The organism is Erwinia persicina (genome assembly GCF_019844095.1).
Taxonomy (GTDB): Bacteria; Pseudomonadota; Gammaproteobacteria; order Enterobacterales; family Enterobacteriaceae; genus Erwinia; species Erwinia persicina.
Map to the genome: position 1 here is coordinate 1,090,983 of NZ_CP082141.1, position 57,671 is coordinate 1,148,653.

At 52.3% G+C, this 57,671-nt stretch carries 54 protein-coding genes, 1 other RNA gene and 1 pseudogene (1 of these 56 only partly in view); 29 read left to right on the plus strand and 27 right to left on the minus strand.

Features of this window, described 5'->3' with window-relative positions; genetic code table 11:
- The 9 genes from speG to K6L24_RS04990 form a co-directional block, all read right to left on the minus strand.
- Positions 1-184 carry the beginning of a spermidine N1-acetyltransferase gene (speG, locus tag K6L24_RS04955; protein WP_062744569.1) on the minus strand. 383 nt of this gene lie to the left of the window's left edge, so 184 of the gene's 567 nt are visible here — the first part of the coding sequence; its start codon is at positions 182-184; its stop codon lies beyond the left edge, outside the window.
- Positions 185-326: 142 nt separating this feature from the next.
- The gene (locus tag K6L24_RS04960) at positions 327-1,193 is read right to left on the minus strand and encodes a nucleoside-specific channel-forming protein Tsx (protein ID WP_062744570.1); all 867 of its coding nucleotides are present in this window, start codon (positions 1,191-1,193) and stop codon (positions 327-329) included.
- 412 nt (positions 1,194-1,605) lie between these two features.
- The gene (locus K6L24_RS04965) at positions 1,606-2,748 is read right to left on the minus strand and encodes a DUF4056 domain-containing protein (RefSeq protein ID WP_062744571.1); all 1,143 of its coding nucleotides are present in this window, start codon (positions 2,746-2,748) and stop codon (positions 1,606-1,608) included.
- Positions 2,748-3,857, minus strand: a complete 1,110-nt coding sequence (locus tag K6L24_RS04970; protein ID WP_240043766.1) for a BamA/TamA family outer membrane protein — start codon at positions 3,855-3,857, stop codon at positions 2,748-2,750. The genes K6L24_RS04965 and K6L24_RS04970 overlap by 1 nt, the downstream gene beginning before the upstream one ends.
- Before the next feature lie 26 nt (positions 3,858-3,883).
- Positions 3,884-4,930, minus strand: coding sequence for a hypothetical protein (locus K6L24_RS04975; protein ID WP_137268829.1), 1,047 nt, complete (start codon positions 4,928-4,930; stop codon positions 3,884-3,886).
- A 316-nt stretch (positions 4,931-5,246) separates the two neighbouring features.
- On the minus strand, positions 5,247-5,633 hold the full coding sequence (locus tag K6L24_RS04980; protein WP_222682003.1) for a DUF1090 domain-containing protein: 387 nt from the start codon (positions 5,631-5,633) through the stop codon (positions 5,247-5,249).
- 169 nt (positions 5,634-5,802) lie between these two features.
- Positions 5,803-6,663 (minus strand): PA4780 family RIO1-like protein kinase, encoded by an 861-nt coding sequence (locus K6L24_RS04985; protein WP_062744575.1) that lies wholly within the window; start codon positions 6,661-6,663, stop codon positions 5,803-5,805.
- A gap of 289 nt (positions 6,664-6,952) precedes the next feature.
- A complete protein-coding gene (locus tag K6L24_RS22410; RefSeq protein WP_342393966.1) occupies positions 6,953-7,129 on the minus strand; it encodes a HipA family kinase in 177 nt (58 codons plus the stop codon).
- A 355-nt stretch (positions 7,130-7,484) separates the two neighbouring features.
- Entirely contained in the window at positions 7,485-7,727 is a 243-nt protein-coding gene (locus tag K6L24_RS04990) for a DinI-like family protein (protein ID WP_062744927.1), read from the minus strand.
- Positions 7,728-7,985: 258 nt separating this feature from the next.
- On the opposite strand from K6L24_RS04990, the gene K6L24_RS04995 reads away from it, so the two are divergent.
- Positions 7,986-9,133 (plus strand): IS3 family transposase gene (locus K6L24_RS04995; protein WP_222682004.1). Its coding sequence is split into 2 segments (ribosomal slippage): positions 7,986-8,223 and positions 8,223-9,133, totalling 1,149 coding nucleotides; the frame shifts between segments, so codons are not numbered across the junction.
- A 258-nt stretch (positions 9,134-9,391) separates the two neighbouring features.
- The gene (locus K6L24_RS05000; RefSeq protein ID WP_222682005.1) at positions 9,392-10,231 is read left to right on the plus strand and encodes a hypothetical protein; all 840 of its coding nucleotides are present in this window, start codon (positions 9,392-9,394) and stop codon (positions 10,229-10,231) included.
- A gap of 287 nt (positions 10,232-10,518) precedes the next feature.
- Here K6L24_RS05000 and K6L24_RS05005 read toward each other — a convergent pair.
- A pseudogene (locus K6L24_RS05005) lies at positions 10,519-11,154 on the minus strand (LysR substrate-binding domain-containing protein); the annotation flags it as partial.
- A 459-nt stretch (positions 11,155-11,613) separates the two neighbouring features.
- On the opposite strand from K6L24_RS05005, the gene K6L24_RS05010 reads away from it, so the two are divergent.
- From K6L24_RS05010 to K6L24_RS05035, 6 genes are all read left to right on the plus strand, one after another.
- On the plus strand, positions 11,614-12,789 hold the full coding sequence (locus K6L24_RS05010) for an AAA family ATPase (RefSeq protein ID WP_222682006.1): 1,176 nt from the start codon (positions 11,614-11,616) through the stop codon (positions 12,787-12,789).
- A gap of 39 nt (positions 12,790-12,828) precedes the next feature.
- Positions 12,829-15,345 carry a S8 family peptidase gene (locus K6L24_RS05015; RefSeq protein WP_222682007.1) on the plus strand — a complete coding sequence of 839 codons (2,517 nt, stop codon included), beginning with the start codon at positions 12,829-12,831 and terminating at the stop codon, positions 15,343-15,345.
- The gene (locus K6L24_RS05020) at positions 15,345-15,557 is read left to right on the plus strand and encodes a hypothetical protein (protein WP_047348133.1); all 213 of its coding nucleotides are present in this window, start codon (positions 15,345-15,347) and stop codon (positions 15,555-15,557) included. Before K6L24_RS05015 ends, K6L24_RS05020 begins: the two co-directional genes overlap by 1 nt.
- The gene (locus tag K6L24_RS05025) at positions 15,550-16,281 is read left to right on the plus strand and encodes a hypothetical protein (RefSeq protein ID WP_222682008.1); all 732 of its coding nucleotides are present in this window, start codon (positions 15,550-15,552) and stop codon (positions 16,279-16,281) included. The genes K6L24_RS05020 and K6L24_RS05025 overlap by 8 nt, the downstream gene beginning before the upstream one ends.
- A gap of 108 nt (positions 16,282-16,389) precedes the next feature.
- Complete coding sequence (locus tag K6L24_RS05030; protein ID WP_222682009.1) at positions 16,390-17,343, plus strand: DUF4365 domain-containing protein; 954 nt, start codon at positions 16,390-16,392, stop codon at positions 17,341-17,343.
- A gap of 57 nt (positions 17,344-17,400) precedes the next feature.
- Positions 17,401-17,877 (plus strand): hypothetical protein, encoded by a 477-nt coding sequence (locus K6L24_RS05035; RefSeq protein ID WP_245006713.1) that lies wholly within the window; start codon positions 17,401-17,403, stop codon positions 17,875-17,877.
- Between the two features lie 202 nt (positions 17,878-18,079).
- On the opposite strand, the gene K6L24_RS05040 is transcribed toward K6L24_RS05035, so the two are convergent.
- The 3 genes from K6L24_RS05040 to smpB form a co-directional block, all read right to left on the minus strand.
- Positions 18,080-19,327 carry an integrase gene (locus K6L24_RS05040; protein ID WP_222682010.1) on the minus strand — a complete coding sequence of 416 codons (1,248 nt, stop codon included), beginning with the start codon at positions 19,325-19,327 and terminating at the stop codon, positions 18,080-18,082.
- A 204-nt stretch (positions 19,328-19,531) separates the two neighbouring features.
- Positions 19,532-19,895, minus strand: a transfer-messenger RNA (tmRNA) gene (gene ssrA / locus K6L24_RS05045).
- A 49-nt stretch (positions 19,896-19,944) separates the two neighbouring features.
- On the minus strand, positions 19,945-20,427 hold the full coding sequence (gene smpB / locus K6L24_RS05050; RefSeq protein ID WP_062744576.1) for an SsrA-binding protein SmpB: 483 nt from the start codon (positions 20,425-20,427) through the stop codon (positions 19,945-19,947).
- 159 nt (positions 20,428-20,586) lie between these two features.
- On the opposite strand from smpB, the gene K6L24_RS05055 reads away from it, so the two are divergent.
- Both K6L24_RS05055 and K6L24_RS05060 read left to right on the plus strand, forming a co-directional pair.
- The gene (locus K6L24_RS05055; RefSeq protein ID WP_062744577.1) at positions 20,587-21,021 is read left to right on the plus strand and encodes a type II toxin-antitoxin system RatA family toxin; all 435 of its coding nucleotides are present in this window, start codon (positions 20,587-20,589) and stop codon (positions 21,019-21,021) included.
- Positions 21,014-21,301, plus strand: coding sequence for an RnfH family protein (locus K6L24_RS05060; RefSeq protein WP_137268799.1), 288 nt, complete (start codon positions 21,014-21,016; stop codon positions 21,299-21,301). The genes K6L24_RS05055 and K6L24_RS05060 overlap by 8 nt, the downstream gene beginning before the upstream one ends.
- A 101-nt stretch (positions 21,302-21,402) precedes the next feature.
- On the opposite strand, the gene bamE is transcribed toward K6L24_RS05060, so the two are convergent.
- From bamE to nadK, 3 genes are all read right to left on the minus strand, one after another.
- Positions 21,403-21,750, minus strand: a complete 348-nt coding sequence (gene bamE, locus K6L24_RS05065) for an outer membrane protein assembly factor BamE (protein ID WP_062744931.1) — start codon at positions 21,748-21,750, stop codon at positions 21,403-21,405.
- Positions 21,751-21,932: 182 nt separating this feature from the next.
- A complete protein-coding gene (gene recN, locus K6L24_RS05070) occupies positions 21,933-23,594 on the minus strand; it encodes a DNA repair protein RecN (protein ID WP_222682011.1) in 1,662 nt (553 codons plus the stop codon).
- An 86-nt stretch (positions 23,595-23,680) separates the two neighbouring features.
- Positions 23,681-24,559, minus strand: coding sequence for an NAD(+) kinase (gene nadK, locus K6L24_RS05075; protein WP_062744580.1), 879 nt, complete (start codon positions 24,557-24,559; stop codon positions 23,681-23,683).
- A gap of 123 nt (positions 24,560-24,682) precedes the next feature.
- Between nadK and grpE the strand changes: the two genes are divergently transcribed.
- Positions 24,683-25,264, plus strand: a complete 582-nt coding sequence (gene grpE, locus K6L24_RS05080) for a nucleotide exchange factor GrpE (protein WP_191927900.1) — start codon at positions 24,683-24,685, stop codon at positions 25,262-25,264.
- A gap of 77 nt (positions 25,265-25,341) precedes the next feature.
- Here grpE and K6L24_RS05085 read toward each other — a convergent pair whose 3' ends face one another.
- Together K6L24_RS05085 and ung are read right to left on the minus strand one after the other, a co-directional pair.
- Positions 25,342-26,907 (minus strand): methyl-accepting chemotaxis protein, encoded by a 1,566-nt coding sequence (locus tag K6L24_RS05085; protein WP_118663408.1) that lies wholly within the window; start codon positions 26,905-26,907, stop codon positions 25,342-25,344.
- A gap of 185 nt (positions 26,908-27,092) precedes the next feature.
- Positions 27,093-27,779 (minus strand): uracil-DNA glycosylase, encoded by a 687-nt coding sequence (gene ung / locus K6L24_RS05090; protein WP_062744583.1) that lies wholly within the window; start codon positions 27,777-27,779, stop codon positions 27,093-27,095.
- Between the two features lie 289 nt (positions 27,780-28,068).
- On the opposite strand from ung, the gene grcA reads away from it, so the two are divergent.
- The gene (gene grcA / locus K6L24_RS05095; protein ID WP_062744584.1) at positions 28,069-28,452 is read left to right on the plus strand and encodes an autonomous glycyl radical cofactor GrcA; all 384 of its coding nucleotides are present in this window, start codon (positions 28,069-28,071) and stop codon (positions 28,450-28,452) included.
- Positions 28,453-28,679: 227 nt separating this feature from the next.
- On the opposite strand, the gene srmB is transcribed toward grcA, so the two are convergent.
- Positions 28,680-30,008 carry an ATP-dependent RNA helicase SrmB gene (gene srmB, locus K6L24_RS05100; protein WP_062744585.1) on the minus strand — a complete coding sequence of 443 codons (1,329 nt, stop codon included), beginning with the start codon at positions 30,006-30,008 and terminating at the stop codon, positions 28,680-28,682.
- A gap of 132 nt (positions 30,009-30,140) precedes the next feature.
- On the opposite strand from srmB, the gene trmN reads away from it, so the two are divergent.
- Positions 30,141-30,878, plus strand: a complete 738-nt coding sequence (gene trmN / locus K6L24_RS05105) for a tRNA(1)(Val) (adenine(37)-N(6))-methyltransferase TrmN (RefSeq protein WP_062744586.1) — start codon at positions 30,141-30,143, stop codon at positions 30,876-30,878.
- Here the strand turns inward: trmN and nadB are convergent, their stop codons facing one another.
- A complete protein-coding gene (nadB, locus tag K6L24_RS05110; RefSeq protein ID WP_191927898.1) occupies positions 30,879-32,480 on the minus strand; it encodes an L-aspartate oxidase in 1,602 nt (533 codons plus the stop codon).
- Between the two features lie 472 nt (positions 32,481-32,952).
- Here nadB and rpoE point away from each other — a divergent pair, with 472 nt between their 5' ends.
- The 11 genes from rpoE to acpS all read left to right on the plus strand — a co-directional run bounded on the left by rpoE (position 32,953) and on the right by acpS (position 42,285).
- A complete protein-coding gene (rpoE, locus tag K6L24_RS05115) occupies positions 32,953-33,528 on the plus strand; it encodes an RNA polymerase sigma factor RpoE (RefSeq protein WP_062744587.1) in 576 nt (191 codons plus the stop codon).
- Between the two features lie 29 nt (positions 33,529-33,557).
- Entirely contained in the window at positions 33,558-34,208 is a 651-nt protein-coding gene (gene rseA / locus K6L24_RS05120) for an anti-sigma-E factor RseA (RefSeq protein ID WP_062744588.1), read from the plus strand.
- Positions 34,208-35,164 (plus strand): sigma-E factor regulatory protein RseB, encoded by a 957-nt coding sequence (gene rseB / locus K6L24_RS05125; protein WP_187509734.1) that lies wholly within the window; start codon positions 34,208-34,210, stop codon positions 35,162-35,164. Before rseA ends, rseB begins: the two co-directional genes overlap by 1 nt.
- Positions 35,161-35,625 (plus strand): SoxR-reducing system protein RseC, encoded by a 465-nt coding sequence (rseC, locus tag K6L24_RS05130; RefSeq protein ID WP_118663416.1) that lies wholly within the window; start codon positions 35,161-35,163, stop codon positions 35,623-35,625. Before rseB ends, rseC begins: the two co-directional genes overlap by 4 nt.
- Positions 35,626-35,862: 237 nt before the next feature.
- Positions 35,863-37,662, plus strand: a complete 1,800-nt coding sequence (lepA, locus tag K6L24_RS05135) for a translation elongation factor 4 (RefSeq protein WP_062744591.1) — start codon at positions 35,863-35,865, stop codon at positions 37,660-37,662.
- 29 nt (positions 37,663-37,691) lie between these two features.
- Positions 37,692-38,627 (plus strand): signal peptidase I, encoded by a 936-nt coding sequence (gene lepB / locus K6L24_RS05140; RefSeq protein ID WP_062744592.1) that lies wholly within the window; start codon positions 37,692-37,694, stop codon positions 38,625-38,627.
- A gap of 146 nt (positions 38,628-38,773) precedes the next feature.
- The gene (gene rnc / locus K6L24_RS05145) at positions 38,774-39,454 is read left to right on the plus strand and encodes a ribonuclease III (RefSeq protein WP_062744593.1); all 681 of its coding nucleotides are present in this window, start codon (positions 38,774-38,776) and stop codon (positions 39,452-39,454) included.
- Positions 39,451-40,356, plus strand: a complete 906-nt coding sequence (gene era / locus K6L24_RS05150; RefSeq protein WP_062744594.1) for a GTPase Era — start codon at positions 39,451-39,453, stop codon at positions 40,354-40,356. Before rnc ends, era begins: the two co-directional genes overlap by 4 nt.
- A gap of 5 nt (positions 40,357-40,361) precedes the next feature.
- Entirely contained in the window at positions 40,362-41,099 is a 738-nt protein-coding gene (recO, locus tag K6L24_RS05155) for a DNA repair protein RecO (RefSeq protein WP_062744595.1), read from the plus strand.
- A 74-nt stretch (positions 41,100-41,173) separates the two neighbouring features.
- A complete protein-coding gene (gene pdxJ / locus K6L24_RS05160) occupies positions 41,174-41,905 on the plus strand; it encodes a pyridoxine 5'-phosphate synthase (RefSeq protein ID WP_062744597.1) in 732 nt (243 codons plus the stop codon).
- Positions 41,905-42,285 (plus strand): holo-ACP synthase, encoded by a 381-nt coding sequence (acpS, locus tag K6L24_RS05165; protein ID WP_062744600.1) that lies wholly within the window; start codon positions 41,905-41,907, stop codon positions 42,283-42,285. The genes pdxJ and acpS overlap by 1 nt, the downstream gene beginning before the upstream one ends.
- On the opposite strand, the gene K6L24_RS05170 is transcribed toward acpS, so the two are convergent.
- From K6L24_RS05170 to K6L24_RS05190, 6 genes are all read right to left on the minus strand, one after another.
- Positions 42,282-42,536, minus strand: a complete 255-nt coding sequence (locus K6L24_RS05170; protein WP_118663418.1) for a YfhL family 4Fe-4S dicluster ferredoxin — start codon at positions 42,534-42,536, stop codon at positions 42,282-42,284. The genes acpS and K6L24_RS05170 overlap by 4 nt on opposite strands.
- Before the next feature lie 57 nt (positions 42,537-42,593).
- Positions 42,594-42,716, minus strand: a complete 123-nt coding sequence (locus K6L24_RS22370; RefSeq protein ID WP_255210142.1) for a hypothetical protein — start codon at positions 42,714-42,716, stop codon at positions 42,594-42,596.
- Between the two features lie 85 nt (positions 42,717-42,801).
- Positions 42,802-43,767, minus strand: coding sequence for a nucleoside hydrolase (locus tag K6L24_RS05175; RefSeq protein WP_245006714.1), 966 nt, complete (start codon positions 43,765-43,767; stop codon positions 42,802-42,804).
- Between the two features lie 164 nt (positions 43,768-43,931).
- Positions 43,932-45,119, minus strand: a complete 1,188-nt coding sequence (locus K6L24_RS05180) for a nucleoside transporter C-terminal domain-containing protein (RefSeq protein ID WP_062744606.1) — start codon at positions 45,117-45,119, stop codon at positions 43,932-43,934.
- A 90-nt stretch (positions 45,120-45,209) separates the two neighbouring features.
- Complete coding sequence (locus tag K6L24_RS05185; protein WP_222682012.1) at positions 45,210-46,418, minus strand: PfkB family carbohydrate kinase; 1,209 nt, start codon at positions 46,416-46,418, stop codon at positions 45,210-45,212.
- Positions 46,419-46,883: 465 nt separating this feature from the next.
- Positions 46,884-47,723, minus strand: a complete 840-nt coding sequence (locus tag K6L24_RS05190) for a MurR/RpiR family transcriptional regulator (RefSeq protein WP_062744608.1) — start codon at positions 47,721-47,723, stop codon at positions 46,884-46,886.
- A 183-nt stretch (positions 47,724-47,906) separates the two neighbouring features.
- Between K6L24_RS05190 and murQ the strand changes: the two genes are divergently transcribed.
- From murQ to tadA, 4 genes are read left to right on the plus strand one after another with little or no spacing between them, the layout of a single operon-like run.
- Positions 47,907-48,809, plus strand: coding sequence for an N-acetylmuramic acid 6-phosphate etherase (gene murQ, locus K6L24_RS05195; RefSeq protein WP_274603500.1), 903 nt, complete (start codon positions 47,907-47,909; stop codon positions 48,807-48,809).
- A 20-nt stretch (positions 48,810-48,829) separates the two neighbouring features.
- Positions 48,830-50,194 carry a PTS transporter subunit EIIC gene (locus K6L24_RS05200; protein ID WP_062744612.1) on the plus strand — a complete coding sequence of 455 codons (1,365 nt, stop codon included), beginning with the start codon at positions 48,830-48,832 and terminating at the stop codon, positions 50,192-50,194.
- Positions 50,195-50,197: 3 nt separating this feature from the next.
- Positions 50,198-50,836, plus strand: coding sequence for a phosphatidylglycerophosphatase C (gene yfhb, locus K6L24_RS05205; protein WP_062744614.1), 639 nt, complete (start codon positions 50,198-50,200; stop codon positions 50,834-50,836).
- Positions 50,837-50,884: 48 nt separating this feature from the next.
- Positions 50,885-51,364, plus strand: coding sequence for a tRNA adenosine(34) deaminase TadA (gene tadA / locus K6L24_RS05210; protein ID WP_118665652.1), 480 nt, complete (start codon positions 50,885-50,887; stop codon positions 51,362-51,364).
- A 42-nt stretch (positions 51,365-51,406) separates the two neighbouring features.
- Here the strand turns inward: tadA and mltF are convergent, their stop codons facing one another.
- Complete coding sequence (mltF, locus tag K6L24_RS05215; protein WP_062744617.1) at positions 51,407-52,864, minus strand: membrane-bound lytic murein transglycosylase MltF; 1,458 nt, start codon at positions 52,862-52,864, stop codon at positions 51,407-51,409.
- Positions 52,865-53,134: 270 nt separating this feature from the next.
- On the opposite strand from mltF, the gene purL reads away from it, so the two are divergent.
- On the plus strand, positions 53,135-57,019 hold the full coding sequence (gene purL / locus K6L24_RS05220; protein ID WP_222682013.1) for a phosphoribosylformylglycinamidine synthase: 3,885 nt from the start codon (positions 53,135-53,137) through the stop codon (positions 57,017-57,019).
- Positions 57,020-57,671 lie beyond the last annotated feature (652 nt).

Consider the following 57,671-nt stretch of genomic DNA (forward strand, 5'->3'; position numbering starts at 1 on the left):
GCCGCTCACTCTGGTCATGGATATGCTTGTCATAAAGATCGGACAGCTCAACAAACGCCTCGTAGGGCTCTTCAAACCAGTAGCGCATGACGCTGGCGTTGTTATCCAACTGATGGACAAACCGCAGGTCTTCGCGCTCAAGGGGACGCAGTTTCACGCTGTGATCAACAGACTTAGCCGACATAAAAATTCCTTTTCGGGGATGCAATATTGCCGGGGGAGTATAACGGTTTCTCACGGGTAAAAAAAACGCGCCCGAAGGCGCGTTGCGTGACGTTTTTTACCGGAACAGGAGGTGACCTTCATTTTCAGTCACGCCGGGGTCATCAGAAGTTGTAACCCACCACCAGGTAATAACCGAATCCGTTCGACTTGACGTTGAAATCGCCTTTGCCAAAGTTCAGCTCGGTGCCGTCATTCCACTGACCGCCGTTGTGGAAGTAACGTGCCACAACGGAGTAGTGCCAGTGATCGTAACCCAGCGAGAGAATATGGCTGGAGGCAATTGAGTTGCTGGTACGCGCAGGCGCGGAGTTATCCCCGAGGTCAGAACCCCAGTCAAAGTTGGTAAAGCCGATATAGCTCAGGTTACCGCCCCACAGCTGGGTCAGCGGTACAAAATATTTCACCTTGAAGCGATATCCATCCCACTGATTCTCGTTAGCTGCGCCGTAGTTCGCCCACTGGTATTTTGCGTACACGTTCAGCGACAGGCCGACGTCGGAATGGGTGTCGATATCGGTACCGAGGCCCATGTACCAGGTATTCTGGCGGTTAGCACGGTTATCACCCATATCGTAGATATAGTTGTTGGCGAAGTACCACTCTTTGAACGGGCCAAACGCCAGGCTGGTGCCGGTCAGTTTGTCGATGGAGAAACGCGGTTCGATCTCCATAAAGAACGGGGAACCGTCATCCCATGCGCCGACGTCGTTACCGTTGCCTGCGCCGAAGAATTTAGGCACATCAATATAGCCGTAGAAATCGAACCAGTCCTTTTTCGCAAAGGCTTCGTATTCCAGATAAACATCATTGTTCAGCTGCGGCCCGAAGCGGGTGTGATAGCTGCCGACCACATTGACGCTCTGATGCCACCAGTCAGAAACATACTCCGGACTGCTGGTTTCAGCGAATGAGGAGTGGGTATAAGAGAGCGCTGCCAGCGCGCCAGCCATCATAATTTTATATTTCATTATTATTACCACATGCTCTGAGACCCGGCTCTGTAGCCAGTGCGCTGGTTGGGTCAGGTTATCTACGGCGACAAATGGGTGATTAAGTTTACGAAAAAAGCACCCGCCATCATTGCTGCGGCAGTGTGCCGCTAACAGTGTGTTAGGAAATAGAGATTGCTCACACTTGTCAAATTCTGTTTCATTTCAATTCAGCTAAAGTGTGATTGAAATCACAAAAAATAGTGCAGAGAACGGAACTTAATCAGAAAACGGGTTTTTCAGCCAGTAGAGGGGGAGGTAAACGGTTGCCTGGCGATTCCTCACGTTCAGGGTGAAAACGAGGGGCGCTGGCGGTAAAAAAAAATGGGGCTGTTTTCTACTCAGTCATAAGGATAGCTTATGCATCATGGGGGCGGAAACCGCCTGCGTCCTAGCGACAGGCATCCCCTTTTACGGCCAGATGAGAGCGGTCGGCTTGCTCTGCCTGCTGCGCCAGCAGGGCAAAATCCCCGTACTGGTACATCAGTTGCGGGGTGGGTAAATTCACCATATTCTTCCCGGGCCAGATTTCCAGCCGGGCAAAACCGGAGAGAGGCTGCTGGTGAAAATGGTCAGGCAGCGTTAGCCAGAGTTCAGGAACGCTGTCTGCCGGACGTGTCGGGAGGCGACGGTCGAGGGTGCTGTAGTTACGGCGCAGGACGAGGAATTTATCCGGCAGGCGGCAGCGGCTGTTCCACCAGGTTCCGTCGACCATATCAAAGTGGAAGCGTGTCTCTCTGGGGCTGACCGCCAGCAGCTGCGCCAGTGCCTGAGGGATCATCCGTGCCATTGACGCCTCATACTGCTTCAGCGAGCTCCCTCCACCGTGGGAGAGAAGGTCAGTCGCGATACGCGCGCCCAGCAGATTTGAATAGAGATCTTCTGGCGAAAAAGCCGAGACGCCCTCTGAATAGCCCGGCACAGATTCAAACCCGTACCACTGCGCGACTTCATGCCAGACCGCCAGCTGAAAGGCCAGATGTGCCGCCAGCCGGATGGCCAGATTATAGCGGTCCAGCGCGTCATCGGGCGGAGTATAATGCCCCAGTCGGATAATCCGCTGGCCCAGTTCATCAGGCAGCGTGAGAGTACCCGCCTGACCCAGCTGCGGTAAAATGCGGGTAAACAGCCACAGCGTGTTATCCGCGGTATCACGCACGTGGGCGAGGTCAATAAATCCCCCGCGCCGTGTATAAACAATCCCATCATGTTCGCTGTTCATGCCCGTCAGGGTCATGATGATACTTTCCCAGCTGTCGTTGTAGTGATGCTTACCCGTATTGTCCGGAGCCACCACGTTACCGAACTGGATAAAAGGCACCGGGATGCCTAAAAATTTTGCCTGCACGTCGTAGCCGAAAGCACAACAGGGACGCAGGCCATCGGGGGGCGGCAGTGTGGGAAGGGTAGGCCAGACCTGAGTCGCCAGGGGGGCAGGCTGCTTGAGATCCTCCGGCGTTAAAGCGGGTGCGGCCGGGGCGGGCACCTGACAGGCATTTAACACCAGGATTAACAGCATCCATTTTTTTTTCATCAGAACGCTTCCCCAACCTGGAAATAAAATCCCGTGCTTTTCTCGCCTACGCCGTAGTCAAAGCGCAGATTCATGCTTTTTTTAATCTGAAAACGATAGCCGACGCCGACGCTGGGAAGCCAGTTGCCGTCAGCAACATCGTGGACGTCAGACGACATACTGCCCGCACCAACCCAGGCGACAACGCCATGTCGCCAGCTCAGTTTTTTACGCAGTTCAAGCTGGGTCGTCACGATATTACGATCGCGGTAACGCCCTTCGTAATAACCCCGCAGATGATGGCTGTCCCCTAAAAAGCCGGTCATTGTCCAGGGAACATCCCCTCCGGCGAACCGACCGTACAGCTCCCATGCCAGCAGGGTCGTGGGATCCAACGGGTGATACAGGTCGTATTGCGTATCCCAGACGTCAAAGCGGTTATCACTGCCTAAGGCGGGTGTATATCGGGTATAGCTGATGTTGAGCAACTGCCCCCGCGAGGGATTGATGGTGACATCCCGCGTGTCAAAGCTGAACAACAGGCTGGCCCCGACGTTCATCTCATGTAAGCGAACCGGGTGCTGAAAGAAGCTCCCGGACGCTTTTTTTTCTAACCCGGTTGCCTTCTGGTCGTCGAATGAACCGCCCATCCCGACGTAGGTATTCGCCCCCAGCCGGTAGAGGATTTTAGGCGTCATGGTAACAGAACGGGCATCGTAGGACTGTTTTCCGCGCTGATGTCGTCCGGCCTGGTAACCCACTCCCCAGTAATCCAGAGGGCGATGACTCAATTCCCCGTTGAGAAAAAAACGCCACCGATCCTGGTGAAAAAAAGTGTCGTTATCGTAACCGACACCGAATGCGCCTGTGGAGCTACCGAAGCCCGTCAGGGATAATGACGACAGCGGTGAAGACTGCGGATGATCGTCGGCATGGTAAAACCCGACAGCAGCGACACCGATGCCAATGCCCAGTTCCGGGGTATAAAATGGCCCTGGCACTACACCCCAGTCGATACCTTTTTGCAAATCAGCCTCATGCGTGCTGAACTTGCTCAGGTACCTGTCTACCGAGGGTCTGCTTAACAGCAGATTGCCCTGGGACAGTGACGGAATGAGAAACAGAGTCATGAATAACCCAATGTTAGCCCACATGTTCAGAAACGAAACTCGCCACCGACCATCACGCTGTTACGTTTTTCAAAACCCACCTCTGTAATGACATTGAAATTACGCGTAATTTCGTACTGCCCGCCGACCAGCACGTTCCACGGTGACTGCAAATGCTGCTTAACGCGAAAACGTCCCTGGTCGTCTTTGTTGACGAAGTTCACCAGCTGCACCAGGTTTTGCGGCATGTTCAGATTACCCAGACTGCCTCTGAAGTTCTGAGAGACATCCTGATACATGCTGCCTACCCATACACTGGCGTGTGATACTGGAATGGAAAACCGTTCAAATCCCGGTACGGTGAAGCGATAGCCGACGCGCGGCGTGAAGGTGAAAGCTGACGTACTGCCATCAAGAATGTCGAAGTCTGTGCGGGTATAGTTGAAATCCAGCGTGCCGAACCAGTTGTGATAACCATAGGCCAGTGTTGTCCCGCCACCGTAGGTGGTTCCCTTAAATTTCAGCGTAAAATTGATATTCTTGAGCTGTGGCGGGCAGGCACCCACCGCACAGACGGAGACATCAGAAACCGAGCTCCCTTTTGTATGACCAATAATGCCGTAGACATTCATAAAGGGAAATAACCAGGTGTCCAGCCGGGCATTTTCAGTTTTGGATTTTTCCCGGGTATGGCCAACGTTAATATTAAACAGATCGCTGCCAATCGGAATGGGAGACATGCCGGGAAAAAGTGAAGGGATTTTAAGGTTAGAAAAGTCGATGCTGTTAACCTTAATATTTTGATGCATATTCATGTAATTAAAACCAATCCCATAGGGATCGGGTAAATCATAACCTCGCTTGCGGATCTCTTTGCCAAAAAATGGCAGAGGCCCCGTTGTTTCACCAAAAAGATCGGGTGAGTTTTCTGCTTTTTTCTCATCCAGCGTCATAAGAGGATCTGTATCTCCATGATAATCCAATGAATCAGGGATGACGGCGTTAGGCACTCCCGCGAAGACGGGCACCAATGGTACAGAGCAAAGAAGGAATCCGGCTATTATATTGCTTTTGACTTGTGGCAGTTTCTTCATTTATTACAATCCATGTAGCTGATGAGAAGGGATCGCAGGAGCATAGCGACAGTCTTCCCTTTTTTCATTCCAGAAAATGCGATATGTCAGTCACAGGCACGCTTTTTTATCAATTGTAATTTTTTATGTTTATCAATAATTGGCTGGCCGTTTTATTATCAGGATGGGAGTGACGATTAACTGGTTTAAGTAATGCGGAAAAGAGAATTTATTTACATTTAGCGCTTGCTAAGAAATCTCTAAAAAAAGGAAAGGGAACGACATGAGGGCCGGTAAGAGAACAGAACGCCCTGGCGCAGGACGTTCTGGTGCAGCTTTATCGGGTTAATTCTGCTTCAGCCTGGCGAAGTTCTTCGCGGGCCTCATCCCGTTTTCTCGTTTTTTTATCGATTTTGTCCTGCCGGCCATCGGCTTTGGCTTCTGTCAGCTCCTGCTCACGCTCCTGCACCTTACGCTGTTTTTCTGCCACCTTTGCCTGACGCTCTTTCAGCAGGCTGCTGTCTGTGCAGTGGTCGGTCAGTTCCTTTAGCGCTTTCTTCAGACCCGCCACGCGGTGCGGATGACCCTGCTGTTCCGCGTACTGGATTTCCTGCTGGATATTCTGCTGTTTAGCCGCGCAACCGGTCAGCGTGGTGCTGGCCTGCACGGAAAAAAAACAGCTGGCGATAAGCGTTGAGCTGAGAATGATCAGGTGTTTTTTCATTGTTATCCCTAAGTTTGCGGTGTGGAGCGCGCTATTATACCTGGCGTTCTTAAGAGATCCTTATCACCACACATTGTTTGTGTCATTACTGCCGGGGAGTGGCCGGACGCGGGCATAAAAAAAGCCCACAGGTGACCCCATGGGCTGTCAGCGCTGGCGATATTGGCTGTCAGTCGTCTTCGTCGTCCCGCTCTTTGCTGGCGCGCTGACGGTCATAAAATTCATCTTCGGCGGCTATGATCTCATCCATCAGGGAGCCCATATCCACTTCATGTGTCTCTTCAACAAACAGGCCGGTGAGCGCCACTTCCGGAGTGAGTTTGCCATCTTCATACAACATCCATATTTCTTTGGCGTAGCGCGTCTTCAGGAGCTGCGGCGCATACTGGCCATAGTAGGCGGTGATGTTATTCACATCACGTTCAAACATGGATTCTGCCAGGTTGTTGGCCGCCGCATCGACAGCCTGCGGCAGGTCGATAATGACCGGGCCACGGGCATCGAGCAGCACGTTAAACTCGGATAAATCACCATGCACGATACCCGCACAGAGCATGCGCACGATATTACGGATCATGATATTAAAATCAGTAACGGCATTCTCTTCCGTCAGGATCACATCGCTGAGGCGGGGCGCGACGGCGCCTTCTGCATCGGTGACCAGCTCCATCAGCAGCACGCCCTCTACGCAGAGATAGGGTTGCGGCACGCGCACCCCGGCATTATCCAGACGGAACAGCGCATCGACCTCGGCCATCTGCCATGATTCTTCCTGCTGCTTGCGCCCGAAGCGTGAGCCTTTTTTCATGGCGCGGGAGTCACGCGTGTTGCGGACTTTACGCCCTTCCTGGTACTGCACGGCCTGCTTAAAGCTGCGCTGCGTGGCCTCTTTATACACTTTGGCACACTGTATCTTGTCACCGCACAGCACCGTGTAAACGTCAGCTTCTTTACCGCTTTTCAGGCGCTGAAGCACGTCGTCTATCAGGCCGTCATCGACCAGCGGTTGGATTCGTTTTGGGATTTTCATGCGGCTTTATACCTTATTTCGGCCGCTTTTCGTATCAATAACAAAGACGGCGACTCAGAACAAATGGCAGAGGCTGAACAATGAGGCCATTTTACCGAAAAAAACGCGGTTTGTGGGGGTGGCGGCGTCGATGAGTGACATTTTTCAGTGACAGGCCGATCGGACAGGGGATAGAAGCATGAACAGGGGCAGAGAAGGGCATGTCAGAACCGGCAAGAGCCGACTCGCGGCTGTTATTTTGCAGATGGGTACAGGTCACAGGATCGACATTACTCACTGAGCGTTGTATCTAATCCTGGGGGCAGGTCAGCATGCCTTTTACAACGTAACGCTCATCATCATCGCACCTGCATAAAAATGGCTGAGTAGCACAATCTATTATGCAGTTAACTGTCTCTATAACATGAAGATTATTTGCTTTCATTATTTTGCATAGCGTCCATGAATGTATAAATATTGCGGCCATTGCAGTAAGCACTAAAGCAAAATGCCGTAAGTTTACCCGAACATCTCTTCCGGCCACTAACCTATAGTCAGCCCAAGCACGGCGTTTACGAAGCCAGCCACAAGCATGGCCAGCCCCGGGATCAGAAAGTTCTTCTCACGCCTCTTTCGCGCCAGATAGAACATTAGTGCCGCAACACACAACATTGGGATTGCCACATACATGTAAACTGACATGATATCTCCTTAGCTAAAAGCTTTTTCCGGCTGCCGGGCTTTACCCTATGATAACCTGGGCTAATGAGTTACAAGCTATGGGAATTTAATCAGGCTGGATGAATGAACAGGGAGGGTGGCCATCATCCCGGCCTGGTACATCACATATTGTTCACAAGCCACCTGTCGGGCTTTTCGAACATCCCTTCAATGATCGCAGCCAGTTTCGCTTTGTCGCCTTTGCTTGCGTCAGTGTTGATGGTGTTGGTTACCATCGGTTTAACCTTGACCCCTGCATCCGGGAACACACGATGCACGCGCTTCTCCAATTCAGAGAGGATCAGCTCCCTGGCGTTTGGAAATTCTGCAACGTTGCGCTTATCGTAAATGAGTTCGATGAAAATTTTGCCCCTCAACTTAAACTGATTGGATGCACAGCGTGATCACTATTCTGGAGCGTCAAATCTGTATCAATGGCTTTGGATCGAAGAACTTCGTTGTGGTGATAGGATGGGTAGCCCGTGCCATTCGAAGCTTTCTACATGAAATGGTTTACGTGATTGGCATACATCTTACCGTATAGCACTAATACAGCATTTTGAATCGCCACGGGTTTAACAGACACCTCAGAGTCATTTAAGATGGCTTAAAGAGAGGTGCCCATGAGCGGTAAGCGTTATCCCGAAGAGTTTAAAATTGAAGCAGTCAAACAGGTTGTTGATCGCGGTTATTCTGTTGCCAGCGTTGCAACACGTCTCGATATCACCACCCACAGCCTTTACGCCTGGATAAAGAAGTACGGTCCGGATTCTTCCACTAATAAAGAAGAGTCAGATGCTCAGGCCGAGATCCGCCGTCTCCAGAAAGAGCTGAAGCGGGTTACCGACGAACGGGACATATTAAAAAAAGCCGCGGCGTACTTCGCAAAGCTGTCCGACTGAGGTACGCCTTTATCCGTAACAACACCTGTTGCTGGCCTGTTCGCCTGCTCTGTCGGGTGCTGGATGTTCATTCCAGTGGTTTTTACGCCTGGCTTCAGCAGCCGCATTCACAACGCCATCAGGCAGACCTGAGACTGACAGGACAGATTAAACAGTTCTGGCTGGAATCGGGATGCGTCTATGGTTATCGCAAAATCCATCTGGATCTGCGGGACAGCGGGCAACAGTGCGGAGTGAACAGAGTCTGGCGACTGATGAAACGTGTCGGGATAAAGGCTCAGGTCGGATACCGGAGCCCGCGGGCACGTAAAGGCGAGGCCAGTATCGTGTCGCCCAACAGGCTCCAGCGACAGTTCAACCCGGATGCTCCGGATGAGCGTTGGGTAACGGACATAACCTACATCAGGACCCACGAAGGCTGGCTGTATCTTGCCGTGGTTGTTGATCTGTTCTCACGCAAAATTATCGGCTGGTCCATGCAATCCCGGATGACAAAGGACATTGTCCTGAACGCACTGCTGATGGCTGTATGGCGGCGTAATCCCCAAAAACAGGTGCTGGTTCATTCGGATCAGGGCAGTCAGTACACAAGCCATGAGTGGCAGTCGTTCCTGAAATCACACGGCCTGGAGGGCAGCATGAGCCGTCGCGGTAACTGCCATGATAATGCGGTTGCAGAAAGCTTTTTCCAGTTGTTGAAACGCGAACGGATAAAGAAAAAGATCTACGGAACGCGGGAAGAAGCCCGCAGCGATATTTTTGATTACATCGAAATGTTTTATAACAGTAAGCGTCGGCATGCTTCTAGCGATCAGATGTCACCGACAGAATATGAAAACCAGTATTATCAACGGCTCGGAAGTGTCTAGATTATCCGTGGCGATTCAGCTGGCACAAGGCGGACACTGTCCGCCTTGTGCCAGAAGCGGATGTTTGTAATATTGAGCCATTACCGATAAACAGTTTGTTTGCTGGGCTCCGACACCGACACCGGTAGCTGAATGGATAACAATGGGGGGCGTTGCGCATTGGGATGGTAAACAAAAAACGAGGGTTCGGTATTTCTTACATCTCAGCAGAGGGTTAAACTCGAATGCAACTCTCAAACATTACTAGGAAATAGTAGAATGACTGTTCTGAAAAACGAATTAATCAATGATAAGATAAACCGAAGCAATCATTTGGGTGCTAGTTCGGTTCAACTGAAACCGCTTTACGTTGAACGAAGCATCTTCGATATAGATCCAGACACGCCTATTTTCAAAATAATGCGTATGCGCCATTTCATCGCTGATGTACAGGCTAACTGCTTAACCCATATGTTCCCGGATCAGAATATATGGGTGGATCCTTATGAAAACCTCCTAATGAAAATACAATTCACTGACTCCATGACCCAGCAGCCAATATATCTCTCAGGAATGATGGGAAATCTTTATGCAACCTGCTGGACATTAAATGACGAAAATCAGAACGACTGGTTAGTATTTTCTGGCGGGGAGCCAGCTATACGTATTGAAAGTACACCACGGAAATTACTACAAGCCCTGATGAACATCAACGATAAATATTTCATGTTGCATCACTACATAGGCAAAGTCAGGTATGAATCAGAAGCGGAAGTCATGAAGTATTTTCATGATCCGAATTATAATAAACATCTGGATGCTCTGGGCCAAGCTACGGCGTTAGCGCTGATGTTGTTACGGGACGCGGTTGCTGACGAAAATGAAGTGAGGCTCGTTTACGAATACAATGAAGATGCGACTAATAATCCCTGGGTTAAAAATAACGTCAAATGCACCCCCCAGAATCTATGCCATGTCCCAATTGACTGGTCAGCAGTTCTTGATTCTGTTTCGATATCGATGAGTTCTACACCTGCCGATTTACAGTCGGTCTTGTGCACATTAACCAGTGCCAACATCAATCTCCCGGTTAACAAAAGTAGTATACCTGATCGTTAGTTGCCATATGCGAAACTGGGCCCGTTTACAGTGCTGACCGCATTGAATCATTGATGCCGTGTCGCAAAGAGTCCTAGTCTGGAATATTCACTAATTTTTTGGAGAAGCCAGTGACCATCCATTTGTCTGATACATCACTATGTTCGTAAGAACTTACCAATGGTAAAGTCAATTGTGAACGTCTGTTCTTCACCCATAGTGGATGACCCAAGGCCAGGTATTAGAAAAGGACTCACCAGAAGAGCAATCGGTATATCTTTTGGCCCATCTGGATCGTAAGAGTAGGTTTATCGGTAACCGCGCAGTGCCGCTGGGAAAATCTCGGTTAGCCAATCAATCAACACACGTAACCGGTGCGTCATGTGCCTGTTCTGGGGATAAACGACATAAAAAGGATAACTCGCGGGACGCCATGCCTGTAGGATCTTAACCAGCGTGCCGTTGTTCAGTTCATCTTTCGCCGCATAGTAAAAGGTCTGGGTAATGCCCATCCCGGCCACGGCCGCAGCCAAATGCGCATTACTTTCGTTAATCTCGATGTGATGCTGCACCTTTATCTCCCGCATTTCACCCTCTACGATAAAGCGAAATGGAAAGGCTCTGCCTGTCAGCGGAGACAAATAGCTCACCAGTTTATGTCCATTTCTTAATTCATCCGGATAAGCAGATACGCCAGCGGCTTTCAGGTATCCCGGCGTCGCGCAGGTCACCATCAAGGCATCACCAATATGACGGGCGATCAACGAAGAGTCATCGAGAGAGCCACCACGGATGACACAGTCCACATTTCCACTAATAAGATCCACCGGCTTATCGGACACGCCTAGAGCGATTTTGATTTCCGGAAAGCGCTGCAAAAAATCCGGTAACGTCGGGATCAGAACGTCACGTGCGGTAGAGCCGCCGACATCAATACGCAAATAACTAAGGGCAGGGATAAGACCTGAGTGCGTTTCACCTTTGTCATTGTTGCTGATTGCACACTGAGCGCAGAAGCGTCTGCGCTTCAGGGCAACCCGGGACCTTGATATGCGGGCTTATTGTCGGGAATCCGTTGAGATTTTCTGTCTCAGTTCTCGCTTTCCCTCTTTATCTGACACTGCGTATTCATCTTGATCGCACAGTAAAAGTCTTCATAGTCTGACTGGGTGAGGATTGCTCTTCATTTCTTTACGGGAAATGCGAACAAATCCTGATGGATTTATAAAGCATTCATATTTTTTTAGTTAAAAATTCGATTATGTCTATTTTGATGCAATTTTTTCTGATTTTAATTCACATTTCATGATTTTTATGCGAATTTTCTCTGTGGTAGTTGCATGCGGCAGAAGGGCTCTCTATAATCTAAAAATCATTTAACTGGATAAACATACAGGTGTCATGTGGAGAACTTTAAAATCGTAGCGGCTTTATGCCGGCAGATTATCAAGGATGGGGCCTCCGCAGGTGCTTTGCAGCAGATGGAGCGCCTTTATGATGCCCTCAGAAACGATCAGCAGGTTGCAGAAGCAAAGCTGCTCAGAGGACTGATTAACAAAGCCAGTACGCTCAATACCCTAGAGCCAGCCAGGGTTGAGCTCTCCCGTGTCTCATTTCTCAGAAAGCAGGAGCTCAGGGAAAACGTTAAAGTGCCTGTGGATAAAGAAAGTGGTTCTCCCCTTGCGCAGATCATTTTTCCGGAAGAGCTTGCCAATGCCGAGCTTCCGGTCATGCCCGACGAGCTGGCATCTGCGGTCAGTCATCTGATTGAGCAATGGAATAATCTGGATAAACTGGCTCGGTTTGGCGTGATGCCATCGCTGAGCTGCCTGCTTTTCGGACTGCCGGGGACGGGTAAAACCATGCTTTCCTTTTATATCGCCAGGATGCTCGGATTACCGATCGTGCTGGCCAAGCTGGATGGGCTTGTTTCGTCTTTACTAGGTACCAGTGCAAGAAATATCAATAATCTGTTTGATTTTGCTGCTCAGTACGACTGCCTGCTGCTGCTGGACGAGTTTGATGCTGTGGCTAAAGCCCGCAATGATAAACATGAGGTCGGTGAAATCAAGCGTATCGTCAACACATTACTGCAGTGTATTGATGCCAGATCGAAGAGTGGTATGACGCTGGCAATTACCAACCATGAAGTATTACTGGATCCTGCAGTCTGGCGAAGATTTGAGATGCGTATACTGGTACCTAAGCCAAATTACGTAGCAAGGTTGAAGATTATTGAAAAATATATTCATCCCTTGAATTTTACGGCGGAAGAGATAAAATTTTTGACCGTTCTGACAGATGGATTTAACGGTTCAGATATTCATTTAATGTTAAATAACTTCAAGAGAATGGCCGCTATTGGTAACGCCGATCAGACTTTTATTGAGGTTGTTCGGTCATTTGCAGTCATTCATGCAGGCAGTGAAGTTAACGAATTCATGCAGTTGTTATCAAATAATCAGGACGCAGCAATAATGAGCTTGTTGCATAAAAAGCATGAGTTCACGCAAAAAGAGATTGCGCTGGTTTTTGACGTTACTCAGTCAAAAGTTTCCAGAAATATAAAAGAGTCCTGACTGTCGTCGGGAGGTTGATTGCTAAGGATTGGGTAACATATGAAAAGAAATAATCCGGTTCAGGTTATTTTAAATTCAGAGCAGTATAAAAATACGCCACAACGCAGAGCGATGGGTAACAATACTGATTTTTACGCTGATCGTGATGATGCCTTCAAAAAGCACAAAAGAAACCTCCTTGATGAAGTAGGAAATGTCAGAAGTCAGCTCAACCGGTCAGGTCACGATCTTGGCCTTGTGAAAGTTGAGCTGAATCCTCAGGCGCTGGCGAAATCTCACCGTCCCGTTGACTCTCTCTTTCCCGGAAGTAAAGCGCCTGTAGTGGGCGCCCTGGGAATAGGGGAGCTGCTCATACAGGTGACGGATAAAAATCTGGTTCATCTTTACAACAAAATTGATGGCGCTGAAGAATATACCAAAAAGGTGTACGACGAAAAACTGCGCAAAAATGTCAATAAGCCCAGCGAAGCAAAAAGCGAGACGGGGGCAATTGACCGTATCAGTTTTTATGGCAGTGAAGAGAAAATTGCCTTTTCTGCGGAGGATAGCGCTGCCTGGCATGCCGATAAGGATGAGGGATTTGCCGGCTATCAGGTTGAACTGGTTGATTTCAGACCCGTTGACGCCCGGCTGTTTACCGTGACCAGCGATGCCATAAGTTCGATGAAGCGGTCTCTGAGGGAGCAGCTCAAGATGCTGGGGGCCGGCGTGTATGCGACAAAAATGAGCCGTTATCCGTCATCATCTGAAGCCATCATGATCCAGCTTCTCAGACCGGATTCAGGACACGATTTTAAGGTGGATTTTGACAAGCGGCTGGAGCTGAATTTTTTACCTTCTGACGTTGATAATTCCTCGAAAAGGCACAGGCTCCTGCTTTCTGTTCTTAGCGCAAGCCCGGTGGTGAAGCGTATTTCCCTGCTGCCAAAAATTTCCCGGGCGAACCCGTCACACTCTCCGGTGGAGCTGGACTTCTCGATGCCCGTCCGAACGGAGGGAGAAGATTATCCCCGTGTGGGCGTCATTGACAGCGGTATCCATGATGCCGAACTGGCCCAGTGGTGTGTGGAAGTATCCGATGGCTTTGAAGCTGAAGACTGCGATCCCAACCATGGCTCACAGGTGGCCAGCCTGCTGGTCTGTGGGGGCATGCTGAATCCGGAGCTTCCTCAGGTCGATGATGACGGTTGTCTGCTCTATGATATCTGGATCCCCGTTCACAATAGTAAATCCAATACGTTCACCAGCTATTTTTCCGACCCGGGTGACTTTTTCGACTGGCTGGATATTGAGGTTGGTGATGCGGTGGCGAAGGGGTTTCGCATCTTTAACTTCAGCCTCAACTTCCGCGAGTTTGTCCGCGATGATTCCTACAGCTTTGCCGCCACGCAAATCGACCGCATTTCCAAAAAATACGATGTGCTCTTTGTCATTTCTTCCGGAAACCTGCGTCCTATAGATTTCCGGGGCCCCTGGGCTTCAAGACCGGCTGCGCTGCATTTTTCTGACGTTGACAGGCTTTCTCAGCCTGCGGAGGCCGTCAGCGCCATTACCGTGGGAGCGGTAAATCCGCCTGGGTGTGACATCAGCGTTCACGGTGCACCTACGGTCTATACCCGTCGCGGACCCGGAGTGGCCATGGGCGTAAAACCGGATGTGATCCACTATGGCGGGTACTCCCTGAAGACGGGGCGAACCGGACTGGTTTCCATTGACGGCAGCGGAGAACTCGTGGAAGAGGCGGGAACCAGCTTCTCTGCGCCCTTGGTATCCAAAATTCTTGCCGGTCTGGACCAGCGGACAGCAGGCAAACTGTCACGCAATTCTCTTGCCGCTATGCTGGTTCATCACTCAGACCTGACGCCGCCACTCAGGGATAAGAGCGTGGATATCTCTTCAGCAAGGCGATTTGCCGGATTCGGCATGCCACTGACCTCCCGCGATATGCTTCACAGTGATGACAGCAGTATTACGCTGGTGCTGAGCGGAAGCCTTAAGCGCAGCGAAGTACTGGAGTTTGATTTCAACTGGCCCCGTAGTCTGACCACGGAAGGCGGAAAATGCCACGGTAAAGCCACGCTGACCATTGCCTACGATCCCGTCATTAATCAGAACTATGGCGCAGAATATTGCCGTGTCAACGTTGACGCTGTGCTTCAGCAGTTTAAGCGGGACTCTCAGACTAATGAATGGGCGTACCGGAAAAACTGCCAGTCAGTCTGGGACGTCCGCCTCGGTAAAGACGTTAACTATGAGAAAAGCCAAATTGACTTCGGCCTGAAGTGGTGGCCCGTCAAAAAATATGCGTTTGAAACCAAAACTAAGGCTGGCGTCGGTGCTTCTGACCAGTGGCGACTGAAAATCAGTTCAATCGAGAGAACGCCAGGAGAGTTTCCAGACGAGGAAGTTGGTTTTACCGCACTACTCACAATCGAAGATACACAGAACAGAACGAATGACCTTTTCAACGAGGTCAGACAGGAGCTCAGCGCTTATGGCATTGAGTTTGAGGATATTACCGTGACACAGCATCTCAATATTAGGACAGGCCAATAATGTTAAACAGAAATCTAGAGGTTCTGACCTCCTACTTCAATGGCCTGTTGGAATCAGCGCCGCAGCATCGGGAAAATGTGACAACAATCCTTGCTCAGATTGAAATCATGAAATCGCGGCCAGTTTTCTCCATGGAGCCCTCGATTCTTCTTGCCCGCAAGGAAACCGATGAATGCACGATCTGCAAGAAGCAGGTGCTGTGTGATGAGTGAGCCAAAATGTTATTTTGTGGTTTCGCGATATCCCAATGATTCCGATCCTAAGGGGATTGGCTTTTCCCCTGTTGGCAACGGGAAGGTGCCTGAGGAATATCTGGCGTTTCGCCTTGATGTGGATCGTGTTGTTCAGACCGTTAACGCACTGTTTGAAAAGGATAATGAAAAGCGGCTAGAAGTCTACGAGCAGGTATTTCAGGCTGCGAAGGTCTGTTTCTCAGGCCGGGAGGCTGACTTTGTTCCGGCAAGCCAAGCGCTCAGTGAGCTGAAAAAGACTATCCTGAGTTCGTCATGGATCCTGGTCAGAAACCGGATAATGGGGGTATACGGTCTGTATGCCCTGCTACTGATGATTATTCTGGGCGCAGCACAGTATTTTTATACTGCTGAACTGAAAAACGTACCCGCCGTGCTCATCGGGACCTGTATAGGTTCCTGGCTGTTTGTTTCAATCAAAACCAAAAGCATCGTATTTGATGAAATCTACGATAACATCAGCCAGCATCGCAGTCTGCTAATGAGGCTGATTTACTGCTGCACACTGTCGTCGGCTGTTACATTATGCCTTCTGGCAGGATTTTTTGAGATTAAACTCGGGGAAGTTTCAACGGCGCTGATCCCGGGTAACGCCATCATTGCGGTGGCGGCCGGGATTTTTTTTGGGCTGGGTGAATCTTCACTTGCCACAAAATTGTCAGGCAATGTTAAAGACGCTATTTAATCTCTGCGCCCGCAGAAATTGTTTGCAGCAATCTGCCATCTTGTCAGACAGTTTGCTGCACCGGCAGACCCTGTTCAAGGTCTCTGACATGCTTCATAAAGGATGATTATGGACGATAATGCGTACCCGCAGCGGCATCACTCCCACGTGACTGACAGTACAGCTAAAAGCATGCTCCGGATCTTTATTCCGCCTGAATGGATGCTGCGGGAGCTGTCTGAAAATGACTACGGCATTGATTTTCAGCTTGAGTTCACCAGCCCGGGCAATCAGGTTACGGGGCAGATTGTGGGAATTCAGCTTAAAGGCACCTCCACCGGAAATATGAGCAATCAGGGCAGCCATAGCGTTTCCGTTAAACGAAGTACGCTGAGGCTCTGGCGCAGTTATGAAGCACCTGTAATAATTGTTCTGGTTGATACCGTATCCGGCAAGATTTACTCGAAATCAATTGAGCGCGAAATTCGACGGGATCCAGACAGATATATTCTAAGCAACTCAGAATCACTCAGCTTCACCTTCACTTCAGCCGACCTATTAACCCAGGAGAAAGCGTTCAATGACTACCAGACTGGTAAAATCCTGCGATGTATGGACCGCGACTTGCCTTCTGTGATTCAGGTCCATCGTGACTTTGTGAAGCTTTTCTGGCGTTACGGACGTGACGGGCATATGCCCGTAGACGGCGATGGCACATTCGATTTGGAAAATTTCGGAAAGCATAAGTACGAGCGTCAGTTGCGTGGTGTTTATTCGCGGATGCAAAAATTGTGTTATTTTCTTGGTCTCAGTTGGAATGTACTCACGGTTGAGGCAGTCATCCGTAATGAAAAATGGAACAGCTACGACGGGAATGAAATGATGGAGCATCATTTTACGTCTATTCTGGACCGGCTGGACATTCAGTTTCAGGATATCCTGGCACTCGTGCAAAAGATTGTAGAGGCTTACAAACGGTTCTGGGAGATGGCTGACCCTGAGCTGGTAAATTTTGCGCTGAATCCCTGCCCCATGCTGTCAAAGCTTACTTGGAATGAGCGCCAGAAGTATCTCGGTGATTAATTCTACTGCACTTCGTTTTGCTGATAACGGCAAAAAGACACATTAGAGGGAAGAATAATGATTATCGCTGGATCCCGACTTAATAGCCTGTGCTATGAGTTTTTCATCGAATTTGCACGATATGAATTCTGCCTCAAAATGACGGGTTTTACGCAGGGGGACGGGGCGGCAAAGGCCAACTGGGATCGCTATGCGGCTGAGGTTGAGGACATCATCGCTTCGCCCGGAACCACAGAACTGGCCGGCGCAATTGACTACATTCTGAGTCATCCTCCCAAAAAGCAGATCGTCAGAAACGGTGAACTAGCCTGGGATGAAAGCCCCGTACAGAGCACAAGTAAGGCGCAGCTGGTCCTGCTGTTAATACGCAGAATACGAAACAACCTTTTCCACGGCGGGAAGTTTAATGATCGCTGGTTTGAGCCTGAGCGAAGTGAACTTCTAATGCACCACGCGCTGATTATTTTAAAGGCATGTGCTATGAACCATGCGGGTGTCAGTGAGGCTTATAACTGCATGGATGTATCTCTATAGCCCCCGCACCTTCAGAATGCTTATTCCCTGAGGGCTAAATCATCAAGTCGGTCTGAGTTCCACTTTCCATTCTTCTTTTATACTACCCGGCTGCCAGTGACCTGCTCCTCGCTGATAATGCGCCACAATGTTAGAAACTTCCGCTCTTGGCATGAAGTGGCCGGTGAGTCTGCCTCGCGCCCAATATCTGGACACGATGCAGTTAGGGCATAGATAGTAATTTAATGCCTTTAGACCCACCTTCAATAATACTTCCACGGTCTGCCGCTTGAACAAAATTCGCCCACCACTGCATCATTGGGCGACGTTGTTCGAGATAGTCACTGCGGTTATAAGCGCGACGCACCTCATTCTTATCCACATGGGCCAATGCCGCTTCAATAACATCAGGCGGAAAAGCCTGTTCATTAAGGGCTGTGCTGGCGATAGAACGCAAACCGTGTGAAACGAGCACACCACCAAAACCTGCACGTTTTAGCGATGCGTTAACGGTCTGGCTATTCATTGGCTGGTTGGGCTTAATACGGCTGGGAAAGATAAATTCTCGATTTCCACTTAACGGCTTCATCATCTCCAGTATTGCAATTGCTTCATCTGACAATGGAACAGTATGGTCGCGGTTCATTTTCATGCGTGCTGCAGGAATCTTCCACTCGCGCGCTTCTACGTCTATCTCTTCCCAGCGAGCTTCAGCCGCTTCGGCAGGGCGGGTAATTGTAAGAAGTTGCCACATGAACAGGCAGCGTGTGGAAAGGCTAATGCTGGCTGTTCGCATTGTCTGCATCAGTTGAGGTAGCTGCTCCGGTCGAATGCTTGGCATGTTCTTCTTCTGAGGCTTCTCAAAGGCCTTGCCAATGTTGACACTAGGCACCGCATCAATCAGACCTGTATTTTGGGCATAGATCATGACTTCATTAATTCGCTGGCACAGGCGACGAACGGTTTCAAGTGCTCCTCTGGCCTGAACTGGTTGGACGGCCTGAACCAGTGTGTGAGCTTTAATATCTGTAACGCTAACGTCGCCAATTGCAGGAAAGACATCTCTTTCAAGAGAGCGCCAGATATCGTCGGCATAGTCCTCTGTCACGCTGGCTTTCTTCACATTCCACCATCGTTCAGCTACGAGTTGGAAAGTATTGGTTTTAGCTTCAAGCGAACTGCGAAGTTGTTCTTGCTGATGTTCCTGAGGGTCGATTTGTTTCGCCAGAAGAGAACGAGACTCTGTGCGATAGTTTCTGGCATCGGCAAGCGTAACTGACGGGTAGGGGCCTAAGCTCTTCTTCGCACGTTTCTTGGTGACAGGGCGAATGTAGCGAAACTGCCAGATTTTACTCCCGCTGGATTTGATAAGTAACTCAAGGCCATCACCATCATAGAGAACATAGTCCGCTTCTTTGGGTTTGGCTGATTCGATTTCCTTAACGGATAGAGGTTTGGTTTGTCTTGCCATTGCCGGGTTTCCATAGTTTTAGGCACCTCAAAAACAATAAAGCTTTATGAGGTGCCTAACAAGGTGCCTAAAAGGTTCGGATTTAATTAGTTCTCTTCAGACTTCGCGGGACAAATTCAAGGCACAAAAAAGCCCGCAGGGCTTGCGCCGTGCGGGCTCTTAGGACTTCATCGGATGACTCTGGTAATCACCGATGGAGAATTTTGGTGGAGCTGGCGGGAGTTGAACCCGCGTCCAGAATTACTACACCGTCGGCACTACATGCTTAGTCTGTCTTTACATTCGCCGGTCAGCTGCGAACAGACACGCCACTGACAAACTAGCCTGATTGGTTTTAATGCTTCAACCCCAGGCCGGGTATCCACACGAGTTCTTTTAGGTTTGACCTCTCTTGAATCCCCGTCTTAAGAACGGAAGCTAGGGAGAGAGGGCTCTAAGCAGGTTATTAAGCTGCTAGTGCGTAGTTTTCGTCGTTTGCAACTATTTTTTTGCGGCTTTTAACGAGGCAAACCGCCCCTCGGCATGCTCCTAGGGCTTCGCAAATCCTGTCGAATCCAGAATCAGCCCCAAGTACTGTTTAGCAGTATATCAGAAAAACCTGTCGCTGTGCCAGTAGGTTAGCGATTTGAGTGTTTCATAATACGTGCTTTGTCTAATTTCCACTCACGATCTTTAATGTCATCGCGCTTGTCATGCTCTCGCTTACCTTTGGCTAAACCGATTTTCAGCTTGGCCCAGGCATTTTTCCAGTACATCGACAGCGCCACAATGGTGTAACCATCACGATTGGCTTTACCAATCAGCGTGTCGAGCTCGCGTTTCTTCAGCAGCAGCTTGCGGCTGCGCGTCGGGTCGCAGACATAGTGCGATGAAGCTACGCTCAGCGGCTGGAAAGTTGACCCGAACAGGTAAGCTTCACCATCACGCAGCATAATGTAGCTGTCGCTGATGTTGGCCTTACCGGCGCGGAGAGATTTAACTTCCCATCCCTGGAGCGAAAGCCCGGCTTCGAACTCATCTTCGATGGAGTATTCGTGGCGGGCGCGCTTGTTCATGGCAATGGTCGCGGAACCGGGTTTATTTGCTTTTTTCTTTGTCATAGTGCCACTTAGTTTACATGATGCAGTGATTAATGGCATCCCCTGTAACATCCTGGGCAGGGGAAACGGGTATTTTAGCAGATGGTTAGCAGGAGAGAATTTTTGTTTGATTGCCTGCGATGTTATTATTACTACGTTATAAAAAAGACAGGAATGGATATGTCCCAGATTAGTCGTTCGGCGCTGGTGCCGTACAGTGCGGAACAAATGTACCGCTTAGTGAATGATGTCGACAGCTATCCGCAGTTTTTGCCCGGTTGTACCGGTAGCCGGGTGCTGGATGCCAGCGACGACCAGATGACCGCCGCGGTGGATGTCTCCAAAGCGGGGATCAGTAAAACCTTCGTGACGCGCAACACCCTGACGGATAATCAAAGCATCCATATGCAGCTGGTGGACGGGCCCTTCCGCAAGCTGACCGGCGGCTGGCGTTTCACCGCCCTCAGCGAAGATGCCTGCAAGGTAGAGCTGAATCTGGACTTTGAGTTTACCAATATGCTGGTTGAGCTGGCCTTTGGTCGCATCTTTAAAGAGCTGGCCAGCAGCATGGTGCAGGCGTTTACCCAGCGCGCTAAAGAGGTCTACAGTGCCTGATATCGCGGTTGAAGTGGTCTATGCGCTGCCCGAAAAACAGTATCTCTACAGTGTCAAAGTGGAGGAGGGCAGTACCGTAGAGCAGGCGATTATTGCTTCGGGTTTACTGACGCTGCGCAGCGACATCAATCTGCAGGAAAACAAAGTGGGGATATTCAGCCGCCCGGTGAAGCTGCACGATGTCGTGCAGAGCGGGGACCGCGTTGAGATCTACCGGCCATTAATTGCCGACCCGAAAGATCTGCGCCGTCAGCGTGCAGAACGGGCAGCAAAAAAATAAGGCGCAGTGAGCGCCTTATTTTTTGAATCATTTGACCCCGCCTTACCCCGCCGTTGACTGCATACCGACCGGAACCAGGGGGCGGGATCTGCTACAAGCGATCAGCCTTCGTTCTTACTGAGCGCCGGTTTGTTATCAATATTGGTCAGCGTACCGCTTTTATCGAAGGTCAGGGTCAGCGTCTGCTGTTTCACTGGCTCATGGCCAGGTTCCTGACGGAAGATGTAGTACCAGACGTTGTTACCAAACGGGTCATGCATCATCGGCGTGCCAAGAGTATAAGCAACCTGCTGCTGCGTCATTCCCGTGTGGATCTTCGCAACATCATTGGCGACCAGATAGTTACCCTGATTGATATCCGGGCGGTAAACCACGCGCTCCAGAGTAGAACAACCCGCAGTCGTCATCAGAAGAACCACCGCAGCAGCAGTCAGCGTTTTACAGCGCATAATCAATGTTTATTCCTTTGTGGCTATATTCATATCCCCTGAAACCGCAGCTCCGGGTCTTTCGGGTTTATCATTTTGCAACGATGATACCGCGTAACTTGCCGATGATAATAAACCTTTCCGTAGTTTAAAACCTCTACGGAGCAACGATATGACCACAAAGTGGTGAAAAAGTGCAATGGTCAGGCGGCTAAAAGCTCTTTGGCGTTAGCCAGCGTGTTGCGTGTCACCTCGCTACCACCGAGCAGACGCGCCAGCTCCTGCAGGCGTGAACGCTTATCCAGCGGCCGCATATGCGTCTCGGTCATCGCGCCGTCGGTCTCTTTGCTTACGTAGAAATGCTGATGGCCACAGCCAGCCACCTGCGGCAGATGGGTCACGCACATCACCTGAGTCGACTCGCCCAGCTGACGCAGCATTTTGCCCACGACGGCAGCGGTTGGCCCGCTGATACCGACATCCACTTCATCGAAAATCAGCGCCGGCGTGTCCATTTTACGTGCGGTAATCACCTGAATCGCCAGTGCAATACGCGACAGCTCACCGCCGGAGGCGACTTTGCCCAGCGGCTGAACCGGCTGGCCCGGGTTAGTACTGACGCGGAAATCAATGCGGTCAGCGCCTTCGGCCGTCAGGTGGTCAGGGTTGAACTGAAGCTCAATGGTGAACCGACCGTGCGGCATCGACAGCGTATGCATGCTGTCGGTGATCAGGGCGCTCAATTCAGCGGCAAAGTGCACCCGACGTTCATGCAGTTCCTGCGCGCATTGCAGTGCGGCGGCATAGTGCAGGCTGACCGCCTGGCTGAGTTCATCCTGATCGCTTTCCTGCTGGTCGAGTAACTGCTGTTCCGCCAGCAGCAGCTGATGAAACTGCGGAACCTCTTCCGGGGCGATATGGTGCTTGCGGCTCAGGCCAATCTGACGCGACAGGCGCTGTTCCAGTTCATGCAGACGGTTAGGATCGAGATCCAGCCGATCGCAGTAGTGGCGAAGCTCATCGCTGGCCTCACTGATCTGAATGGCGGCTTCTTCCAGCATGGCTGATACGCTGCTGAGCTTATCATCCATCTCGGTCAGTTCCGTCATCAGCTGACGTGCAGTGTACAGCTGGCTTTGCAGGTTATTCTCTTCGCCGTCAGCCAGCATCAGCAGCGTCTGCTGGCTGGTGGAAAGCAGCTGGCCGCTGTTAGCCAGGCGTTTGTACTCGTCGTCGATCTGCTCATACTCGCCGCTGACCGGGGCGAACTCGTTCAGCTCTTTCAACTGGTACTGCAACAGTTCCCGGCGGGCTTCACGCTCCTGGGACTGCTGCTGATGCTGTGCCAGCGTCCGGCAGCTCTGATGCCACTGGCGGTAATGCCGGGCCATGTTTTGCATCAGCAGGGGTTCGCCTGCATAGGCATCGAGCAGGGCTTTCTGATGTTCGGGTTTTAACAGAAGCTGGTGGGCATGCTGGCCGTGGATTTGAATCAGTGTCTGGCCAAGCTCACGCAGTTGCGAGAGCGGAACGGCCGTGCCGTTGATAAAGCCACGCGACCGGCCGTCGCTGCTGATCACACGACGCAGCAGGCACTCATTGCCATCATCCAGCTGATTTTCAATTAACCAGCGTTGTGCCGGAGGGGTATCTTTCAGCGAGAAGCGCGCGCAGATATCGGCGCGGGCGGCCCCCTGACGCACCATATCTGCTTCGGCACGACCACCCAGACACAGCCCCAGCGCATCAATAGCAATGGACTTACCCGCACCGGTTTCTCCGGTGATGGCCGTCATTCCGCGCTGAAAGTCGATCTCCAGCTCGCGTACAATAGCGAAATTACTGATGGTCAGTTGTGCCAGCATAGTTGTCTTCCTGTATGAAAACACAGATATGGTTTTTCATACAGTATATACTGGTTTTATAAACAGTAAACAAGCTTGCGACAGATTTAGAATAATTTTTTTGACCAGCCCAGCTTGGAGCTTAATGTGTTGAAATAGTTATAATTTTTGGGATGGATCAGATTCAGGTGATAATCGCTGCGGCGGATTAAGACATCCTCCCCCTGCTGAATCGGTAGCGCTATCTGGCTGTCACAGCTAATCTCCAGGTCGCTGCGCATATGGGAAAAACGCAGGCGAATGGTGCTGCTGCTGTTGATCACCAGCGGGCGGGCCGACAGGGTATGGGGGAACATCGGGACGATAGCAATCGCATCCAGCATCGGCATCAAAATGGGGCCACCTGCCGACAGTGAATAGGCCGTGGATCCGGTGGGTGTCGAGATGATCAGGCCATCGGAACGCTGGGAAAACGCAAAATTCTCATCGATATAGACTTCGAATTCGATCATATGCGCCACTTTCCCCGGGTGCAGCACCACTTCATTGATGGCCGTCCCTACGCGCGGTGTTCCTGACTGACGGCAGACCTGCGCTTCTAACAGGAAGCGGCTTTCAACGAAATATTCACCTTCCAGTACATCGGCCAGCTGCTGCTGGGCATTATCGGGGTCAAGGTCGGTGAGAAAGCCGAGATTGCCACGGTTAATACCAATCACCTTAATATCGTAGCGCGCCAGCACTCTGGCGGCCCCCAGCATATTACCATCGCCCCCGACAACAACGGCCAGGTCCGCCTTGCGGCCAATCTCTGCCAGTGTTCCGGTCTCTACGCCTTCCAGTTTTAACTCACGCGCAATCTGCTGCTCAATAATCACCTGATAGCCGCGCGCTGTCAGCCAGCGATACAGCATTTCATGAGTGGTCAGTGCGGTAGGATGGCGTGGGTGGCCGACGATACCGATGCAGTTGAAGTGGTTATTCATGTTCCTGGCATTCCTCACGAGGTAAACTCCCCCGACAATGTGACTGGTTCCCTTGAAACCGCGATTCTGATCCCCATAATAAGCGAACCAGCGAAATGAATATGCACAAACGCGGAGAAATTCATGAGTAGTAAAGAACAGAACACACCTAACGAGCAAGTCTCAGACGAAATTGAGATGGAGCAGGCGCAAACCCAGGACGCGGAGACAGCTGAAGTGATCGATCCGCGTGATGAACGTATTGCTGAACTGGAAGCACAACTGGCTGAGTCGCTGGGCGGGGTGCGTGAAGCCCAGCTGCGTGCTCAGGCTGAGATCGAAAACATCCGTCGCCGTACCGAGCAGGATGTGGAAAAAGCGCACAAATTTGCGCTGGAAAAATTTGCCAACGAGCTGCTGCCAGTGATTGATAGCCTGGAGCGCGCGCTGGAAGTGGCTGATAAAACCAATCCTGAGCTGGCCTCAATGATTGAGGGTATCGAACTGACCATGAAATCCCTGCTGGGCGCAGTGCGCAAGTTCGGCGTGGAAGTGGTGGGCGATATCAATGTGCCGTTTAACCCAGAGGTTCATCAGGCGATGTCGATGATGGAGTCTGAAGACGTGGCGCCGAATCACGTGATAATGGTGATGCAGCGGGGTTATACCCTCAATGGTCGCCTGCTGCGTCCGGCGATGGTTGCCGTGGCGAAAGCGAAAAGCTGATGGCTTAGGGGCGACGTTTTGTCGTCGCCCCAGTCTCCAATAGCCGCATTCTGCGGCTATTTTTTTGTCAGAAATCCTTACGCGTAAGTCGGTTCATTTACTTTGAACGCGCGAATGGCCAGCGAAAGCTGCTCTGCCTGCTCCTGCATCGACTGAGCGGCTGCGGCGGATTCATTGACCAGCGCGGCATTTTGCTGCGTGACCTGATCCATCTGGGTAATGGCCATATTAATCTCATCGATCCCGCTGCTTTGCTCGGCGCTGGCAATGGTGATTTCGCCAATAATTCCGGTTACGTTTTTCACGCTGGTCAGCACTTCATCCATCGTCAGACCCGCCTTCGCCACCTGACGACCGCCTTCATCTACCCGTGAAACCGAGTCCTGAATCAGCTGGGCAATCTCTTTCGCGGCTGAGGCCGACCGCTGGGCCAGGCTGCGTACTTCAGAAGCCACCACGGCAAAGCCGCGGCCCTGTTCACCGGCACGCGCCGCTTCGACTGCCGCATTCAGCGCCAGGATATTGGTCTGGAAAGCGATGCCATCAATGACACTGATAATGTCGACAATCTTTTTCGACGATCCGTTAATCATCTCCATGGTGTTCACTACCTGCCTGACGGCATCTCCGCTCTGGATCGCCACCTGCGAGGCCTGGGCAGCCAGTAGATTGGCCTGGCGTGCGTTATCGGCGTTCTGTTTTACCGTTGAGGTTATCTGTTCCATGGCTGAAGCCGTCTCTTCGAGAGAACTGGCCTGCTGTTCGGTACGGGAAGAGAGATCCATATTCCCCGCAGAAATCTCGCCGGAGGCGGTCGCAATCAGATCGGAACCGGCACGGACATCGTTAACGATTTTCAGCAGGTTTTCATTCATGTTTTTCAACGCCATCATCAGCTGACCGGTCTCATCGGTAGACGTCACATGAATGGCAGTGCGAAGGTCACCAGCGGCAACATTTTCCGCCACGTTTACGGCTTCCCGCAGTGGGCGTACGATCGAACGGGTCAGCAAAAAGCCCAACAGAACGGCCATGGCCACTGCCAGTAGCGAGAAGATTACCGTTACCCGGATGGCCGTTGAGGCATCGCTGACGGCATTCGCCCCTTCAGCCTGCAGTTGTCCGGACTGGGAGTCGGCAAATCTGACCACAATATCGAGAAACGCATTCTGGCTGGTGGTGATCTTTCGCAGGACATACTCGGTGGCAGGGGCAACATTTCCTGCGCGGATCAGGGCGATCAGGGTCTGCTTATCCTGATCGAAGCGCTGCGCCGCCGCTTTCACCTCCTGAATTTTCTTAATGCCGATTTCGGTGCTTTGCAGTCGCGCGATGCTTTCAATAGCGGCATTGGTTTTCTGCGTGGCGCTGTCGAGCTGGCCAAAACGTTTGGCATTTTTCTCCGGGGTGGCAGCATCCAGCACCATACCGCGTAAAAACTTGATTTGATCGTTCACTCCGTCGCGTACGTCAAAGGCCAGGCGAACCTTGAGATAGCGGTCACTGACCATACTGTCCACCGTGCGGTTAATGTTGCCAATCTTAATCGTTGCGGTGGCGCTGACGACGATCAACAGCAGTATGATCAGGGCAAATGCAGCCCCGAGGCGAACGCCTACTTTCATATTTTTCACAGATAACATCCGTTATTTCCCCCTGAATTCATTCCGGCCCGTGTCGGGAACATGGATATGCTCCCTGAAGCCGATCAAATCGGCAGGAAATGGGAAATCTTGATAAAAAATGTGACGCAAATCGCCTTATTACGTGTGGAAATGTTAACAGACGGGGTGACATGAGGGGCAGGGGGCGGGCCCCCTGTCTGAAATCAGGAACCAGCGGGCAGTCGGGGAACCCAGTCGACAGGCGTTTCACCCTTCTCACTCAGCAGCTGATTAGTTGTCGAAAAGTGGGCACAGCCAAAGAAACCGCGGTGTGCGGACAGCGGGGAAGGGTGCGGTGCCTGCAGGACGTGATGGCGGCTGCGGTCAATAATGCTGCCCTTTTTCTGCGCGTGCGATCCCCACAGCAGGAAAACCACCCCCTCACGATGCTGATTAATCGCCGCAATAACGTTATCCGTGAAGGTTTCCCAGCCGAACTTCGCATGGGAATGTGCCTTACCCGCCTCCACTGTGAGTACCGTGTTGAGCAGCATCACCCCCTGACGTGCCCAGCTCTCAAGATAACCATGCTTCGGGCGCTCAAAGCCGGGGATGTCTGTGACCAGCTCTTTGTACATATTCACCAGCGAGGGCGGCACTGCGACACCGGGAAGAACGGAGAACGCCAGTCCGTGCGCCTGATTCGGACCGTGATAGGGATCCTGTCCCAGGATCACCACTTTAATGTCGCCCAGTTCGGTCAGGCGGAAGGCGTTAAACACGTCTTTTTGCGGGGGATAGACGGTCTTACCCGCCGCACGCTCTGCGGCAACCATGGCCAGTGTTTCTCTGAAGTAAGGTTTCTCTTTTTCCTCTGCCAGCACATCGTGCCACGTCATGGTATTCACCACCGCCGTCTCCTTTTATTCACCAAAGCGCGTAGCTTAACGCGCTTTGCCAGGCGGTAACACTTAAAAAATTTTTGAAAATTTGCAGAAAAAGCGGAATTTACCGTGGTGATAAAATTGATATAAAACAGAATGTTGCCTTTTTGCACAGGGTACTGCCTGGCCAGGGGTTGATTTGTATCAAAGAGCCCGCTTTGCGGTACTGGTATACAGAACCGATAAGATCACGGTTTTTTCATCAACCTGGCGCTGATAATGGCTATCAGTGCCTTATTGCCTGGGAGGCGACACTATGATTACTGGAATTCAAATTACTCAAGCAAGCAACAGCGCATTACTGAACTCTTTCTGGCTGCTGGACAGTGACACAGCCGAAGCACGCTGTGTGTGTGCGAAAGCCGGTTACAGCGAAGATCAGGTGGTGCCGGTCAGCGACCTCGGTCAGATTGAATACCGTGAAATTCCTCTGGAAGTGAAGCCTGAGGTTCGCGTAGAGGGTGGCCAGCACCTGAACGTGAATGTGCTGAGCCGCGAAACGCTGGAAGAGGCGGTGAAACATCCGGAGAAATACCCGCAGCTGACTATCCGTGTTTCTGGCTATGCCGTCCGTTTTAACTCACTGACGCCAGAACAGCAGCGTGACGTGATTACCCGCACCTTTACTGAAAGCCTGTAACCCCTAATCGGGCAGGCTGACAGGGCGGCAGGTGAATAACTCACCTGTCGCCTTTTTTATTAACTTTTTGATAACAAAGGTCGATATCACTGCCCGGTCAGAAGGCTGGCTGAAGAAGGATGAGAAAAGGGCATCATGGCGTTCTCTGTCTGACATCAGCCCTGTTTCTGTCCGTCTGAGGCAAAAAAAACTGCCCCGATGGGGCAGTTTTTTGTCAGGCAGCGTGATTATTCAGCACTGTCCGTTTTGGCTGCGGTCGGCTTACGCCGTTTACCCACGTTTTTAGCGTCGCGGTGACGCTCTTTAACACGCGGTTTTTCTTCCAGCTTCTCTTTGTCTTTCAGTTCTTTGCGCTTCGCCAGCACTTTCTTCGACGGCTTGCCTTTGAGTTTTTCACTCGGCGCACGGGTCGTCGGCCGCATTCCATCAATGGTGCGCGCTTTCAGCGGCTCCTTGATGTAACGGCAGATCCTGCCCAGCAGCATGTTGTCATGTGCTTCCACCAGTGAAATCGCAATGCCTTTTTTACCTGCACGGCCGGTACGGCCAATACGGTGCAGGTAGGTGTCAGCGGTGACCGGCATGTCGAAGTTAAACACGTGGCTGACATCATCAATGTCGATTCCGCGGGCGGCGATATCGGTCGCCACCAGCACGTTAACACGGCCTTCCGCAACGCGCTTAATCGCTTCATTACGCTTCGCCTGTACCAGTTCCCCTTCCAGGTAACTGGTGTTGATGCCGGCTTCGCGCAGCCAGCCACACAGCTCGTGCACGCGCTCACGCTTGCGTACGAAGACCACAGCTCGGGTGACTTCCGGCTGCTTCATCAGGTGGATTAACAGCGCGGTTTTATGTTTGATGTCGTCCGCACGGTAGTACCACTGCTGGATTTTTTTGCGCTCACGGCGTGCCGGATCGGCTTCGATCTCAATGGGCTCGTTCAGAATGCGCTCGGCGAAATCTTTAATCGCTTCCCCTTCCAGCGTGGCAGAGAACAGCAGGGTCTGCTTGCGCCAGCGAGTTTCAGCCGCGATGGTTTCGATGTCCTGGGCAAAGCCCATGTCGAGCATGCGGTCTGCTTCATCAAGCACCAGCGTTTCAACCGCACGACAGTCAAAGTTCTCTTCTTTGATGTACTGCAGCAGACGTCCGGTGGTGGCGACCACGATGTCCTGGTTTTCGCTGAACACTTCAGCATGGTTCATATACGCCACGCCGCCGGTGATGGTGGCAATATCCAGGTGCGTGTGTTTCGCCATTTCACGCGCCTGGTCTGCGACCTGCATTGCCAGCTCACGGGTTGGGGTCAGGATCAAAATGCGCGGCGGGCCGGACTTCTTACGCGGGAAGTCGAGCAAATGTTGCAGTGCGGGCAGCAGGTAGGCCGCAGTCTTGCCTGTACCGGTTGGTGCCGAACCCAGAACGTCGCGACCCTCCAGTGCTGCCGGAATGGCTTCTGCCTGAATGGCAGTAGGGCGCGTATAGCCTTTCTCCTGCAGGGCTTGCAGCAGGCTCTCGTCTAGTTCGAGTTCGGAAAAAGTGGTTACAGTCATGGTCTACCTCAGTTTGGGGCGCTGATTATAGACAGATTGAACACGATCTTCATCTGTTTGTGTGGAGTTAATGACTTTTCCTTCGTCGCGGATTGTCCTATGCTAGCGCCGTTTCCCTTTCAGGTCAGTCAAATGTCACAGCAAAAAGCCATTCTCCGCGCCAACGGTTTTACCTTCAAACAGTTTTTTGTTGCCCACGATCGCTGTGCCATGAAAGTCGGCACTGACGGTGTGCTGCTTGGTGCGTGGGCACCCGTGGCTGGCGTTCAACGGGTGCTGGATATCGGCAGCGGCAGCGGCCTGATTGCCCTGATGCTGGCGCAGAGAACCCCAGCGTCGGTTGACATTGATGCTGTTGAGCTGGATACGGCGGCGGCGGAACAGGCGCAGGAAAATGTGGCAGAATCTCCGTGGCCGACAAGAGTTCATGTTCATCAGGCAAATATTGTCGAGTGGGCGCGGCACTGTGAGCAGCGCTATTCGCTGATTGTCAGTAATCCGCCCTATTTTTCACCAGGTTCAGAATGTGCCTCTCCTGAACGGGCATCGGCACGCTATACCAATGACCTGACGCACGACGTCCTGTTGATGTGTGCTGAAAACCTGATTGCGGAGGAGGGGTTCTTCTGCGTGATCCTGCCGGAAGCGGCGGGCAGTCAGCTGATTGAAATGGCACTTCAGCGCGGCTGGCACCTGCGCTTCCGCACCGATGTCTCTGATAACGATACCCGGCCGCCTAACCGGGTTCTTCTGGCGCTGTCCCCACAGCCCGGCGAGCAGTTGCTGGATCGCATGACCATACGCGGGCCGGATCATCAGTATTCTGACGCTCACTGTAGCCTGACCCGCGATTTCTATCTGTTCCGCTAATTATGGCCTGAGGATGGTCGGCAGCGCTTTGCCCAGGGCTTCCGGGTAATCAAGGGTATAATGCAGGCCACGGCTCTCTTTACGCGCCATTGCGCAGCGTACCATCAGCCCGGCGACCTGAACCAGGTTACGCAACTCCAGCAGGTTATTCGAGATGCGGAAATGGGCATAATACTCATCAATTTCCTGCTGCAGGGTATTGATACGGCGTAATGCGCGCTCCAGCCGCTTGGTGGTGCGTACAATCCCCATATAATCCCACATAAATAACCGCAACTCGTGCCAGTTGTGTTGGATCACCACGCGTTCATCGGAGTCATCCACACGGCTTTCATCCCAGGCTGGCAGGGCATCGACCATCTCGACTTCAGGCAGGTTACGACTGATGTCTTCCGCCGCTGACCAGCCATACACCAGGCACTCCAGCAGGGAGTTAGAGGCCAGACGGTTCGCACCGTGCAATCCGGTATAGCTGACTTCACCAATGGCATACAATCCGTTGAGATCGGTACGCCCCTGCTGGTCGACCATCACGCCGCCGCAGGTATAATGCGCGGCCGGAACAATGGGGATCGGCTGCGTCGTCAGGTCGATGCCCAGCGCCAACAGTTTTTCGCAGATGGTCGGAAAATGCGCGCGCACAAATGCCGCTGGCTGATGGCTGATGTCCAGATACATACAGTCAGCGCCAAGCCGCTTCATTTCGTGGTCAATGGCCCGCGCCACAATATCGCGCGGGGCCAGCTCGCCGCGCTCATCAAAGTCAGGCATAAAGCGGGTACCATCCGGGCGCTTCAGCACGGCCCCTTCGCCTCGCAGCGCTTCGGTCAGCAGGAAATTACGTGCATCCGGGTGGAACAGGCAGGTGGGATGAAACTGGTTAAACTCCAGATTCGCTACCCGGCAACCGGCACGCCACGCCATGGCAATGCCATCACCGGAGGCCACGTCCGGGTTTGTGGTGTACTGATACACTTTTGCCGCCCCTCCGGTCGCCAGCACCACGGCGCGTGCGCGGCAGGTCTCAACGGCTTCCCGCTTGCGGTTCCAGATGTATGCCCCCACGACGCGACGCTCGCCCGGCAGGCCGATTTTATCGGACACGATGAGGTCAACCGCGTTACCGCGTTCAATCAGGGTAATATTCGGATGGTTCAACGCCTGGCTGACCAGCGTGTTTTCAACGGCTTTTCCGGTGGCGTCAGCGCTGTGCAGAATACGGCGGTGGCTGTGGCCACCTTCGCGGGTCAGGTGATAACGTTCTTCGCTGTTGAGCGGCGTTTCTTTATCAAACAGCACGCCGTTATCAATCAGCCACTGTACGCAGTGGCGTGCGTTGCTGGCGATAAACGAGACGGCCTCGCGATCACACAGGCCGCCCCCGGCAATCAGCGTATCTTCAACATGAGACTCAATGCTGTCGGTTTCATCAAACACGGCGGCAATGCCACCCTGGGCATAGAATGTGGAACCCTCGCTGACCGGGCCTTTACTCAGTACGGTCACCTGATGCTTTTCAGCCAGGCGCAGCGCCAGGGATAAACCGGCCGCACCGCTACCAATAATCAGCACATCACAGCAGTAATCAGAAGAATCAGTCATGTTGTTTAATTTACTAAACAGGTGGTTTGTTGAGCATAACACTCGTCCCTCCTGGCAAAAAGGCTTTTTATCACGCCATCTTCCCCGGCGGGCCAGGCAGAGCTCCGCGGGAGGCGTGACCTCATTCCCGGTAGGGAAAAAGGCGACAGGATGCGATAAACCGGGCTAACGGTCACTTAATGGCGCGATAATATGGTGAAAAAGCTGGCTTCTTGCGGTACTCTGCGGGCGTCATCAGGCTCCCGGACGATGACGTTACGGGAGTCAGGAGAGGCAGTGGCTGACAAATCAGTGAGAATGCATAATAAAGCGTGCTGGTTTGTAAATGTCTCCGGGTGACACGACAAAAATAATGGCGTAATGGAACTTTCCTGATGAATATGACTCAGATTGCATGCTCGTTCATAAAGATTGAGTTTTTACTGGAAGTGCGATTACGCGTGGAGACAAGTTTGGGGAGACCTTACCTCGGATGAGCGAGCAGTTAACGGATCAGGTTCTCGTTGAACGAGTGCAGAAGGGAGATCAGAAGTCATTCAATTTACTGGTAGTCCGCTATCAGCATAAAGTGGCGAGCCTGGTTTCACGCTATGTGCCGTCTGGAGATGTCCCTGATGTAGTGCAGGAGTCATTTATTAAAGCCTATCGTGCGCTGGAATCTTTCCGGGGCGACAGTGCTTTTTATACCTGGCTCTATCGGATTGCCGTCAATACGGCCAAAAATTACCTGGTGGCTCAGGGGCGCCGTCCACCGTCTAGCGACGTGGATGCCATCGACGCCGAAAATTTTGAAAGTGCGGGAGCACTAAAAGAAATTTCGAACCCTGAGAACTTAATGTTGTCGGAAGAATTGAGACAGATAGTTTTTCGCACCATCGAGATGCTACCCGAAGACTTGCGTATGGCTATCACCCTACGTGAACTCGATGGCCTGAGCTATGAAGAGATAGCCGTGATCATGGATTGCCCGGTTGGTACGGTTCGTTCACGTATTTTCCGCGCCCGTGAAGCTATTGATAATAAAATTCAACCGCTTATCCAACGCTAGCGATAGCGACACAGGAAGGGTATTGAGGCATGCAGAAAGAACAACTTTCCGCTCTTATGGATGGTGAAACGCTGGATAACGAAGTGATGTCCGCGCTGTCCAAAGACGTTGTGCTGCAGAAAAACTGGGAAAGCTACCACCTTATTCGCGATACGCTGCGCGGTGATATCCCACAGCAGCTCAATTTTGATATTTCGGCCCGCGTAATGGCTGCAATTGAGAATGAGCCGGCAAAAGCAGTCACCCGTCTGATACCGGAGGCACAGCCGAAACCAGAAGAAGCGGCTGCGATGCCGTTCTGGGCGAAAGTGCGCCCCTGGGCCGCGCAGATTACCCAGATTGGCGTGGCTGCCTGCGTATCGCTGGCCGTGATTGTCGGTGTACAGCAGTACAACAAGCCTGTTGAAGGCCAGTCCTCAGATTCACCGGTATTTAATACGCTGCCGATGATGGGCCAGGCGTCACCGGTCAGCCTGGGCGTGCCCGCTGAAAATGTTAGTGCACCCGCAAACAGTAACCAGCAGGTGCAGGATCAGCGTCGTCGCGTGAATGCACTGCTGCAGGATTACGAATTGCAGCGCCGTCTGCATGCTGAACAGCTGCAGTTTGATCAAAGTCCTGACCAGCAGGCTGCTGCTCAGGTTCCGGGTAATCAGTCGTTAGGAATGCAACCGCAGTAATGAAGCAGCTTTGGTGCGCCGTCAGCCTTATCGCTGGCAGCCTGATTTACTCCTCCTTCGCCCCGGCCGCGCAAACGCCATCCGGGGCGTTGTTACATCAGATGGAGCAGGCCAGCCAGTCACTCAGCTATGAACTCGCCTATATCAATGTCTCGCGGCTGGGCATTGAGTCACTACGCTACCGTCATGCCGTCATTGACAACAAAACCTATGCACAGCTGTTGCAGATGGATGGCCCGCGTCGGGAGATCATTCAGCGTGGTAAAGAGGTCAGCTATTTCGAGTCCGGTCTGCAACCCTTTACGATGGCGGGCGATCACATTGTCGATTCGCTGCCTTCCCTGGTCTATGCCGACTTTCAGCAACTCTCTGCCACCTATGATTTTGTCTCAGTAGGGCGCACGCGCATTGCCGATCAGCTCTGTGAAGTGATCCGCATTGTGCCGCGAGACGGCACCCGTTATGGCTATATTGTCTGGCTGGATAGCGAGACAAAACTGCCCCTTCGGGTTGATCTTCTCGATCGTGATGGCGAAACGCTGGAACAGTACCGTGTGGTGAGCTTTGCCGTCGATGATGGCGTACGCAAGCTGCTGCAGGGGCTGCAGGACGCCAAGCTTCCTCCGTTGTCATCCGTACCGACAGGTAATGCGGTGACGTTTAACTGGAAAGCGGGCTGGCTTCCGGCTGGCATGAAGGAAGTGACTCAAAGCCGTCGCCAGTTGCCTTCGCTCGACCGTCCGGTTGAAACGCGACTTTATTCTGACGGGCTGTTCAGTTTCTCGATCAACATCACGCTGGCTGATAAAACCAGTTCTGCACAGCAATTGCGCACAGGGCGTCGTACGGTTCTGACGGAAGTGCGCAATAATGCAGAGATCACGGTCGTGGGGGAACTTCCGCCCGCGACCGCCAAACGTATTGCTGATGGCGTTGTCCTGGGGGCGGCACAATGATGAGAGAATGGGCGACGGTCGTGTCGTGGCAGAACGGTATTGCCACGCTACACTCCGAAATTAAAACGTCGTGCAGTAGCTGTTCCGCGCGTAAAGGCTGCGGCAGCCATATGCTCGATAAGCTGGGCCCCAAAAACGCCCATGTCATGAAAATCGCCAGCGCAGAGCCGCTGGTGCCGGGCCAGCGGATTGAACTGGGCATTGCTGAAAGCAGCCTGCTGAGTTCGGCGTTTCTGGTTTATATGACCCCGCTGATTGGGCTGTTTGTCCTGGCCGGTATTTTTCAGATGCTGTTTCACAGCGATCTGGCCGCGGCATGCGGTGCGTTGTTAGGCGGTGTGGGTGGTTTTATTGTTGCAAAAGGTCTCTCCGGCATGCTGGGGCGTTCGGCCTCATTTCAACCGGTGATCCTCAGCGTGGCGCTACCGCCCGATGCCATACACATCACCACGGATGCCTGATCCGCGTAAAGACGGCTGGCGACATTTTTCTGCCGGCCGTCTTATTTCATCCGCTAATAATCCTTATTTCCCTTTCATTACGGCAAGGCAAACCGTATTGCCTGACCGTGACGATTCCACCCCTTTGATATGTAGTGTAGAATGCTGCCTTTCGGGCCATCGTTCGCCTGTGATATCACGCTCTCCTGCTTCGCATCGCGAGAGTTCCAGAATTTGTAAGGCAGAAAAATCTCAATAATGAAGCACATAAGAAACTTTTCTATCATCGCCCACATCGACCACGGTAAATCAACGCTTTCCGACCGCCTGATCCAGATCTGTGGCGGGTTGACCGAACGTGAAATGGCTGCGCAGGTTCTGGATTCCATGGATTTAGAACGTGAGCGTGGCATCACCATTAAAGCGCAGAGCGTGACGCTCGATTACCATTCGCCAGATGGTAAAACTTACCAGCTCAATTTTATCGACACCCCGGGGCACGTTGACTTCTCTTACGAAGTTTCGCGCTCTCTTGCCGCCTGTGAAGGCGCATTGCTGGTGGTAGATGCAGGGCAGGGTGTGGAAGCTCAGACTCTGGCTAACTGCTACACCGCGATGGAAATGGAACTGGAAGTTGTACCTGTACTGAATAAAATCGATCTGCCAGCCGCCGATCCAGACCGCGTGGCGCAGGAAATTGAAGATATCGTCGGGATTGATGCGACGGATGCCGTACGCTGTTCAGCGAAAACCGGTATTGGCGTGCCAGACGTGCTTGAGCGGCTGGTGCGGGATATTCCGCCGCCGGAAGGCGATCCGGATGGTCCGCTGCAGGCGTTGATTATCGACTCATGGTTCGATAACTACCTCGGTGTGGTCTCGCTGGTGCGTATTAAAAACGGCACCATGCGCAAGGGCGAAAAAATTAAGGTCATGAGCACCGGTCAGGTCTATAACGCCGACCGTCTGGGTATCTTCACGCCGAAACGCGTGGATACCGACGTGCTGAACTGCGGCGAAGTGGGCTGGCTGGTCTGTGCCATTAAGGACATTCTGGGTGCGCCGGTCGGGGATACCCTGACGCAGGCCCGTAATCCGGCAGAGAAAGCACTGCCAGGGTTCAAAAAGGTGAAGCCGCAGGTTTACGCCGGCCTGTTCCCGATCAGCTCCGATGATTACGAAGCTTTCCGTGACGCGCTGGGGAAACTCAGTCTGAACGATGCCTCCCTGTTTTATGAGCCAGAAAGCTCCACCGCGCTGGGCTTCGGCTTCCGCTGTGGCTTCCTTGGTCTGCTGCACATGGAAATCATTCAGGAGCGTCTGGAGCGCGAATACGATCTTGAACTGATCACCACCGCGCCGACCGTTGTCTACGAAGTGGTCACCACGGATAACCAGACTATTTATGTTGACAGCCCGGGCAAACTGCCGCCGCTGAACAATATTGAAGAGCTGCGTGAGCCGATTGCCGAGTGTCACATGCTGTTGCCGCAGGAATTCCTGGGTAACGTCATCACGCTGTGCATCGAAAAACGCGGCGTACAGACCAACATGGTTTACCACGGTAACCAGGTGGCGCTGACGTATGAAATCCCGATGGCTGAAGTGGTGCTCGATTTCTTCGACCGTCTGAAATCCACCTCTCGTGGCTATGCGTCACTGGATTACAATTTCAAACGTTTCCAGGCTTCCAACATGGTTCGTGTCGATGTATTGATTAACTCCGAGCGTGTCGATGCGCTGGCGCTGATCACCCACAACGACAACGCCCCGTACCGGGGTCGTGACCTGGTGGAGAAAATGAAAGAATTGATCCCGCGTCAGCAGTTCGACATTGCGATTCAGGCGGCGATTGGTAACCACATTATCGCCCGCTCTACGGTGAAACAGCTGCGTAAAAACGTGCTTGCCAAATGTTATGGCGGCGACGTCAGCCGTAAGAAAAAACTGCTGCAGAAACAGAAAGACGGTAAGAAGCGCATGAAGCAAGTGGGTAACGTTGAGTTACCGCAGGAAGCGTTCCTTGCCATTCTCCACGTGGGTAAAGACAGCAAATAACCCCCTCACTGGGTTTTAAGGGAACTGGAATGGCTAATATGTTCGCCCTGATTCTGGCGATAGCAACGCTGATCACCGGCATTGTCTGGTGTATCGACAAGTTTAAATGGGCACCGGCGCGGCGCGCCAAACGCGCGGAAGCGCAGGCGCAGGGTATCGAAGCGACAAAGGCTGACAAACAGCCGGGCTGGGTGGAAACCACCGCATCGGTCTTCCCGGTGCTGTTCGTGGTGTTTGTGGTGCGCTCGTTTATTTATGAGCCATTCCAGATCCCTTCCGGTTCAATGATGCCGACGCTGCTGATCGGAGATTTTATCGTGGTGGAAAAATTTGCCTACGGTATTAAAGATCCGATCACCCAGACAACGCTGATCCCCACGGGGCATCCTAAGCGTGGTGACATTGCGGTATTTAAGTACCCGAAAGATCCCAGCATGGATTACATCAAACGCGTGATTGGTTTACCGGGTGACCGGGTGACTTATGACCCCCTGAGTAAAACGGTTTCCGTGCAGCAGTCGGCCAGTGCAGTGCCGGTGACTTATTCAGATGTGGAAGAAAGTGACTTTATCCAGACCTTCAGCGGCTACAGCGGTAACGAGCGCGGTAATGGTTTCTTCCAGGTCCCCAAAGGGGAGTCGATGCAGGGCGGCATTCGTTTAGCGACCCGCAACGAGACACTGGGTGACGTTACCCATCGTATCCTGCTGATTGCTCAGGCACCCAGCCAGCCGGGTTCTTACTATCAGCAGCCAGGACAGCCGCAGTCAAGCTGGGTGGTTCCTGAGGGCATGTACTTTATGATGGGCGACAACCGTGATAACAGCGCCGACAGCCGTTACTGGGGTTTCGTTCCGGAACGTAACCTGGTGGGCAAAGCAACGGCCATCTGGATGAGCTTCGACAAGCAGGAAGGGGAATGGCCAACCGGCGTGCGCCTGAGCCGCATCGGTGGCATCCACTAATGACCGCCTGCGGGCGGCATTAAAAACGGGTGGTCTGTCGTCTGTCATGTCGGCAGGCCACTGCACACGAAACAGATCGTGTTGGTGTTCAGGCTCAGCCCTGTTCCGTGTGCAGCATAATTGACGCATTAAGAAATTGGTAACGCATGAACCCCATCGTAATAAATAAGCTTCAACGTAAGCTGGGCTACACTTTTACTCATCAGGAATTGTTGCAGCAGGCGCTGACTCACCGTAGCGCCAGCAGTAAACACAACGAAAGACTGGAATTCCTGGGCGACTCAATTCTTAGTTATGTCATTGCTAATGCCCTTTATCAGCGCTTCCCGCGCGTGGATGAAGGTGACATGAGTCGGATGCGCGCCACGCTGGTTCGCGGTAACACGCTGGCCGAAATGGCACGGGAGTTTGACCTCGGCGAGTGTCTGCGTCTGGGGCCTGGTGAACTGAAAAGCGGCGGCTATCGCCGCGAATCGATTCTGGCTGACACCGTCGAAGCGCTGATTGGCGGGGTTTTCCTCGACAGCGATATTCAGACGGTGGAGCAGCTGATCCTGAGCTGGTACGCCAGCCGTCTGGATCAGATCAGCCCGGGCGATAAACAAAAGGATCCAAAAACGCGTCTGCAGGAGTTTTTGCAGGGTCGCCATCTGCCTCTGCCCACCTATCTGGTGGTGCAGGTGCGTGGCGAAGCGCACGATCAGGAATTTACTATTCACTGTCAGGTAAGCGGCATGGCAGAACCGGTTGTGGGAACCGGCTCAAGCCGTCGTAAAGCTGAACAGGCAGCAGCCGAACAGGCGCTGATTAAGCTGGGAATTGAATGAACGAACAAACTACCCATTGCGGCTTTATTGCTATTGTAGGCCGTCCGAACGTTGGTAAATCTACCTTACTGAACCAGTTACTGGGACAGAAGATTTCCATTACCTCGCGTAAGCCACAAACCACCCGCCACCGCATTATGGGCATCCATACTGAAGGGGAATATCAGGCGATCTATGTCGATACCCCGGGCCTGCATATGGAAGAGAAGCGGGCGATTAACCGCCTGATGAACCGTGCAGCCAGCAGCTCAATTGGTGACGTTGAGATGGTGATCTTCGTCGTGGAAGGGACCAAATGGACCGCCGATGACGAGATGGTGCTGAACAAGTTAAAAGACGGCAGAGTGCCGGTGCTGCTGGCGATCAACAAAGTCGACAATATTACCGATAAAAGCATCCTGCTGCCGCACCTGCAGTTCCTGGGTTCACAAATGAACTTTATGGACGTGGTGCCGATCTCGGCCGAAAAAGGCACTAACGTTGATACCATCGCCAGCATTGTGCGTAAACGCCTGCCGGAAGCTGAACATCACTTCCCGGAAGATTACATTACCGATCGTTCTCAGCGCTTTATGGCGTCAGAAATTATCCGTGAAAAACTGATGCGTTTCCTCGGTGCTGAGCTGCCTTATTCTGTCACGGTCGAGATTGAACAGTTCCTGACCAATGAGCGTGGCGGCCTGACCATCAACGGTCTGATTCTGGTCGAGCGCGAAGGCCAGAAGAAGATGGTCATTGGTAACAAAGGCGCCAAAATCAAAGTCATTGGTACCGAGGCCCGTCGGGACATGGAAGAGATGTTTGAGGCGAAAGTGCACCTTGAACTGTGGGTGAAAGTGAAGTCCGGCTGGGCGGATGATGAACGCGCCTTACGCAGCCTGGGCTATACCGACGACCTCTGAACCTGATGGAAGGCTGGCAACGCGCATTTGTCCTGCATGGACGGCCCTGGAGCGAAACCAGCCTGCTGCTTGATCTGTTTTCTGAACAGCATGGCAGGGTACGGGTGCTGGCCAAAGGCGCCCGTTCCAAACGTTCCAGCCTGAAAGGGGCATTGCAGCCTTTTACCCCGCTGCTGGTGCGCTGGGGAGGCCGTGGCGAGGTGAAAACCCTGCGCGGTGCTGAACCGGTTTCCCTTGCTCTCCCTCTCAGCGGCACTTCTCTTTACTGCGGTCTGTACGTTAACGAGCTCCTCTCACGGGTGCTGGAACACGAGACCTCATTCAGTGAACTCTTCTTTGATTATCTGCACTGCATTCAGACGCTGGCGGCGGATGCTGCGTCCCCGGAACCTGCACTCCGGCGTTTTGAACTGGCGATGCTCGGCCACCTTGGTTACGGCGTTGATTTTCTGCACTGCGCTGGCAGTGGGGAAGAAGTGGCCGATGGCATGACCTACAGCTATCGCGAAGAGAAGGGCTTTATTGCCAGCCTGGTCGTGGGGCACCGCAGTTTTACCGGCCGTCATTTACGGGCGCTGTACCAGCGTGAGTTTCCGGATGCTGATACCCTGCGCGCGGCGAAGCGCTTTACCCGCATTGCCCTGAAGCCTTATCTGGGAGGGAAACCGTTGAAAAGTGCCGAACTGTTCCGTCAGTTTTTGCCGAGAAAACGACCAGATGCACCGCTGACGGACGATGAATAGCCGCCAGCCATACCCCTGTGTGCTGCGATCGTTGTACACTTCTTAAATCCCTTCGCAATTTTCCGAGGACTATCATGGCAGAGCTGTTGTTAGGCGTTAACATCGATCACGTAGCTACCGTTCGTAATGCCCGTGGCACGCACTATCCCGATCCGGTGCAGGCGGCTTTTATCTCTGAGCAGGCGGGGGCCGATGGCATTACTGTCCATCTGCGGGAAGACCGCCGTCATATTACCGATCGTGACGTGCGCATTCTGCGTCAGACCATTCAGACCCGAATGAATCTGGAGATGGCGGTGACGGATGAGATGGTCGATATTGCCTGCGAGATCCTGCCGCACTTCTGCTGCCTGGTACCGGAGAAACGTGAAGAAGTGACCACCGAAGGCGGGCTGGACGTGGCCGGCCAGCAGGATAAAGTGACGGCTGCGGTAAAACGGCTGAATGATGCCGGCATCCTGGTTTCCCTGTTCATCGACGCTGACCATCGCCAGATTGATGCCGCCGTCGCCGCCGGCGCGCCTTATATTGAGATCCACACCGGTGCTTACGCTGAAGCCGAAGAAGGCCCGGCACGCGATGTTGAACTGGCGCGTATTGCTGACGCGGCTACCTACGCCGCCGGTAAAGGTCTGAAGGTGAATGCCGGGCATGGCCTGACCTACCATAACGTACAGCCAGTTGCCGTGCTGCCGGAGATGCACGAGCTGAACATCGGCCATGCCATTATCGGGCGTGCGGTATTTAGCGGCCTGGCTGACGCGGTGAAAGAGATGAAGCAGCTGATGCGGGAAGCGCGCCGTTAATGGCTATCCTCGGCCTTGGTTCTGACATTGTGGAGATCGCCCGCATCGAAGGGGTGATCTCCCGCTCCGGCGACCGCCTGGCAAAGCGCGTGCTCAGCGCCAGTGAATGGGCGCAGTATCAGGCGCATCAGCAGCCGGTGCGCTTCCTCGCCAAGCGTTTCGCGGTAAAAGAGGCGGCAGCCAAAGCCTTTGGCACCGGCATTCGCGGTGGTCTGGCGTTCAATCAGTTTGAGGTTTATAACGATGAACTTGGCAAACCCGGCCTGCGATTTTTCCAGCATGCCAGTGAAGTCGCGGCGAAGCTCGGGGTGGTGCACGTACACGTGACGCTGGCCGATGAACGGCACTACGCCTGTGCCACGGTGATTATCGAAAGCTAGCTGGCAGGGTGCAGTTCCACAAACTTCTCCCACAGCTGATCGTGACTTTCGCTGCGTTGCGGGTCGACAATGATGGTGTTATCAATGGGGCAAACCTGCTGGCAGGTGGGGGCGTCGTAGTGACCGATGCATTCCGTGCAGCGGTCAGCGTCGATTTCATAGAACTCGTCACCCATGGCGATCGCTTCGTTAGGGCACTCGGGTTCGCACATATCACAGTTAATACATTTCTTAGTGATCAGCAGCGCCATCGTTCTTTCATCCAGTAACCGGTTAAAGTGCGCGGGTATTATACGCACACTGACTGTTCAGACCAGCTTTTTCACCTGAGTTTCATTGTGGTGAATACGGCTGGAAGTGCGATCCGGGTTGTCTGCTCCGCGGTTACAGTGGACGATAGACTGCGGTAACGTATCCCTGTTACGGGGCATCAATACATCCTCTTTACTGGTTTCGTTTATTCAGGTCGCTATTCTGCTAAAAATGACTGGCGTTTGAGGCAGTCCTTTTTTTATATCATAATGACATTATGTTAGACGAAATAAGCTCTAAAAGAGCTTTACTGTCAACATCTAATATGATGTTTACGTTATATAAAGGACGTTCATTAGAAATAATTGCATTTTCATTAACGAGTTCTTTCTCTGTTCTGGCGAAACATTGCCCGTATTTTTCTTTTGAAGTGTAGTCAATTTCAATACTACCTTTAATGCCTGAAAATAAACCAGGATTTATTACATAGGCAATTGCGCAAGGATCATGTAGGCAAGGATCTTTCATCGCATATACTCGTGACATACTGGCGGAAATCTGTGCTACATGATTTCCAGTCTCAAGAATGTTACATAACCCTTTACGAATATCTACTTTTTCTGTGACATCCAAACCCAACATCGTCACATGCCTGGCAGTATCAAAAACAATATGGGCAGCATGGGGATCAACATAAAAATTAAATTCAGCATAAGCAGTGATATTGCCAGGACAGAAAGCAGCGCCACCCATCAGCACAATATCTTTAATATTATCAGCCAGTGCAGGCTCTTTAATAAGCGCTAATGCAATGTTAGTTAGGGGGCCTATAGGGCAGATTATAATTTCTCCGGGGTTTTCCATTACGGTTTTAATAATAAAATCCACGGCATGGTAACCAGAATCTTCCTGGACTGGTTCAGGTAGTTCTATGCCGCCAAGTCCATTTTCACCATGAACCATGGTCGTTTTTCCCGCAGCGAACATAAGTGGACGGGAAGTACCTTTAAATACAGGGATGTCACTTTTTCCAGCAAGCTCTGTAATTTTCCTCGCGTTTTTAAATGTTTTGTCAACACTAATATTGCCGGCAATAGTGGTGATACCCATTAATTTTATTTCAGGATCTGCTATCGCTAATAGTATTGCTATAGCATCATCTATTCCAGGGTCACAATCAATTATTATTTTTTTTACCATTTTTATTTTTTTCCTGATAGGGTTAGACATTGATATTTTTTATCCCTTTACTAGGGGAATAACAACTTAATTATACATTTAGTATTTAAGTTTTTTTGCAGGTTTTGTTAAAAGTCTTTCTACTATTGAAGAGCAATAATATAACATTATATCCTTAGTGTTTTTCACCTGTCTGATTTCCAGATGTTAGTGGTTTAAATAACGATTCCTACTATTGAAGATGAAAGGAAACTGACCAGTGTTGATCCTACTATTAATCTAAAACTATTGGATGCGATCATTTTACCATGCTCTTTACTGATATTACTCACGCAGCCTATGATCATAGCGATCGATCCTAGATTCGAAAATGAGATCAGGAATACAGACATTATAGCCTCTGATCGCGTATCAATGCTTGTCATTTTAATAAATTCAATTATCGCAACAAATTCATTTGCCATTATTTTTGTTGCGATAACTTGTCCCATCTTTATTGTTTCATTCCACGGGATCCCCATAAGAAAGGCGAATGGTGAAAACAGATATCCAATCAGTTCCTGGAATGTTTTTCCTAAAGCGTAACTAAAAATATCATTTAGCATCGCAATCAATGCAATGAAACCAAGCAGTGCGGGTACAACAGCAAGTAGAACTTTAAAACCATCTTGCATATGCTCAATGAGCATCTCGAAAAATGATTTTTTATTCCCCTCCGCTTCTGGGTGTAATGATGCATTTACAGCTGCTGGTTCACCAGGGTTTATTAGTGAAACTATTATAATAGTGCTAAAAAAATTCAAACAAACGCCTATAAATACATAACGTGGTTCAAGCATCTGTGTATAAGCTCCCAGAATAGCCAAATCCACGGTAGAGAGCGAACAGGCCGCAATTGTATACATCTGTGGCTGTGTTAATCGGGGGATATATTCTTTTATAGAAACATAAACAGCCGTCATTCCGACTGCAATAGTATTTACTGCAGCAAATGATTCCAGCTTGCCCAGTTTAGAAATTCTGTTAATACTGGAGCCTATGATAATTATAAAGATATTAAGGATTTTAAAGTGTTTTAATAATCCGATTAAAGAGCAAATGAAAACCAGAGGCAGCAATGCAACAACAATAAACGCGGGTGATGATTTGTTTGTGATTTCACCGAATACGAAATTAATCCCCTGATTGGCGTAATGAATAAGATGTTCTATTCTGGATTCAATATAGTTTAATGAGTTTTCCCCCGCTGAAGTATGCATTAAAACCAGAGTGGTGATAAATTCAATGCTAAGAATAATAATAATGGGTCTTGCTCTCCTGAGCATATCCTTGCGACTGAAACTAATAGCAGCAGTGATTATTATAATAAATAATAAGCTTAATGAAAATATGAAATATTTCATAGTATGCCACCTTGTATAGGTTAAACTGTGCTAAATTAAAATATTTTAATATTACGCGGTTTTCTGAAGTCTCAAAGGCGCTTTAAAAAATTATTCTCTGTATTTTCCTTTGAGTAGTCGATCAGACACGCCTTCTTTTGCTGGCATTGACGAGGCACCTTTTTTCTCTACAGCAAGAGAAGCATAAGCCACTGCGTACCGGATAGCATTGTCCATGCTACTGCCTTCCGCTATCTTTGCGGCTAATGCACCATTAAAAGCATCTCCGGCACCACTGGTATCAACTACCGCCGCTGAGATAGCCCGAAACCTTTTCATCACGACACCATTATAATAAATAGCGCCTTGTTGGCCCTGTGTCATAATGATTTCATTGACACCCATGCTGTGTATTTTTTTTAAAGCAATATCAGCATCATCATTAGTGTTTATTTTTATTCCTGAAAGAAGTTCTGCCTCTTTTTCGTTCGGTGTCAGTAGATCAACAAGATGTAAGTGTGAAAGTATATCCTCAGAGTAGGGTGCCGGGTTGAGAATGATATAACATCGATATGCGCTGGCGATTTCTAGTGCAAGTTTAGTTGCCTGTATATTGTTTTCTAATTGAGTCAAAAAAACCTTTGCTTGCATAATATTTATTTGTTCGCTAAGTATTTCATGCATATCAATGTTTTCATTTGCACCAGGATCAATAACGATATTACTATTCCCTTGTTCCATTTCAATCATGACTAATGCACTTCCTGTCTTTAATTCAGTATCTCTGATTATAGTTGTTTTGTTTATGCGTGACCCCTGAAGGTATCGTTCTGCAATATCTCCTGGTGCATCATTCCCAACTTTAATAAAAAGATGAATGTTATCATTAAATTGGGATGCTGCAATTGCCTGATTTGCCCCTTTCCCTCCAGGGAAAAACTCTGTTGAAATTGCTTTTATTGTTTCCCCTACGGCAGGAAAGTGCATAACTTCGGTAACGATATCAAGATTAAATGATCCGAAAATATAAATTAAATTTGACAACGCTTTGTGAGTTTTATCTTCAATTTTTACGTATGACGGAAAGTCTATTCCTCGCTTCTGGTTTAATAGTTCATTTACGTTTTTTTCGATATTTAAATTTTTTATTTTCGCTCCGCCATAAAACTTACTTGCGATGCCTTGATGGCATAACTGATCTATGTAGCGTCTTACGGTTCTTTCTGTGACTTTCAAAACCAGTGAAGATTCCCGGATATAAATAACCCTATCTGCTACAAGTTTTTTTCGGAGATAATCAATAGCCTGAGTTTTATTCATTAGCCCTCTCTTGATATCTATCATATATCTTGCTGATACATATGCTGTAAGCACTATCACAAAAATTGTCTAAGACTGGACAGCTAATAGTCCGATTCCGTGAACAGATAAGTTTGTCGCTATTTCCGCATTATCTGTATTGGCTTGCTCTTACATTGGCATCAAAAATCCGACTCTCCTCTTTTTCATTTCTTCCTCGTTAACCTTCGTTGAACCCGATAATACATCAACATGTTTTGATATGAAGTGAAATCAGGTCATCTTGTACTGAAATTGGTAGGGTTTGTGTTGCTAACTGCATCGACAGGGAAAAGCAGGGATGTTATTAATAACCTGCAGATTACAAAGGAAATTGTATCGGTGCTTAGAGATATCACATTGGATATATTTTTTAATGGGCAGCGACACCATCGATCTCAGTCAAAAACAGGTTAAAGTGCGCGGGTATTTACGCGCACTCTCTGCTCAGACCAGCTTTTTCACCAGTGCTTCGCTGTGACGGATATGGCTGGAAGCCCGTTCCGGATCGCGCTGGATCAGCGCCATAAACAGCAGGTCGGTCAGCGCCAGTTGCGCAGTGGTTGACGAGATGGCCGCGCTTCGCGTTGTCTGCTCTTCTGCCACGGTGTACAGGCAGTGGCTGGCTGCCTGCTGGAGAGTGTTGGGCGTGAATCCCGTAAACGCCAGTACGGTGGCGCCGATGCGCTGGGCTTCCTGGGCGGCCAGGTTAATCTCGCGGCGTTCGCCAGTGTAAGAGATCGCCAGCAGCACATCGCCCACCTCTAAGGCCTGAACGCTGGCCAGCAGGGCATGCATATCCTGTTCCGCCACCGCGCTAATGCCAATCTTCATCAGCTTCCAGGAAAAATCTTTGGCAACCAGGCCGGAAGCGCCGATACCTACCAGCACGATACGTCTGGCCTGCTTCAACAGGCGCAATGTTTCCAGGAGCATCTCTTCACTGTTAATATCCAGTGTGGCGCGAATCGCGGAACACTTCTCTGTAAACAGCTTTTCTCCAACTACTTTCAGCGCATCATCACTCAGAATATGATTATGAACGGTGATCGCATCCTTCTCCGTAAGTGATTCACTCAGTGCCAGCTTCAGTGCCGGAAATCCTTTGTAGCCCAGTTTCTGGGCGAATTTTACTACGCTGGACTGACTGACCCCTGACTCATCCGCCAGTTTCTGTGAACTCAGATGACGGGCGCGGTCCGGCTGCGACAGCAGGTAGTCAGCAAGCCGACGTTCATTCAGAGCCAGGCTGGGATAAAGCTGACGGATACGCAGCAGTGAACTCATCATTTTTCCTCTTACGAATCAGGCTCATCATATTGAATTATCTGTAATGATAACATTCAGTGTCCTAAGTCTAACGTGCCATTTTAAGGTTTCCATGATTAAAAAGGGTAAAATGGGTTACGGCAAAGAATAAAATATTCGTATATATTTATCTTAAGATGAATTAAAAATTCAAAAAAGAGGATGTTCATGGATCTTGGTTCACTGGTATCAGAGATGCGTAATCCGGAGACGCTCGACCTGGATAATTTGTCAACGTTAGAGATGTTGTCGAGATTTAATCAGCAGGATGCCACCGTGGCGGAAGCCGTCCGTCTGACGCTGCCGCAGGTGGCGGAGGCCGTTGATGCCGCCGCCGCCGCACTCTCTTCCGGCGGCCGGTTGATCTATATGGGGGCCGGCACCAGCGGACGGCTGGGCGTGCTGGATGCGTCCGAATGCCCGCCAACCTTTGGCGTACCGCACGGCATGATTGTCGGGCTGATTGCCGGCGGCCCGGGTGCCTTACTGAAAGCAGTAGAAGGCGCTGAGGACGATGAACAGCTGGGGATCGCGGATTTACAGGCGCTGAACCTGACGCCTAACGATATGGTGGTGGGGATAGCCGCCTCCGGGCGCACGCCATACGTGACGGGTGCGCTGCGCTTTGCCCGCCAGCAGGGCTGTCGTACGGCGGCAATCTCCTGCAACCCCGACTCCCCCATCGCCCGTGAAGCGCTGATTGCCATCTCGCCCGTGGTTGGCCCGGAGGCGCTGACCGGATCAACGCGCCTGAAATCGGGAACGGCCCAGAAGCTGGTGCTGAATATGCTCTCTACGGGGGCCATGGTTAAAATCGGTAAGGTCTACCAAAACCTGATGGTGGACATGCAGGCGACTAATATCAAACTGGTTGATCGCGCGCGGCGCATGGTGTGTGAAGCTACGGGCTGCGATGCGCAGCTGGCTGAGAACGCCTTACAGCAAGCGCAGTACGAAGTGAAAACCGCGATTCTAATGATTCTCGCCGATCTTCCGGCTGACCAGGCAAAACAGCGACTGATTGCCTGTAACGGCTTTTTGCGTGCGGCACTCGCCAGCGACTAATGGCATAAAAAGGATCCTCCATGGAAAAATCTCTCCAGCTGGCACAGGCGTTATTGCAGGGTATTGGCGGCGCGGCCAATGTTATTCGACTGGAAAACTGCATGACGCGCGTACGCGTCGAGGTCCGTGACGAAAGCCTGCTGGTGCCGGACGAGTTGCGCCGGCTGGATGGGATGAAAGGCTACGTTAAGCAGGGCAGTCAACATCAGTTTATTGTGGGGCCGGGGGCGGCAGCCAAAGTGACCGATGCGATGCGCACCCTGATTTCAGCGCCCGGGTCGGCTGACGCAGCGGCGATGGTCAGACAGAATAAGGCCCAGGCGAAAGCGCAGTATCGCGCTCCTTTCAGCGATGCGTTGCGCCAGCTGGCGAATGTCTTTATTCCACTGATCCCGGCTTTTATCGCCTCCGGTTTGATCACCGGGCTGATTAATATTGTTAAACGCCCGGATATCGTGGGTAACCTCGCCACTGAGTATCCCAATCTTATCGGGCTGGCGGCGATTGTTGGCAGTGCGGTTTTCGCCATCATGAACATTCTGGTCGGGGTGAATACGGCCAAAGTCTTCGGCGGGTCGACCGCGCTGGGTGGCGTTATGGCGGGCATCCTTTCCAGTCCGGCGCTGGCGCAGATCACCCTGTTTGGCGAACCGCTCCAGCCAGGACGCGGCGGGGTGATTGCCGTCTTGCTGGTGGTGGTCATGATGTGCTGGATTGAAAAACGTCTGCGACAGCGGCTGCCAGAGTCTCTGGAGCTGATCCTTAACCCGCTTCTGACTACACTTATTACAGCATCACTGGCGATTGTGCTGTTACAGCCGCTGGGCGGTATGATTTCAGACGCCATTGCTCATGGGGCCACGCTGGCCATCGATCGCGGCGGAATGCTGGCAGGAGCAGTACTGGCGGGAACCTTTTTACCGCTGGTTCTCACCGGCCTGCACCAGGGCATGGTGCCGATCCACGTCGAGCTGGTGCAGGCGCACGGCTATAACGCGCTGCTGCCCATTCTGGCGATGGCCGGGGTAGGGCAGGTCGGCGCGTCGCTGGCGGTATTAATGAAAACGCGGAATGCCAGGCTGAAAAAGCTGGTTAAAGGGGCACTGCCGGTGGGGATCCTCGGCGTGGGCGAACCGCTTATCTTTGGTGTTACGCTTCCGCTCGGACGCCCTTTTATCGCTGCCTGCCTGGGGGGGGCAGTTGGCGGCGCGGTAATCAGTTATGCTAAGGTCGCTACCCTCATTACATTCGGGCTTTCCGGCCTGCCGCTGGCGATGACCATCGTGGCTGGCAAAGTGCTGATGTATCTGGCGGGTTGGCTGACAGCCGTCATTTGCGGTTTTCTGTTTGCATGGTTTATGGGGTTCAATGACCCTGAGGAGTAAGGTTTGACAACCAGTCGGGAACGACGCGTGGTATTTTTTGACCTTGATGGCACCCTGCATCAGCAGGATATGTTCGGCACGTATATGCGCTGGCTGCTCTGGCGTCAGCCCCTGAACCTGCTGCTGGTCGTGCCGCTGCTGCCAGTGATTGGTCTCGGCCTGTTGGTTAAAGGGCGTGCCGCACGCTGGCCGATGAGCCTGTTGCTGTGGTCAATTACTTTTGGCCACAGTGAGGCACGCCTGACGGAGCGTGAGCAGCAATTTTCTCACTGGTTCCGTCAGCGAGTGACGGCGTTTCCCGTGGTGCAGCAGCGGCTGACGGACTACCTCACCAGTGAGGATGCCGACGTCTGGCTGATCACCGGGTCGCCACAGCCGCTGGTGGAGCAGGTCTACTTTGATTCGGCTTTTCTGCCGCGGGTTAAACTGATCGCCAGCCAGATGGGGCGAGCCTGGGGAGGACGGGTGCTGGCGATGCGCTGCCTGGGCCATGAAAAAGTTGCGCAGCTGGAAGAGCAGATTGGTACCCCGTTACAGCTTTACAGCGGTTACAGCGACAGTAAGCAGGACAATCCGCTACTCTATTTTTGCCAGCATCGCTTCCGGGTTACCCCGGTGGGAGAGCTACAGCAACTGGAATAACCGACAATTAAAGATATAATGTCGCGCTTTTTTTTGCCGGAGATGCGGGTGACTGAGAATAATGATGAATTCTGGATGCGCCATGCGCTGACACTGGCCAGGCGTGCCTGGGACGAGGGAGAAGTCCCCGTGGGCGCTGTGCTGGTGTATCAGGGGCGGGTAATTGGTGAAGGCTGGAACCGTCCAATCGGTCACCACGATCCGACGGCACACGCCGAGATGATGGCGATCCGGCAGGGGGGAAAGGTGATTGAGAACTATCGCCTGCTGGACACCACGCTGTACGTCACTCTGGAACCCTGTGTGATGTGTGCAGGGGCAATGATTCACGGGCGCGTAGGGCGGTTAGTGTATGGCGCGCGCGATGCAAAAACCGGAGCGGCAGGTTCACTGCTTGACGTGCTGGGGCACCCGGGAATGAACCATCATGTACAGACGGAACAGGGTGTCCTGGCGGAAGAGTGCGCTGCGCTGTTGAGCGATTTTTTCCGCCAGCGTCGTGCTGAAAAGAAAGCCCAGCGCCTGTAGGAGGGATTTTCTGTTGCGGTCTGCCCGTCAGGCTGCGTCGGTTTAGTTTAACGCGATTTTCGCTTCTACTGTCGGGTAACCGCTGCCCAGTTCGGCCTCCATAGCCGCCTGCTGTGCCAGCTTTCTCTCCTGATCCTGCAGATAGCCGACCAGACTCAACTGATATTTGCGGATATTTTCCACGTAGGCATAAGCTTCATGGCCGCGGGCGTAGCCGTAGGTGGTCTGGCTGTAGTAGCGTTTCTGACTCAGCATCGGCAGGCGCACTTTCACATCGGCCCAGCTATCCGGATCCCCTTTCTGCTTTTCCGTCAGCTTGCGTGCATCAAGCATATGGGCGTACCCCATGTTATAGGCCGCCAGCGCAAACCAGATACGTTCATCTTCCGGCACGGTGGACGGCACTTTCTCCATCATGCGCACCAGATACTCACTGCCGCCGCGAATACTCTGCTCCGGATCGGTACGGTCACTGACGTTCAGGCTGTCAGCGGTGTTACGCGTCAGCATCATCAGGCCGCGTACCCCGGTCGGTGAGGTGGCCTGCGGGTTCCAGTGTGATTCCTGGTAGGAGATGGCCGCCAGCAGACGCCAGTCAATAATCTGGGCGTACTTCTCGAACAGCGGCTGAATGTCCGGGAGCGTGCCGTCGATGGCGCGCAGGAAGGTCCGCGTGTCGACATAGTCAAACGTGCCGACGTGACCCAGATACTTCTCATCCAGTCGGGCCATCGCGCCTTCTTCGCCCATCTGATTAAAGAAGTCGAGCAGGGCCGCATTCATGCTGTCGTCCTGCTCATGCTGCACGTACCAGGTCACCGGCTCTTCATCAGTGATGTCAAAGGCCACCGCCAGCTGCGGATGGATCCGCTGCATCAGGGCAATGGTGACCGAATCCCCTACCGTATAGTCGAGTTTGCCATCCGCTACCGCCTCCAGCAGGCCCTGGGGGGTCTGATCGGTGGAGATCGCCCAGTCGAGGTCGGGATACTGATGCGCTTTCACATTGCGCAGCGTTGACAGATAAGCTGACCCGGATGCCGCCGTCAGGCGACCTTTCAGATCGCCGAGGTTTTTGGGGCGAGGAGCGCCAATGCGGTACACCAGCTGTTGGGAAACGGAATAATAGGACGGGCCCGCACGAAAACGCGCCAGCCGTTCATTATTATAAATTAAGCCGGCCGCCAGCAGATCGGCCTTATCATCTTCCAGGTCATCAAACAGATCGCCCAGGTTAGGGCGAACGGTAACTTCGAGCTTCACGCCTAAATAACGGGCGAAGCGCTTCGCCAGCTCGTAGTCCATACCCGCTGGTGATTTATTAACCGTGTAGTAAGTCAGCGGAGAATTAATCGTGCTGACACGAAGCACTCCCCGCGATTTTATCTGTGCAATCCGGTCGGTGGAGCCCCCGTACCACGGGATAGACGGCCACAGCGCAAGCGCCAGAAGTACCGTGATCAGCCCGACCAGCAGATAATTAAATTTAAGGCGTTTCAAATAGTTATCTCTCGATGGTTCTCAGGTATCTGTCTTCTATGGCAGTATTTGTGATCTATAATTGGCCCTGAGCGTGGGGCATTCTGCGCAACTCCGCGCGGCTCCGCAACTGAATTCCATCCGATTTGTGTGTTTTTCAGGCAATTCCTTATCGCGATAAATTCTGCGCAAACGGTTTCGTAACCGGTGCGGATTCACTATAATACCGCCCGTTTTCCCCTGTTGCGCCCAATGAAGCGTCGCCCGGCGCTTCGAGACGAGAGATCTTTAATGATGGAAATTCTGCGTGGTTCGCCCGCTCTGTCGGCATTTCGTATTAACAAACTGCTGGCCCGCTTTCAGGATGCTCACCTGCCGGTGAGTGACATTTACGCTGAGTACGTCCATTTCGCTGATGTCAGCACGCCGCTGAGTGCGGATGAAAAATCCCGTTTGCAGCGCCTGCTGAAATACGGCCCCTCTCTCGCTGAACATACCCCGGAAGGTCGTCTGCTGCTGGTGACGCCTCGTCCCGGTACCATTTCGCCCTGGTCTTCCAAAGCGACGGATATCGCCCATAACTGCGACCTGCCGCAGGTGCTGCGTCTGGAGCGCGGTCTGGCTTTCTATGTCAAGGCGCCACAGTTAACGGAAGCACAGTGGGGAGCGCTGGCGGCCCTGCTGCACGACCGCATGATGGAAACCGTGTTTACGGATCTGAATCAGGCCGACGCGCTGTTCGTTCAGCATCAGCCTGCGCCGGTACAGAGTGTAGACGTGCTGGGTGAAGGGCGTAACGCGCTGGTTCAGGCCAACATTAAACTGGGGCTGGCGCTGGCCGATGATGAAATCGACTACCTGCAGGCGGCGTTTGAACAACTGGGGCGCAACCCGAACGATATCGAACTGTACATGTTTGCTCAGGCCAACTCTGAGCACTGCCGCCATAAAATCTTCAACGCCGACTGGGTGATTGACGGGCAGGTTCAGCCGAAGTCGCTGTTCAAAATGATTAAAAATACCTTTGAGAAGACCCCCGATCACGTGCTGTCAGCGTACAAAGACAACGCCGCCGTGATGGAAGGTTCTCAGGTCGGGCGCTTCTACGCTGACGCACAGGGCCATTACGACTTCCATCAGGAAGAGGCTCATATCCTGATGAAGGTGGAAACCCATAATCACCCGACAGCGATCTCGCCATGGCCGGGTGCCGCGACCGGTTCCGGTGGCGAAATCCGCGATGAGGGGGCGACCGGGCGCGGCGCAAAACCTAAAGCCGGTCTGGTCGGGTTTTCCGTATCAAACCTGCGTATCCCTGGCTTTGAACAGCCGTGGGAAGAAGATTTCGGCAAACCCGATCGCATTGTTACCGCGCTGGATATCATGACCGAAGGCCCTCTGGGCGGCGCGGCGTTTAATAACGAATTTGGTCGTCCTGCTCTGAATGGCTACTTCCGTACCTACGAGGAGCGCGTCAACAGCCATAATGGCGAAGAGTTGCGCGGCTACCACAAGCCGATCATGCTGGCGGGCGGTATCGGTAATATCCGTGCCGATCACGTACAGAAAGGTGAAATCACCGTCGGTGCCAAACTGATCGTGCTGGGTGGCCCGGCGATGAATATTGGCCTGGGCGGCGGGGCCGCCTCCTCAATGGCGTCGGGCCAGTCGGATGCAGACCTCGACTTTGCTTCAGTGCAGCGTGACAACCCTGAGATGGAACGGCGCTGTCAGGAAGTGATCGATCGCTGCTGGCAGTTGGGTGAAGCGAACCCGATCCTGTTTATCCATGACGTGGGAGCAGGCGGTCTTTCTAACGCCATGCCGGAGCTGGTCAGTGATGGCGAACGTGGCGGACGCTTCAATCTGCGTGACATTCTGAACGATGAACCCGGCATGAGCCCGCTGGAAGTGTGGTGTAACGAGTCCCAGGAGCGCTATGTTCTGGCCGTCTCCCCGGACAGCCTGGCGCTGTTTGATGCCCTGTGCCAGCGTGAGCGTGCGCCTTACGCGGTGATTGGTGAGGCTACCGAAGAGATGCACCTGTCCCTGTCGGACAGCCATTTCGGCAATACTCCCATTGATATGCCGCTGGACGTGCTGCTGGGCAAGACCCCGAAAATGACCCGCGACGTTGCCACGCTGCAAGTGAAAGGCGAGCCGCTGATACGTGACGGGATCACCGTGGCGGATGCGGTAAACCGTGTCCTGCACCTGCCGACCGTGGCAGAGAAGACCTTCCTGATCACCATCGGTGACCGTTCGGTCACCGGCATGGTGGCCCGGGATCAGATGGTCGGGCCATGGCAGATCCCAGTGGCCAACTGTGCAGTGACCACCGCCAGCCTTGACAGCTACTACGGTGAAGCCATGGCGCTGGGCGAACGTGCTCCGGTGGCGCTGCTCGACTTTGCCGCCTCCGGTCGCCTGGCCGTAGGGGAAGCGCTGACCAATATCGCGGCGACGGCCATCGGCCCGCTGACGCGCATCAAACTGTCGGCAAACTGGATGGCTGCTGCCGGTCACCCGGGCGAAGATGCCGGGCTGTATGAAGCAGTGAAAGCCGTTGGTGAAGAGCTGTGTCCGGCGCTGGGGATCACCATCCCGGTCGGCAAAGACTCTATGTCGATGAAAACCCGCTGGCAGCAGGGAAGCGAACAGCGTGAGATGACTTCTCCGCTGTCGCTGGTGATTACCGCCTTTGCCCGCGTGGAAGACGTACGGAAAACCGTGACCCCGCAGCTGCAGACGGGTGACAATGTCCTGATGCTGATTGACCTGGGTAAAGGCGTGAATGCGTTGGGGGCAACGGCGCTGTCGCAGGTCTACCGTCAACTGGGCGACAAGCCTGCCGACGTGCGTGACGTGCAGCAACTGGCGGGCTTCTATAACGCTATCCAGGCGCTGGTGGCGGATGGCAGGCTGCTGGCCTACCACGATCGCTCTGACGGCGGCCTGCTGGTGACGCTGGCAGAGATGGCCTTTACCGGCCACTGCGGCGTAGAGGTTGACATTGCGGCGCTGGGCAGCGACAGCCTGGCGGCCCTGTTTAATGAAGAACTGGGCGCGGTTATCCAGATCGCGGCCGCCGATCGTGAGGCGGTGCAACAGGTGTTTGCCGATCATGGCCTGAGCGACTGTGTTCATCTGCTGGGCCGGGCCGTGGAAGGCGATCGCTTTGTGGTCACTTCAGGCGATGCTGCCGTCTACAGTGAAAGCCGCACCACGCTGCGTACCTGGTGGGCAGAAACCACCTGGCAGATGCAGCGCCTGCGCGATAACCCGGCCTGTGCCGACCAGGAACATGACGCGAAGAAAGATGACCGCGATCCGGGCCTGAACGTGGCGCTGACCTTTAAGCCACAGGAGGATATCGCAGCGCCGTTCATCGCGACCGGCGCACGTCCGAAAGTGGCGGTGCTGCGTGAACAGGGCGTTAACTCACACGTTGAGATGGCGGCGGCCTTCCACCGAGCCGGTTTTGACGCCGTTGACGTGCACATGAGCGATCTGCTGGCAGGCCGTCGCGGCCTGGCTGACGTCCAGGCGCTGGTGGCCTGTGGCGGCTTCTCCTACGGTGACGTGCTTGGGGCAGGCGAAGGCTGGGCGAAGTCGATTCTGTTTAACACCCGCGTGCGCGACGAATTCGAAACCTTCTTCCACCGTCCGCAGACCCTGGCGCTTGGCGTCTGTAACGGCTGCCAGATGATGTCAAACCTGCGCGAGCTGATCCCGGGCAGCGAAGAGTGGCCGCGCTTTGTGCGTAACCAGTCCGAGCGTTTTGAAGCCCGCTTCAGCCTGGTGGAAGTGGCGGCCAGCCCGTCGCTGCTGTTGGAAGGCATGGCCGGTTCACGGATGCCGATTGCGGTATCGCACGGTGAAGGTTTCGTGGAGGTGCGCAGCGAGGCGCATCTGGCCCAGCTGGAAAGCAAAGGTCTGGTGGCGCTGCGCTTCGTCGACAACTTTGGCAAGGTGACGCAGCAGTATCCGGCGAACCCGAACGGCTCGCCGAACGGCATTACTGCTGTGACGAACGAAAGCGGCCGGGTGACCATTATGATGCCGCACCCGGAGCGCGTTTTCCGCACGGTCAGCAACTCCTGGCATCCGGCAGAGTGGGGCGAGGACAGCCCGTGGATGCGTATCTTCCGCAATGCGCGTAAACAATTGGGCTAAATCCCTGCCTGAGTGAATCGCAGTACATCCTCACCGGCCTCTCAGGAGGCCGGTTTTTTTGCTTTCACGGCGGTCAGACGGACAGTGTTGCCATTTCACTACAAAGCCGCCCTAAGTCTGTCTCCAAAAGGAGACGTTTAACTCACTGATTTTTAATACTTGTTTTTTCCTGCTATCGGGATGTAGTCATTTGGCGACAGTTTTGCAGACCTGATGGTCAAAAATGGGCGATGTCACTGGCAGGTGATTATTAATAATCAACTATTTCAGTAAGTTAAAAATTTATTTCCAATGTGGCACAGTTATTGCTATATTATCGTCAGTGGCTCATTCACCTGGTTATGACAGCCCTGCGCAAGCGGTCAAGTGCCCATAACACCCAGAATGACGCACAATACGGTGCCTGTCGTCCACCACACCGATAATCGTTCACGCTGTGACGTTATCAAACATCGGACGCAACGTTGAGTTAGGCACCACCTATTCAGTTACGCAGGCTTACCGGCGTAACGCCAGTGGCCGGTTCTTTGAACCGGCCATTTTCATTTTATCCCCGTGCACTTTCTTCTCCGTCCACTCTCAGCTAGCATCGCCTTAACTACTGCAAAGAGAACCTGTGTCGTGAAGAAATGGCGTCTGTTACCGCGATCGT

Coding starts and splice junctions, on each gene's coding strand:
- K6L24_RS04960 (WP_062744570.1), bottom strand. CDS start 1,193: ATGAAATATAAAATTATGATGGCTGGCGCGCTGGCAGCGCTCTCTTAT.
- K6L24_RS04965 (WP_062744571.1), bottom strand. CDS start 2,748: ATGAAAAAAAAATGGATGCTGTTAATCCTGGTGTTAAATGCCTGTCAG.
- K6L24_RS04970 (WP_240043766.1), bottom strand. CDS start 3,857: ATGACTCTGTTTCTCATTCCGTCACTGTCCCAGGGCAATCTGCTGTTA.
- K6L24_RS04975 (WP_137268829.1), bottom strand. CDS start 4,930: ATGAAGAAACTGCCACAAGTCAAAAGCAATATAATAGCCGGATTCCTT.
- K6L24_RS04980 (WP_222682003.1), bottom strand. CDS start 5,633: ATGAAAAAACACCTGATCATTCTCAGCTCAACGCTTATCGCCAGCTGT.
- K6L24_RS04985 (WP_062744575.1), bottom strand. CDS start 6,663: ATGAAAATCCCAAAACGAATCCAACCGCTGGTCGATGACGGCCTGATA.
- K6L24_RS22410 (WP_342393966.1), bottom strand. CDS start 7,129: ATGGCCGCAATATTTATACATTCATGGACGCTATGCAAAATAATGAAA.
- K6L24_RS05000 (WP_222682005.1), top strand. CDS start 9,392: ATGACTGTTCTGAAAAACGAATTAATCAATGATAAGATAAACCGAAGC.
- K6L24_RS05015 (WP_222682007.1), top strand. CDS start 12,829: ATGAAAAGAAATAATCCGGTTCAGGTTATTTTAAATTCAGAGCAGTAT.
- K6L24_RS05020 (WP_047348133.1), top strand. CDS start 15,345: ATGTTAAACAGAAATCTAGAGGTTCTGACCTCCTACTTCAATGGCCTG.
- K6L24_RS05025 (WP_222682008.1), top strand. CDS start 15,550: ATGAGTGAGCCAAAATGTTATTTTGTGGTTTCGCGATATCCCAATGAT.
- K6L24_RS05030 (WP_222682009.1), top strand. CDS start 16,390: ATGGACGATAATGCGTACCCGCAGCGGCATCACTCCCACGTGACTGAC.
- K6L24_RS05035 (WP_245006713.1), top strand. CDS start 17,401: ATGATTATCGCTGGATCCCGACTTAATAGCCTGTGCTATGAGTTTTTC.
- K6L24_RS05040 (WP_222682010.1), bottom strand. CDS start 19,327: ATGGCAAGACAAACCAAACCTCTATCCGTTAAGGAAATCGAATCAGCC.
- smpB (WP_062744576.1), bottom strand. CDS start 20,427: ATGACAAAGAAAAAAGCAAATAAACCCGGTTCCGCGACCATTGCCATG.
- K6L24_RS05055 (WP_062744577.1), top strand. CDS start 20,587: ATGTCCCAGATTAGTCGTTCGGCGCTGGTGCCGTACAGTGCGGAACAA.
- bamE (WP_062744931.1), bottom strand. CDS start 21,750: ATGCGCTGTAAAACGCTGACTGCTGCTGCGGTGGTTCTTCTGATGACG.
- recN (WP_222682011.1), bottom strand. CDS start 23,594: ATGCTGGCACAACTGACCATCAGTAATTTCGCTATTGTACGCGAGCTG.
- nadK (WP_062744580.1), bottom strand. CDS start 24,559: ATGAATAACCACTTCAACTGCATCGGTATCGTCGGCCACCCACGCCAT.
- grpE (WP_191927900.1), top strand. CDS start 24,683: ATGAGTAGTAAAGAACAGAACACACCTAACGAGCAAGTCTCAGACGAA.
- K6L24_RS05085 (WP_118663408.1), bottom strand. CDS start 26,907: ATGTTATCTGTGAAAAATATGAAAGTAGGCGTTCGCCTCGGGGCTGCA.
- grcA (WP_062744584.1), top strand. CDS start 28,069: ATGATTACTGGAATTCAAATTACTCAAGCAAGCAACAGCGCATTACTG.
- srmB (WP_062744585.1), bottom strand. CDS start 30,008: ATGACTGTAACCACTTTTTCCGAACTCGAACTAGACGAGAGCCTGCTG.
- trmN (WP_062744586.1), top strand. CDS start 30,141: ATGTCACAGCAAAAAGCCATTCTCCGCGCCAACGGTTTTACCTTCAAA.
- nadB (WP_191927898.1), bottom strand. CDS start 32,480: ATGACTGATTCTTCTGATTACTGCTGTGATGTGCTGATTATTGGTAGC.
- rpoE (WP_062744587.1), top strand. CDS start 32,953: ATGAGCGAGCAGTTAACGGATCAGGTTCTCGTTGAACGAGTGCAGAAG.
- rseA (WP_062744588.1), top strand. CDS start 33,558: ATGCAGAAAGAACAACTTTCCGCTCTTATGGATGGTGAAACGCTGGAT.
- rseB (WP_187509734.1), top strand. CDS start 34,208: ATGAAGCAGCTTTGGTGCGCCGTCAGCCTTATCGCTGGCAGCCTGATT.
- rseC (WP_118663416.1), top strand. CDS start 35,161: ATGATGAGAGAATGGGCGACGGTCGTGTCGTGGCAGAACGGTATTGCC.
- lepA (WP_062744591.1), top strand. CDS start 35,863: ATGAAGCACATAAGAAACTTTTCTATCATCGCCCACATCGACCACGGT.
- lepB (WP_062744592.1), top strand. CDS start 37,692: ATGGCTAATATGTTCGCCCTGATTCTGGCGATAGCAACGCTGATCACC.
- rnc (WP_062744593.1), top strand. CDS start 38,774: ATGAACCCCATCGTAATAAATAAGCTTCAACGTAAGCTGGGCTACACT.
- era (WP_062744594.1), top strand. CDS start 39,451: ATGAACGAACAAACTACCCATTGCGGCTTTATTGCTATTGTAGGCCGT.
- recO (WP_062744595.1), top strand. CDS start 40,362: ATGGAAGGCTGGCAACGCGCATTTGTCCTGCATGGACGGCCCTGGAGC.
- pdxJ (WP_062744597.1), top strand. CDS start 41,174: ATGGCAGAGCTGTTGTTAGGCGTTAACATCGATCACGTAGCTACCGTT.
- acpS (WP_062744600.1), top strand. CDS start 41,905: ATGGCTATCCTCGGCCTTGGTTCTGACATTGTGGAGATCGCCCGCATC.
- K6L24_RS05170 (WP_118663418.1), bottom strand. CDS start 42,536: ATGGCGCTGCTGATCACTAAGAAATGTATTAACTGTGATATGTGCGAA.
- K6L24_RS22370 (WP_255210142.1), bottom strand. CDS start 42,716: ATGCCCCGTAACAGGGATACGTTACCGCAGTCTATCGTCCACTGTAAC.
- K6L24_RS05175 (WP_245006714.1), bottom strand. CDS start 43,767: ATGTCTAACCCTATCAGGAAAAAAATAAAAATGGTAAAAAAAATAATA.
- K6L24_RS05180 (WP_062744606.1), bottom strand. CDS start 45,119: ATGAAATATTTCATATTTTCATTAAGCTTATTATTTATTATAATAATC.
- K6L24_RS05185 (WP_222682012.1), bottom strand. CDS start 46,418: ATGAATAAAACTCAGGCTATTGATTATCTCCGAAAAAAACTTGTAGCA.
- K6L24_RS05190 (WP_062744608.1), bottom strand. CDS start 47,723: ATGAGTTCACTGCTGCGTATCCGTCAGCTTTATCCCAGCCTGGCTCTG.
- murQ (WP_274603500.1), top strand. CDS start 47,907: ATGTTCATGGATCTTGGTTCACTGGTATCAGAGATGCGTAATCCGGAG.
- K6L24_RS05200 (WP_062744612.1), top strand. CDS start 48,830: ATGGAAAAATCTCTCCAGCTGGCACAGGCGTTATTGCAGGGTATTGGC.
- purL (WP_222682013.1), top strand. CDS start 53,135: ATGATGGAAATTCTGCGTGGTTCGCCCGCTCTGTCGGCATTTCGTATT.